At 72.5% G+C, this 55,936-nt stretch carries 50 protein-coding genes and 1 riboswitch (1 of these 51 cut by a window edge); of the genes, 21 read left to right on the forward strand and 29 right to left on the reverse strand.

Annotated features, from left to right (window positions below; all coding sequences use genetic code 11):
- Window positions 1-271: 271 nt before the first annotated feature.
- Genes ACFVTF_RS17610 through ACFVTF_RS17620 form a run of 3 tightly spaced genes read right to left on the reverse strand, consistent with a single transcriptional unit; the run spans window position 272 to window position 3,500 of the window.
- Entirely contained in the window at window positions 272-1,348 is a 1,077-nt protein-coding gene (locus ACFVTF_RS17610; RefSeq protein ID WP_350875705.1) for a low specificity L-threonine aldolase, read from the reverse strand.
- A complete protein-coding gene (locus tag ACFVTF_RS17615; protein WP_387814418.1) occupies window positions 1,345-2,103 on the reverse strand; it encodes an SDR family NAD(P)-dependent oxidoreductase in 759 nt (252 codons plus the stop codon). Before ACFVTF_RS17615 ends, ACFVTF_RS17610 begins: the two co-directional genes overlap by 4 nt.
- Complete coding sequence (locus ACFVTF_RS17620; protein WP_371521081.1) at window positions 2,100-3,500, reverse strand: DUF6421 family protein; 1,401 nt, start codon at window positions 3,498-3,500, stop codon at window positions 2,100-2,102. Before ACFVTF_RS17620 ends, ACFVTF_RS17615 begins: the two co-directional genes overlap by 4 nt.
- A gap of 556 nt (window positions 3,501-4,056) precedes the next feature.
- On the opposite strand from ACFVTF_RS17620, the gene ACFVTF_RS17625 reads away from it, so the two are divergent.
- The 5 genes from ACFVTF_RS17625 to ACFVTF_RS17645 all read left to right on the forward strand — a co-directional run bounded on the left by ACFVTF_RS17625 (window position 4,057) and on the right by ACFVTF_RS17645 (window position 8,571).
- Entirely contained in the window at window positions 4,057-4,950 is an 894-nt protein-coding gene (locus tag ACFVTF_RS17625) for an ABC transporter substrate-binding protein (protein ID WP_387814420.1), read from the forward strand.
- Window positions 4,951-5,126: 176 nt separating this feature from the next.
- The gene (locus ACFVTF_RS17630; RefSeq protein ID WP_371522953.1) at window positions 5,127-5,948 is read left to right on the forward strand and encodes an amino acid ABC transporter permease; all 822 of its coding nucleotides are present in this window, start codon (window positions 5,127-5,129) and stop codon (window positions 5,946-5,948) included.
- Window positions 5,945-6,700, forward strand: coding sequence for an amino acid ABC transporter ATP-binding protein (locus ACFVTF_RS17635; RefSeq protein WP_063350137.1), 756 nt, complete (start codon window positions 5,945-5,947; stop codon window positions 6,698-6,700). The genes ACFVTF_RS17630 and ACFVTF_RS17635 overlap by 4 nt, the downstream gene beginning before the upstream one ends.
- Before the next feature lie 105 nt (window positions 6,701-6,805).
- Window positions 6,806-7,483, forward strand: coding sequence for a DUF5134 domain-containing protein (locus ACFVTF_RS17640; RefSeq protein ID WP_371521076.1), 678 nt, complete (start codon window positions 6,806-6,808; stop codon window positions 7,481-7,483).
- A 140-nt stretch (window positions 7,484-7,623) separates the two neighbouring features.
- Window positions 7,624-8,571, forward strand: coding sequence for a M56 family metallopeptidase (locus tag ACFVTF_RS17645; RefSeq protein WP_387814423.1), 948 nt, complete (start codon window positions 7,624-7,626; stop codon window positions 8,569-8,571).
- 88 nt (window positions 8,572-8,659) lie between these two features.
- On the opposite strand, the gene ACFVTF_RS17650 is transcribed toward ACFVTF_RS17645, so the two are convergent.
- Window positions 8,660-9,091 (reverse strand): MarR family winged helix-turn-helix transcriptional regulator, encoded by a 432-nt coding sequence (locus ACFVTF_RS17650; protein ID WP_387814425.1) that lies wholly within the window; start codon window positions 9,089-9,091, stop codon window positions 8,660-8,662.
- An 87-nt stretch (window positions 9,092-9,178) separates the two neighbouring features.
- Here ACFVTF_RS17650 and ACFVTF_RS17655 point away from each other — a divergent pair, with 87 nt between their 5' ends.
- Window positions 9,179-10,693, forward strand: coding sequence for an MFS transporter (locus tag ACFVTF_RS17655; protein ID WP_387814427.1), 1,515 nt, complete (start codon window positions 9,179-9,181; stop codon window positions 10,691-10,693).
- Between the two features lie 263 nt (window positions 10,694-10,956).
- Window positions 10,957-11,535 carry a TetR/AcrR family transcriptional regulator gene (locus tag ACFVTF_RS17660; RefSeq protein WP_387814429.1) on the forward strand — a complete coding sequence of 193 codons (579 nt, stop codon included), beginning with the start codon at window positions 10,957-10,959 and terminating at the stop codon, window positions 11,533-11,535.
- A 71-nt stretch (window positions 11,536-11,606) separates the two neighbouring features.
- Here the strand turns inward: ACFVTF_RS17660 and ACFVTF_RS17665 are convergent, their stop codons facing one another.
- Window positions 11,607-12,473: a helix-turn-helix transcriptional regulator gene (locus ACFVTF_RS17665; protein WP_063350131.1), complete on the reverse strand. Its 867-nt coding sequence runs from the start codon at window positions 12,471-12,473 to the stop codon at window positions 11,607-11,609.
- A gap of 418 nt (window positions 12,474-12,891) precedes the next feature.
- Between ACFVTF_RS17665 and ACFVTF_RS17670 the strand changes: the two genes are divergently transcribed.
- Window positions 12,892-13,413, forward strand: coding sequence for an ATP-binding protein (locus ACFVTF_RS17670; protein WP_371521062.1), 522 nt, complete (start codon window positions 12,892-12,894; stop codon window positions 13,411-13,413).
- Between the two features lie 379 nt (window positions 13,414-13,792).
- Here ACFVTF_RS17670 and ACFVTF_RS17675 read toward each other — a convergent pair whose 3' ends face one another.
- Window positions 13,793-14,056 (reverse strand): DUF397 domain-containing protein, encoded by a 264-nt coding sequence (locus tag ACFVTF_RS17675; protein ID WP_363585895.1) that lies wholly within the window; start codon window positions 14,054-14,056, stop codon window positions 13,793-13,795.
- A gap of 559 nt (window positions 14,057-14,615) precedes the next feature.
- Between ACFVTF_RS17675 and ACFVTF_RS17680 the strand changes: the two genes are divergently transcribed.
- Both ACFVTF_RS17680 and ACFVTF_RS17685 read left to right on the forward strand, forming a co-directional pair.
- Window positions 14,616-15,593 carry a hypothetical protein gene (locus ACFVTF_RS17680; RefSeq protein ID WP_387814432.1) on the forward strand — a complete coding sequence of 326 codons (978 nt, stop codon included), beginning with the start codon at window positions 14,616-14,618 and terminating at the stop codon, window positions 15,591-15,593.
- Between the two features lie 434 nt (window positions 15,594-16,027).
- A riboswitch (cyclic di-AMP (ydaO/yuaA leader) is annotated at window positions 16,028-16,188 on the forward strand.
- Window positions 16,175-17,545, forward strand: coding sequence for a transglycosylase family protein (locus tag ACFVTF_RS17685; protein WP_387814434.1), 1,371 nt, complete (start codon window positions 16,175-16,177; stop codon window positions 17,543-17,545). Its footprint overlaps the riboswitch before it by 14 nt.
- Before the next feature lie 118 nt (window positions 17,546-17,663).
- Here ACFVTF_RS17685 and ACFVTF_RS17690 read toward each other — a convergent pair whose 3' ends face one another.
- The 5 genes from ACFVTF_RS17690 to ACFVTF_RS17710 form a co-directional block, all read right to left on the reverse strand.
- Window positions 17,664-18,683 carry a LacI family DNA-binding transcriptional regulator gene (locus tag ACFVTF_RS17690; protein ID WP_350875620.1) on the reverse strand — a complete coding sequence of 340 codons (1,020 nt, stop codon included), beginning with the start codon at window positions 18,681-18,683 and terminating at the stop codon, window positions 17,664-17,666.
- Between the two features lie 25 nt (window positions 18,684-18,708).
- A complete protein-coding gene (locus ACFVTF_RS17695; RefSeq protein ID WP_371521048.1) occupies window positions 18,709-20,427 on the reverse strand; it encodes a glycoside hydrolase family 13 protein in 1,719 nt (572 codons plus the stop codon).
- A 37-nt stretch (window positions 20,428-20,464) separates the two neighbouring features.
- Complete coding sequence (locus ACFVTF_RS17700; RefSeq protein ID WP_371521046.1) at window positions 20,465-21,370, reverse strand: sugar ABC transporter permease; 906 nt, start codon at window positions 21,368-21,370, stop codon at window positions 20,465-20,467.
- A gap of 40 nt (window positions 21,371-21,410) precedes the next feature.
- The gene (locus ACFVTF_RS17705) at window positions 21,411-22,412 is read right to left on the reverse strand and encodes a carbohydrate ABC transporter permease (RefSeq protein ID WP_387814437.1); all 1,002 of its coding nucleotides are present in this window, start codon (window positions 22,410-22,412) and stop codon (window positions 21,411-21,413) included.
- Window positions 22,413-22,521: 109 nt separating this feature from the next.
- On the reverse strand, window positions 22,522-23,799 hold the full coding sequence (locus ACFVTF_RS17710; protein ID WP_387814439.1) for an extracellular solute-binding protein: 1,278 nt from the start codon (window positions 23,797-23,799) through the stop codon (window positions 22,522-22,524).
- A 309-nt stretch (window positions 23,800-24,108) separates the two neighbouring features.
- On the opposite strand from ACFVTF_RS17710, the gene ACFVTF_RS17715 reads away from it, so the two are divergent.
- On the forward strand, window positions 24,109-24,702 hold the full coding sequence (locus ACFVTF_RS17715; protein WP_387814441.1) for a GNAT family N-acetyltransferase: 594 nt from the start codon (window positions 24,109-24,111) through the stop codon (window positions 24,700-24,702).
- Here the strand turns inward: ACFVTF_RS17715 and ACFVTF_RS17720 are convergent.
- Both ACFVTF_RS17720 and ACFVTF_RS17725 read right to left on the reverse strand, forming a co-directional pair.
- On the reverse strand, window positions 24,695-25,759 hold the full coding sequence (locus ACFVTF_RS17720; protein ID WP_387814443.1) for an aldose epimerase family protein: 1,065 nt from the start codon (window positions 25,757-25,759) through the stop codon (window positions 24,695-24,697). The two genes, ACFVTF_RS17715 and ACFVTF_RS17720, sit on opposite strands and share 8 nt — an antisense overlap.
- A gap of 224 nt (window positions 25,760-25,983) precedes the next feature.
- Window positions 25,984-28,995: an ATP-binding protein gene (locus tag ACFVTF_RS17725; protein ID WP_387814445.1), complete on the reverse strand. Its 3,012-nt coding sequence runs from the start codon at window positions 28,993-28,995 to the stop codon at window positions 25,984-25,986.
- 323 nt (window positions 28,996-29,318) lie between these two features.
- Between ACFVTF_RS17725 and ACFVTF_RS17730 the strand changes: the two genes are divergently transcribed.
- From ACFVTF_RS17730 to ACFVTF_RS17740, 3 genes are all read left to right on the forward strand, one after another.
- The gene (locus ACFVTF_RS17730) at window positions 29,319-30,266 is read left to right on the forward strand and encodes a hypothetical protein (RefSeq protein ID WP_387814447.1); all 948 of its coding nucleotides are present in this window, start codon (window positions 29,319-29,321) and stop codon (window positions 30,264-30,266) included.
- Window positions 30,267-30,535: 269 nt separating this feature from the next.
- Entirely contained in the window at window positions 30,536-32,059 is a 1,524-nt protein-coding gene (locus ACFVTF_RS17735; RefSeq protein WP_371521033.1) for an aldehyde dehydrogenase family protein, read from the forward strand.
- Window positions 32,060-32,307: 248 nt separating this feature from the next.
- The gene (locus ACFVTF_RS17740) at window positions 32,308-32,631 is read left to right on the forward strand and encodes a nuclear transport factor 2 family protein (RefSeq protein WP_371521030.1); all 324 of its coding nucleotides are present in this window, start codon (window positions 32,308-32,310) and stop codon (window positions 32,629-32,631) included.
- 22 nt (window positions 32,632-32,653) lie between these two features.
- On the opposite strand, the gene ACFVTF_RS17745 is transcribed toward ACFVTF_RS17740, so the two are convergent.
- Window positions 32,654-33,877 carry a serine hydrolase domain-containing protein gene (locus ACFVTF_RS17745; RefSeq protein ID WP_387814450.1) on the reverse strand — a complete coding sequence of 408 codons (1,224 nt, stop codon included), beginning with the start codon at window positions 33,875-33,877 and terminating at the stop codon, window positions 32,654-32,656.
- Between the two features lie 134 nt (window positions 33,878-34,011).
- On the opposite strand from ACFVTF_RS17745, the gene ACFVTF_RS17750 reads away from it, so the two are divergent.
- From ACFVTF_RS17750 to ACFVTF_RS17760, 3 genes are all read left to right on the forward strand, one after another.
- Complete coding sequence (locus tag ACFVTF_RS17750; protein WP_387814452.1) at window positions 34,012-34,521, forward strand: NUDIX hydrolase; 510 nt, start codon at window positions 34,012-34,014, stop codon at window positions 34,519-34,521.
- Window positions 34,522-34,554: 33 nt separating this feature from the next.
- Window positions 34,555-35,460: a TetR/AcrR family transcriptional regulator gene (locus ACFVTF_RS17755; protein ID WP_387814454.1), complete on the forward strand. Its 906-nt coding sequence runs from the start codon at window positions 34,555-34,557 to the stop codon at window positions 35,458-35,460.
- Window positions 35,461-35,589: 129 nt separating this feature from the next.
- Window positions 35,590-37,308: a hypothetical protein gene (locus ACFVTF_RS17760; RefSeq protein WP_387814456.1), complete on the forward strand. Its 1,719-nt coding sequence runs from the start codon at window positions 35,590-35,592 to the stop codon at window positions 37,306-37,308.
- Between the two features lie 131 nt (window positions 37,309-37,439).
- Here ACFVTF_RS17760 and ACFVTF_RS17765 read toward each other — a convergent pair whose 3' ends face one another.
- The 11 genes from ACFVTF_RS17765 to ACFVTF_RS17815 all read right to left on the reverse strand — a co-directional run bounded on the left by ACFVTF_RS17765 (window position 37,440) and on the right by ACFVTF_RS17815 (window position 48,322).
- Window positions 37,440-38,147 carry a spermidine synthase gene (locus tag ACFVTF_RS17765; RefSeq protein ID WP_387814458.1) on the reverse strand — a complete coding sequence of 236 codons (708 nt, stop codon included), beginning with the start codon at window positions 38,145-38,147 and terminating at the stop codon, window positions 37,440-37,442.
- An 85-nt stretch (window positions 38,148-38,232) separates the two neighbouring features.
- Window positions 38,233-39,324 (reverse strand): YeiH family protein, encoded by a 1,092-nt coding sequence (locus ACFVTF_RS17770; protein ID WP_387814681.1) that lies wholly within the window; start codon window positions 39,322-39,324, stop codon window positions 38,233-38,235.
- Between the two features lie 13 nt (window positions 39,325-39,337).
- Window positions 39,338-39,919 carry a cysteine dioxygenase gene (locus tag ACFVTF_RS17775; protein WP_371521013.1) on the reverse strand — a complete coding sequence of 194 codons (582 nt, stop codon included), beginning with the start codon at window positions 39,917-39,919 and terminating at the stop codon, window positions 39,338-39,340.
- Between the two features lie 108 nt (window positions 39,920-40,027).
- Window positions 40,028-40,942: a LysR family transcriptional regulator gene (locus ACFVTF_RS17780; protein WP_350875585.1), complete on the reverse strand. Its 915-nt coding sequence runs from the start codon at window positions 40,940-40,942 to the stop codon at window positions 40,028-40,030.
- A gap of 107 nt (window positions 40,943-41,049) precedes the next feature.
- Window positions 41,050-41,919, reverse strand: a complete 870-nt coding sequence (locus ACFVTF_RS17785; RefSeq protein ID WP_387814460.1) for an amino acid ABC transporter permease — start codon at window positions 41,917-41,919, stop codon at window positions 41,050-41,052.
- Window positions 41,916-42,560, reverse strand: coding sequence for an amino acid ABC transporter permease (locus ACFVTF_RS17790; RefSeq protein ID WP_371521007.1), 645 nt, complete (start codon window positions 42,558-42,560; stop codon window positions 41,916-41,918). The genes ACFVTF_RS17785 and ACFVTF_RS17790 overlap by 4 nt, the downstream gene beginning before the upstream one ends.
- A gap of 12 nt (window positions 42,561-42,572) precedes the next feature.
- Window positions 42,573-43,493, reverse strand: a complete 921-nt coding sequence (locus ACFVTF_RS17795) for a glutamate ABC transporter substrate-binding protein (RefSeq protein WP_363585877.1) — start codon at window positions 43,491-43,493, stop codon at window positions 42,573-42,575.
- Between the two features lie 10 nt (window positions 43,494-43,503).
- Window positions 43,504-44,232 carry an amino acid ABC transporter ATP-binding protein gene (locus ACFVTF_RS17800; RefSeq protein WP_387814683.1) on the reverse strand — a complete coding sequence of 243 codons (729 nt, stop codon included), beginning with the start codon at window positions 44,230-44,232 and terminating at the stop codon, window positions 43,504-43,506.
- A gap of 47 nt (window positions 44,233-44,279) precedes the next feature.
- On the reverse strand, window positions 44,280-44,525 hold the full coding sequence (locus tag ACFVTF_RS17805; RefSeq protein ID WP_371521002.1) for a LapA family protein: 246 nt from the start codon (window positions 44,523-44,525) through the stop codon (window positions 44,280-44,282).
- A 187-nt stretch (window positions 44,526-44,712) separates the two neighbouring features.
- Window positions 44,713-46,485 carry an ABC transporter ATP-binding protein gene (locus tag ACFVTF_RS17810; RefSeq protein WP_371520999.1) on the reverse strand — a complete coding sequence of 591 codons (1,773 nt, stop codon included), beginning with the start codon at window positions 46,483-46,485 and terminating at the stop codon, window positions 44,713-44,715.
- A gap of 64 nt (window positions 46,486-46,549) precedes the next feature.
- A complete protein-coding gene (locus tag ACFVTF_RS17815) occupies window positions 46,550-48,322 on the reverse strand; it encodes an ABC transporter transmembrane domain-containing protein (protein ID WP_387814463.1) in 1,773 nt (590 codons plus the stop codon).
- Window positions 48,323-48,789: 467 nt separating this feature from the next.
- On the opposite strand from ACFVTF_RS17815, the gene ACFVTF_RS17820 reads away from it, so the two are divergent.
- On the forward strand, window positions 48,790-49,653 hold the full coding sequence (locus ACFVTF_RS17820; RefSeq protein WP_063350106.1) for an aldo/keto reductase: 864 nt from the start codon (window positions 48,790-48,792) through the stop codon (window positions 49,651-49,653).
- A 243-nt stretch (window positions 49,654-49,896) separates the two neighbouring features.
- Here the strand turns inward: ACFVTF_RS17820 and ACFVTF_RS17825 are convergent, their stop codons facing one another.
- Entirely contained in the window at window positions 49,897-50,793 is an 897-nt protein-coding gene (locus ACFVTF_RS17825) for a MarR family winged helix-turn-helix transcriptional regulator (protein WP_244293510.1), read from the reverse strand.
- A 375-nt stretch (window positions 50,794-51,168) separates the two neighbouring features.
- Here ACFVTF_RS17825 and fabG point away from each other — a divergent pair, with 375 nt between their 5' ends.
- Window positions 51,169-51,936, forward strand: a complete 768-nt coding sequence (gene fabG / locus ACFVTF_RS17830) for a 3-oxoacyl-ACP reductase FabG (RefSeq protein ID WP_350875567.1) — start codon at window positions 51,169-51,171, stop codon at window positions 51,934-51,936.
- A 231-nt stretch (window positions 51,937-52,167) separates the two neighbouring features.
- Window positions 52,168-52,935 (forward strand): phosphatase PAP2 family protein, encoded by a 768-nt coding sequence (locus ACFVTF_RS17835; protein ID WP_387814466.1) that lies wholly within the window; start codon window positions 52,168-52,170, stop codon window positions 52,933-52,935.
- Window positions 52,936-52,967: 32 nt separating this feature from the next.
- Here ACFVTF_RS17835 and ACFVTF_RS17840 read toward each other — a convergent pair whose 3' ends face one another.
- The gene (locus ACFVTF_RS17840; protein WP_387814468.1) at window positions 52,968-53,168 is read right to left on the reverse strand and encodes an I78 family peptidase inhibitor; all 201 of its coding nucleotides are present in this window, start codon (window positions 53,166-53,168) and stop codon (window positions 52,968-52,970) included.
- A 77-nt stretch (window positions 53,169-53,245) separates the two neighbouring features.
- Between ACFVTF_RS17840 and ACFVTF_RS17845 the strand changes: the two genes are divergently transcribed.
- A complete protein-coding gene (locus ACFVTF_RS17845) occupies window positions 53,246-53,521 on the forward strand; it encodes a DUF6343 family protein (RefSeq protein ID WP_063350103.1) in 276 nt (91 codons plus the stop codon).
- Window positions 53,522-53,604: 83 nt separating this feature from the next.
- Here ACFVTF_RS17845 and ACFVTF_RS17850 read toward each other — a convergent pair whose 3' ends face one another.
- On the reverse strand, window positions 53,605-55,014 hold the full coding sequence (locus ACFVTF_RS17850; protein ID WP_387814470.1) for an aspartate aminotransferase family protein: 1,410 nt from the start codon (window positions 55,012-55,014) through the stop codon (window positions 53,605-53,607).
- Window positions 55,004-55,936, reverse strand: partial view of a 1-deoxy-D-xylulose-5-phosphate synthase gene (gene dxs, locus ACFVTF_RS17855; RefSeq protein WP_387814472.1) — the 3' end only. The gene runs 978 nt beyond the window's last position; the window shows 933 of its 1,911 coding nt (coding positions 979-1,911); its start codon lies beyond the right edge, outside the window; its stop codon occupies window positions 55,004-55,006. The genes ACFVTF_RS17850 and dxs overlap by 11 nt, the downstream gene beginning before the upstream one ends.

Below are 55,936 nucleotides of genomic sequence, written 5' to 3' on the forward strand. Positions count from 1 at the left end.
GTTGACTTTTGGCACGCTGTTGAGTTCTCAAGGAACGGACACTTCCTTCGGACCGCCTTCCAGCGGGCCCTCCGGGCGCTTCGTTCTTTCGTGTTTCAAGCTTATCAGATGTTTTCCGCTCCGTTTTCCGGAGTTTCATTCATCGGAATTCGCTTTCCACTTGCCCCCGCTCTCTCGCGGCGACTCCGGAACTGTACGGGGACAGGACCGCCACATGCAAATCGCCCCTGCCCGGGATCCCGGGCAGGGGCGATCCGATGTTCAGGCGCCGTCAGACGCGGCCCATCTCCTCGGCGATGGCCGCCACGAAGCCGTCGATGTCGGCCTCCGTGGTGTCGTACGAGCACATCCAGCGCACCTCGCCGGTGTGCTCGTTCCAGAAGTAGAAGCGGTAGTGCTTCTGCAGCCGCTCGCTCACCTCCCGCGGGAGGATCGCGAACACCGCGTTCGCCTGGACCGGGCGCACGATCTCGACGCCGTCGATCCCGCGGACGGCCGCCTCCAGCCGGCTGGCCATCGCATTGGCGTGCCCGGCATTGCGCAGATAGAGGTCGCCGGAGAGCAGCGCCTCAAACTGGACGGAGAGGAAGCGCATCTTCGAGGCGAGCTGCATCGAGGTCTTGCGCAGGAACTTGATGTTCCGCACCCGCTCGGGGTTGAGCACCACCACGACCTCGCCGAACAGCAGGCCGTTCTTCGTACCGCCGAAGGACAGCACGTCGACGCCCACGTCCGTGGTGAAGGCGCGCAGCGGCAGGCCGAGTGCCGCGGCGGCGTTGGCCAGGCGGGAGCCGTCGACGTGGACGAGCATGCCGAGCTGGTGGGCGTGCTCGGTGATCGCGCGGATCTCGTCGGCGGTGTAGAGGGTGCCGAGCTCGGTGCTCTGGGTGATGGAGACCGCGAGCGGCTGCGCGCGGTGCTCGTCGCCGAAGCCCCAGGCCTGCTGGTCGAGCAGCTCGGGGGTGAGCTTGCCGTCCGGGGTGGGGACGGTGAGCAGCTTGATGCCGCCCATCTTCTCCGGGGCGCCGCCCTCGTCCACGTTGATGTGGGCGGATTCGGCGGCGACCACGGCGCCCCAGCGCGGGAGCAGCGCCTGGAGGGCGACCACGTTGGCGCCGGTGCCGTTGAAGACGGGGTAGGCCTCGGCCTTGTCGCCGAAGTGGCGGCGGAAGACGTCCTGGAGGTGGGCCGTGTAGTCGTCCTCGCCGTAGGCGATCTGGTGGCCGCCGTTGGCGAGGGCTATCGCGGCGAGGATCTCCGGGTGCACGCCGGCGTAGTTGTCGCTGGCGAAGCCGCGGACGGCGGGGTCGTGCCGCCGTACCGCGTCCGTACGGGTGAGGTCGGTCATCGGGCTGTCAGCCACAGGTGCTGTCCGTTCAGTTCTGCTGCGGGGCGGTCCCAGAGGCCCGCCAGGTGTCCGGCGAGGTCGGCGGTGTCGGTGAAGCCGGCGAACTTCGCCTCCGGCTTCTCGGCCCGCATTTCGGGGCTGACCAGCGCCTTGATGACCAGGATGGCAGCCGCCGCGGTGGGCTCGCCGTCGGGGGCGGTGGTCTCCTTCTTGAAGGAGTCCGCCATGGAGAGGGTCCAGGCCTCGGTGGCGGCCTTGGCGGCCGCGTAGGCGGCGCCGCCGGCGGTGGGCTTGTGGGCGGCGGCGGCGGAGATCATCGCGTAGCGGCCGGCGGAGCTGCGGACCAGGGCGGGCTGGAAGGCCAGCGAGGTGTGCTGGAGGGTGCGCACGACGGTGTCGTGCAGGAAGTCCCAGTCGTCCAGGCGGGTGTCGAAGAAGGTCTTGCTGCCGCGCCAGCCGCCGACCAGGTGGAACAGGCCGTCGACGTGGCCGTGCTCGGCCTCCAGGTGGTCGGCCCAGTCGTGGACCTCCTGCGGGTCGAGCAGGTCGATCACCTGTCCGCTGACCTTGGCCCCGCGCACGGCGATGCGGGTGGCGTCCAGCGCGGATTCGAGGCGTTGGGCGTCGATGTCGGCACCGATCACGGTGGCGCCGTCGGCGGTGAGGCGGCGCAGCACCGCCTGGCCGGCCGGGCCGCTGGCTCCGGCGACGGCGATGACCTTGCCGGTCAGCGGGGACTTGGTGGTCGTGGTCACGCGGCGGCTCCCTGGATACCGGTGCCGGTGATGCCGGCGGTGGCGGCGATGACGCCGCCGAGCTTCTTGGACAGGGCCTCGTAGAACATGCTCAGCGGGAACTCGTCCGGGAGCACCGCGTCGCACAGCGCCTTGTTGAGGGCCTTGCCGTCGGTGATGTCGAGCGGCAGCGCCTCGGGGCCCTTCGCCCAGGTGGAGGCGGGGTGCGGGGTGAGGTAGCGGGAGACCAGCTGGTAGGCGGCGATCCAGTGGGCCGGCTTGGGCCGGTCGATGCCGTCGCGGTAGAGGGTCTCGATCTCGGCGCAGAGCTCGTTGGTGACCTGCGGGGCCCGGTCCCAGTCGATGCTGAGGCGGTTGTCGCGCCAGCGCAGCGCGTCGTGCTTGTGCAGGTAGGCGAAGAGCAGCTGGCCGCCCATGCCGTCGTAGTTGCGGACGCGGTCGCCGCTGACCGGGAAGCGGAACAGGCGGTCGAAGAGGATCGCGTACTGGACGTCGCGGGCGTGCTCGTTGCCCTCGGCCTCCAGCTTCACCGCCTCCTTGAAGGTGGTGAGGTCGCAGCGGAGCTCCTCCAGGCCGTACATCCAGAACGGGCTGCGCTGCTTGATCATGAAGGGGTCGAACGGCAGGTCGCCGTGGCTGTGGGTGCGGTCGTGGACGAGGTCCCACAGGACGAAGGTCTCCTGCGCGCGGTCCTGGTCCTTGAGCAGGCCCTCGGCGTCGGCCGGGATCTCCAGGCCGAGCTGCTGGACGGCGCTGGTGGTGACGGCGCGGAAGCGGGCGGCCTCGCGGTCGCAGAAGATGCCGCCCCAGGTGAAACGTTCCGGCGCCTTGCGCACGGCGACCGTCTCGGGGAAGAGGACGGCGGAGTTGGTGTCGTAGCCGGCCGTGAAGTCGGTGAAGGTGATCGGCACGAACATCGGGTTGTCGAAGCGGGTCCGCTCCAGCTCGGCCAGCCAGTCGGGCCACACGACGCTCAGCAGGACGGCTTCCAGGTTGCGGTTCGGGTTGCCGTTCTGCGTGTACATCGGGAAGACGACGAGGTGCTCCAGGCCGTCCTCGCGCTGGTCGGCGGGGTGGAAGGCGAGCAGCGAGTCCAGGAAGTCGGGCTCCCGGTAGCCGGTGTCGGCCCACTTGGCCAGGTCCGCGTCGACGGCGGCCAGGTAGGCGGCGTCGTGCGGGAACAGCGGGGCGAGCTCCTCGACGGCGCCGCGGACGGTGGCCACCAGCGGGTCGACGGTGTGCCGCTGGACGGCGGACAGATCGATCGAGCCGTCCTTGGACTGCAGCGGGCGCAGCGTCTCGACGGCCTCCTTCAGGCGCAGCCAGGCCGGGTGGCCGGCGAGGGTCGAGACCGGGGCGTCGGCCGCCGCAGCGAGCCTTGGCGAAAGATTCTGCATCGGGGACTCACTTCGACAGGAGTTATTTCAACGGAGACACCATAAGTACGAAAGGTTCTCCTGTTCAAGGGGGTCGCAACCGACAAAGCTCCGGCGTGGCTCCGCCGAGGCCCGCGCGGGGCCCCGGGGCGCGGGCCCGCCGGCCGGGCGTCCGCCATGTGGACAGGGTTCTGGATGTTCTGGACAGACGCGCTGTCGGAGTGCGAACCTCCCGCCATGCTCCCGGCGGTGATCACGGTGACCGAGTGCCACATCGGCCTGTTCCGGGCGCCCTCTTGTTGTCACGCCTGCTGTCGCGTGCGCGGCCTCTGCCGCCGCTGTCGCTGATCCGGCTCGGAGGGCGCCGCGGACGCGGGCCCGTACGCCGACCATGCCGTGTGTGTTCCGGCGCCGCCACCGGGGGGAAGTGACCCGCCGGGCCCGCGGCCGGCCCCGGCCCGCCCCGTCGCACTCCGGCCAACCCTGTCGCTCTCCGGCCCTCCCCGTCGCCTTCCCTGCCCAGCCCGGCCCTTCGCATCTCCTGCCCCGCCCGGCCCTTCCTCACTGGAGCCCTGCCATGACCATCCGCAAGCCGTCCGCCGCTCTGCCCCTCGCCGCTCTGCTCGCCGCGGCCGCCGCACTGACCGCGTGCGCGCCGCAGGACGCCAAGTCCGACGGGGCCGCCGCCTCGGGCTCCTCGGGTGCGGCCGGTGCCGCTGCGGCCTGCGCGCCGGGAACGCTGGCGACCCGGACGGCGGGGACGCTGACCGTCGGCACCGACAAGCCCGCGTACGACCCGTGGTTCACCGAGGACAAGCCGGAGAACGGCAAGGGGTTCGAGTCCGCCGTGGCCTTCGCGGTGGCGGAGAAGCTGGGCTATCCCAAGGAGAAGGTCAGCTGGGTGGTCGCGCCGTTCGGCAAGGCCACCTCGCCCGGGGCCAAGGACTTCGACTTCGACGTCAATCAGGTGTCCATCAGCGACGAGCGCAAGCAGGCCGTCGACTTCTCCTCGGGCTACTACGACGTGCGCCAGGCCGTCATCGCGCTGAAGAACTCCAAGGCGGCGGGCGCGAAGAGCATCGCCGACCTGAAGGGCGCCAAGCTGGGCGCGCAGGTCGGCACCACCAGCCTCGACACCATCACCAACACGATCAAGCCGAGCGTCCAGCCGGCCGTGTTCGACTCCAACGACCTCGCGAAGGCCGCGCTGAAGAACGGCCAGATCGAGGCGCTCGTGGTGGACCTCCCGACGGCCTTCTACATCACCGGCGCCGAGGTGCCGGAGGCGCAGGTGGTCGGCCAGTTCGCGGGGGCCACGCAGGGCGAACAGTTCGGCCTGGTGCTGGACAAGGGCTCGAAGCTGACCGGCTGCGTGTCGCAGGCGGTGGACGCGCTGCGCGCCGACGGCACGCTCGCGAAGCTGGAGAAGCAGTGGCTCTCCGACGCCGTCTCGGCGCCGGTGCTCAAGTGAGCGGCGACGCGGTGGCGGCCGGTCCGGCGTCGGTCGCCAAGGGCCGAGACGGGAAGGGCCACGCCGGGAAGGGCCACGCCGGGAAGGGCCTCGAAGGAGAGGGCCGAGACGGGGAGGGCCGCGACGGCGGCGGGGGCAAGGGGGGCGACGACGGCTACCGCCCGTCCGAACGGCGGCTGGCGCACGAGGCCTACCGGCGCGGCCGGGCCCGCCGGTCGGCGCTGATCGCCGCCGGGTCGACCCTGGCGACGGCGGTCGCGCTCTACCTGCTGGTCGTCAACTCCCCCGGCTGGGAGGTGACTCGGAAGACCTTCTTCAACGCCGACTACGCCCGCCAGGCGCTGCCCGAGGTGCTGAAGGGGCTGCGGCTCAACCTGGAGCTGATGCTCGGCTGCGGCGCGCTGATCCTGGTGTTCGGCCTGCTGCTCGCGGTGCTGCGGACGCTGCGCGGGCCGGTGTTCCTGCCGGTGCGGCTGCTGGCCACCGCGTACGTGGACTTCTTCCTCGGGCTGCCGATGATCATCTGCCTGCTGGTGATGATCACCGGGGTGCCGGCGCTGCGGCTCGGCGGGGTGACCACCGATCCGCTGGTGCTCGGCGGGGCGGCGCTGGTGCTGACGTACTCCGCCTACGTGTCGGAGGTGTTCCGCTCCGGCATCGAGTCGGTGCACCCCAGCCAGCGGGCCGCGGCCCGGTCGCTCGGGCTCACCAACGCGCAGGCGATGCGGTACGTGGTGCTCCCGCAGGCCGTGCGGCGGGTGGTGCCGCCGCTGCTGAACAACCTGGTCAGCCTGCAGAAGGACACCGGGCTGGTCTCGATCGGCGGGGCGATCGACGCGGTGTACGCGGCCAAGATCATCGCGTCCCGGTCGTTCAACTTCACGCCGTACCTGGTGGCGGGGCTGGTGTTCATCGTGCTGACCATTCCGCTGACGCGGTTCGCCGACTGGCTGACCGCGCGGACGAACCGTCGACAGTTCCAGGGAGGTGCGGTGTGAGCGGGGACGTGCTCCGGCTGGAGTCCGTGCGCAAGACCTTCGGCGGCCAGGTGGTGCTGCGCGACGTGGGGTTCGCCGTGCCCGAGCACTCGGTGACGGCACTGATCGGGGCGTCCGGCTCCGGCAAGTCCACGCTGATGCGGTGCGTCAACCTGCTGGAGGGGATCGACGACGGGGCGGTCTTCCTGGACGGGGAGGAGATCACCGACCCGCGCGCGGACCAGGACGCCGTCCGCCGCCGGATCGGCGTGGTGTTCCAGTCCTACAACCTGTTCCCGCACCTGACCGTGCTGGAGAACATCACGCTCGCCCCGCGCCGGGTGCACGGACGGGGGCGGGCCGAGGCGGAGGCGGAGGCGCTGGGGCTGCTCGACCGGCTCGGGCTGGCGGCCAAGGCGAAGGAGTACCCGGACCGGCTCTCCGGAGGGCAGCAGCAGCGCGTCGCCATCGTGCGGGCGCTGGCCACCGGACCCCGGCTGCTGCTGCTCGACGAGATCACCGCGGCGCTCGACCCGGTCCTGGTCGGGGAGGTGCTCTCGGTGGTGCGCGACCTCAAGGAGCAGGGCATGACGATGGTCCTGTCCACCCACGAGATGGGGTTCGCGCGCGAGGTGGCCGACCAGGTCTGCTTCCTGGACGACGGGGTGGTGCTCGAACAGGGGCCGCCGGAGCAGGTGTTCGGCGATCCGCGGGAGGAGCGGACGCGACGGTTCCTCAGCCGGGTCGTCGCCTCGGGGCGGCTCGCGGGCTGAGCACCGGCCGGGGCGGCGGAGCGTGGGTCCGGTGGCCGCACACCGGGTGGCACCACTGTGCGCCCCGGTGCGCGCCCTGCCCGCGCCCCGGCCACAGCGGTGATCGTGGACTGGACGACCGTCCAGACCGCGGTCGGCGGGCGACGGATGTGGCGGGCCGCCGCCCCCGCCGCACCACCGCCGGCCGCCCGCCCCCGCCGCCCCGGGAGGCCGCCGTTGCACGGACCCTCGCTGATCAGTTGGCTGCTCGCGCTCCTCACCGCCACCGCCGGCGCCTACTGCCTCACCCGGCTGCGCCGCTCCCCCTGCGCCGCCGACACCACTCACCACTTCGGCGCCCGCCGCCTGCTCGCCCGGGAGTCCGACGCCGCCGAGGCCCTGATGGGGCTCGGCATGGCCGCCATGGCCGTGACCGGCGGCGCCGTCCCGGCCACCGTCTGGGCCTGGGTGTTCGGCCTCCCCGCCGCCGCCTTCCTGCTCGCCGCCGTACGCGCCCCGGCCCGCCGGGCACACCGGCTGCACCACGCGATCGGCGCGCTCGCCATGACGTACATGGCGCTCGCGATGACCGCCGCTCCCGGCCATCACCACCACGCCGCCGACGCGGGCACGCCGCTGCTGACCGGCTCCCTCCTGCTCTACTTCGGCGCCTACTCCCTGTGGGCCGGCACCCGGCTCCTGCACACCCCCTCCGGGACCGTGGCACTCGGCACCGCCGGGCTGCCCCGGGCCTGCCGGCTCACCATGGGCATCGGCATGTTCGCCATGCTCCTGACCATGTGAGCCCGGACCGGTCCAAGACCCCATCCCTGACGTGTCGTTGGTCACTGGCCGGTCGAAAGCCGTTCCTCCGGGCGTCATCAGCGCATAGGTTGGCAGGGAGCGCGTTGTCGCGTTCCGTGCGTACTCGGGGAGCCCATGCGATGACTGCCCTGATCGGCCTGCTGCTGCTCGGACTGCTGCTCTCGACCGTCGCGCCCCGGCTGCTGGCCCGGGCCCGCTGGGCGGAGCGCGAACCGGTGCTGGCGCTGCTGGCATGGCAGTGCCTGGTGGTGGCCGTGCTGCTGTGCTGCGTCCTGGGCCTGCTGCTGGCCGCCTCCGCCGCGCTGCCCGAACTGCGTGCCCTGGTGTTCTCGGGCGCCCCGCACGGCGTCGAGGCCGCGTACGGCCTCCAGGACGCCGAGGGCTGGGGCCGGCTGTGCGCCGCGGTGCTGGCGGCGGGCGGCCTGCAGACGGTGCTGGCGCTCACCCGCGAAGTCCGTTCCGCGAAGGCGATCCGCGACCACCGGCATGCTCAACTGACCGTCCGCGCTCCGGAGTTGCCCGAGGCCATCGCGGCCGCCCGCAGTCGCCGGGAGCGGCTGGTGGTGCTGGAGAACGTCCGCCCCGAGGCGTGGTCGCTGCCCGGCCCGGACTCCCGCCTGGTGGTCACCACCGGCGCCCTCCAGCAGCTGACCGCACGGGAGTTGGCCGCCGTCCTGAGCCACGAGCGCGGGCACGTCCGGGCCCGGCACCACTGGCTCCAGCAGTGCGCCCAGGCGCTCGCCTCCGGTTTCCCCGGGGTCGGCGTGTTCAGCGCCTTCCGGGCCCAGGTGGAGGAGCTGGTGGAGCTGGCGGCCGACGACCGGGCGGCACGTCGGCACGGCCGACACACCACCGCCCTCGCGCTGGCCGAACTCAACCTGGACCGCGGGGTGTTCGGCTCCTGCCCGCCCGGTCTGGCGCAGTCCCCGCGGCGGGTGGACCGACTGCTCGCGGGCCGTCCGCGACTGTCCGTGCCGCACCGGCTGCGGCTCACCGTCGTCGCCCTCGCCGCACCTGCCGCGGCCGTCCTGCTGGCCGTCGCCCCGGGGCTGACCTCGCTCCTCTGAGAAGGCCCCTCCGAGAAGGCCCCGCCCCTCCGAGAAGCCCCCCGGAAAGGTCCACCCCAGCCACCGGCCCGCCGAGTTGACGCCAGGGTCAGCCTGCCGGCGGCTCGCCCAGCGGCCCGAGCGGAGCGCCGAGGGTCAGTTCGAGCACCTCGCGATGAAGCGGCCTGGCCTGCTCGTACCGCTCCCGACCGGCCCCGGTCAGGGTGATCACGATGGCCCGCCGGTCGCTCTCGCACATCGCCCGGGTGACCAGCCCGCCCTTCTCCAGGCGGGCGATCACCCGGGACAGCGCGCTCTGGCTGAGGTGGACGGTGTGGGCGAGCTCCTGCGCCCGCAGCGTATGACCGCCGCCCTGACACCCCTCCACCAGGCGCTCCAGCACCTCGAACTCGCTCACGCCCAGGCCGCACTTGTCACCCAGCTCGCGATCGAGCATGCAGGCCGTGGCGGCATGCCGGGCCAGCAGGTCGCGCCATTGCGCGACGAGACCGGCCTCCGCCGGGGAGTCGAGATCAGCCACGGTGCCACCCTAGCATGTGCGCCGTAAAATTATGTGTTCACATCTTATTCATTTGCATTGAATGCACACGCATGTACTGTCCTCCCCATGACCACCGCGACCGCCACGTCACCCGACGCCCCGTCAACCAGCGGGCTGAGCTGGACACCCCGCCTCTGGGGCACCCTGATCGTGCTCTGCGCCGCCATGTTCCTGGACGCCCTGGACGTCTCCATGGTCGGCGTCGCCCTCCCGTCCATCGGCTCCGAGCTGCACCTCTCCACCTCCGCCCTGCAATGGGTGGTCTCCGGCTACGTGCTCGGCTACGGCGGCCTGCTGCTGCTCGGCGGCCGCGCCGCCGACCTGCTCGGCCGCCGCCGGGTCTTCCTGGTCGCCCTGGGCGTCTTCGCCGCCGCCTCGCTGCTCGGCGGCCTGGTCGACGACGGAGGGCTGCTGATCGCCGCCCGCTTCCTCAAGGGCGTCAGCGCCGCCTTCACCGCCCCCGCCGGCCTGTCGATCATCACCACGACCTTCGCCCAGGGCCCCGCCCGCAACCGGGCGCTGTCGATCTACACCACCTGCGGCGCCAGCGGCTTCTCGCTTGGCCTGGTGCTCAGCGGGCTGCTCACCTCGGTCGGCTGGCGCTGGACGTTCCTGATGCCGGTTCCGGTCGCACTGCTCGCCCTGCTCTTCGCGGTCCGGCTGCTCCCCCGCCCCGCCGAGGAGCGCGCCAAGGGCGGCTACGACGTACTGGGCGCGATCACCGGCACCGCGGCCGTGCTGCTGCTGGTGTTCACCGTCACCGAGGCGCAGGGCGTCGGCTGGCTGAGCCTGCGCACCGTCGGCTCGCTGGTCGTGGTCGCCGCACTGGCCGCCGCCTTCCTGCTGGTGGAGAGCCGCACCGCCCACCCGCTGGTCCGGCTCGGCATCTTCCGCAACGGCTCGGTCGCCCGGGCCAACGTGATCGCCTTCGCCATGGCCGGCGCGTACGGCGGGTTCCAGTTCGTCGTCACCCTCTACCTGCAGCACCTGCTGGGCTGGTCGGCGCTGCAGATGGCCCTCGGGCTGCTGCCGGCCGGCGCGTTCATCGCGCTCTCGGCACCGTTCATGGGCCCGATCGTGGACCGCTTCGGCACCGGCCGGCTGCTGCCGATCGGCCTGCTGGCCCTGGTCGGCGCGTTCGCGCTGTTCCTGCGGCTGGACGAGCACAGCTCGTACCTGGGTCTGGTCCTGCCCTCGATGCTGCTGCTCGGCGTGGGCTTCGCGCTGGCCTTCCCCTCGGTGAACATCGCCGCCACCGACGGCGTGGGCGACGAGGAGCAGGGCCTGGCCTCCGGCCTGGTCAACACCGCGATCCAGGTCGGCACCGCGGTGGTCCTGGCCGGCGCGACCGCGATGATCGCCGCCGGCGGTGCCGGCGGCGACAGCCCGCAGGCGCAGTTGGACGGCTACCGGCCGGCCCTGGTGTTCGTCACGGCGGTCGCGCTGCTCGGCCTGCTGATCGCCGCGGCGGGCGCCCTGGTCGACCGGCGGCGGAAGTCGGCTCCCGCGCCGGTGCCGGACTACGATTACCCCCCGGTCGGGTCGAGCACGGCGCGGACCGAAGTCCTGACCAACCGCTGACCGTAGACCGCCGCCCGGGGCAGGCCCCCGGCCCCCCGCCGTCGGACCAATGGCGCCGGCTCCACCAAACCCCCGTTTTGGTGGAGCCGGCCGTCTTCGTACCGGGCGCCCGGGCGGCGCCCACCGGCGCGCGGTCCCACGGTGCGACTACCGGCTCCGCCAGTATATTGGCCCGGAGCCAACGAACGTTCGGAGCAGACACGATGGCACCTCGCGGGGATTCGGTCAATGAGGAGATGCGGCAACGCTCCCGTCGGCGCATCATGCGAGCCACCGTCGAACTGGTCGACCGACACGGATACGCGGGCACCACGCTGACCGACATCGCCGAGCGGGCCGGGCTCGCCCGCGGGCTGCTCTCCTACTACTTCGACGGGAAACGGCTGCTGATGCAGTCGGCGACGCACCGGATGATGCACCAGTCGCTCTCCGGCGCGCTCGCCGAGCTGACCCCGGACGCCACGCCGGCGGCCCGGCTGGCCCGCGCGATCGACGCGGTCCTCACCCTCGCCCTGGAGCATCCGCGGGTGATGCGCTCGCACCTCGCGCTGATCCTGGACCCGGACTCCGGCACCTTCGTCCAGGACCCGGAGCAGCAGCAGCTCGGCGCGATCCTCCAGGGCCTGCTGCTCGACTGGGGCGCGCCGGACCCGGCCGCCGAGCACGCGGTGCTGCGCAGCGCGCTGATGGGCGGCTGCATCGGGGTGCTGCTGCCGGGCGCCGAACTCCCGCTGGCACTGATCCGGGCCGACCTGTTCCGCCGCTACGACCTGCCCTGGGAGCTGGGCACCCCGCCGCAGGCAATGCCGCCGGAACGCGAACGGCCGCCGGCCCGCGGCTGACGGCGGGTGGACGGCGGCTCGGTGTCCGGGCGAGCGATCGCCGGACCCGTACGCTCTGCGGGGAGTCCCCCTCAGCGCTCCTTGAGGATCGAGGCCAGCAGGTCCACGGTCCGCTCGGGCGTGAGGCTGTCCACGCAGAGCCGCTCCATGACCTGGATGTACGCGTCGACGTCGTCCCGCTTGTCGAGGTACAGCGCGCTGGTGAGCTGCTCCAGGTAGACGACGTCCGCGAGGTCCTGTTCGGGGAAGCGCAGGATCGTGAACGCCCCGGACTCCCCCGCGTGCGCGCCGAATCGGAACGGCATCACCTGGATCACGACGTTGGCCTGCTCGGCGACGTCGATCAGGTACTGCACCTGGCCGCGCATCACCTTGGGCCCGCCGACGGGGCGGCGCAGCGCGGCCTCGTCGATCACGGCCCACAGCCGCGGGCTGGCGCCCTCGGTCAGCAGCTTCTGGCGACGCAGGCGGAGGCTGACCCGCCGCTCGATCTCCTCCTCGCTGACGACCGGCCGACTCTGGCCGAAAACCGCCCGTGCGTACTCCTCGGACTGCAGCAGTCCGGGGATGAACTGCACCTCGTAGGTGCGGATCAGCTGGGCGGCCTCCTCCAGGCCGACGTAGGTCTGGAACCAGCCCGGCAGCACGTCGTTGAAGCTGTGCCACCAGCCGGACTTGTTGGCCTCGCGGACCAGCCCGAGCAGTGCCTCCCGCTCCAGGCCGTCGTCCACGCCGTAGAGGCTGAGCAGGTCGGCGACGTCGCGCTCCTTGAAGCTGACGCGGCCGAGTTCCATGCGGCTGATCTTGGACTCCGAGGCCCTGATCGCGTAGCCGGCGTCCTCGCGCGTGATGCCGCGCGTCTCACGCAGGCGACGCAGCTGAGAACCGAGGAGGATCCGGCGGACCATCGAGCCGCCGCCCGGCTGAACTGTGGTCATGCGGTCGAAACCTCCACCTAGGGCAAACAGCGCACAGTCTGCCATCAGTTGAGCGCTCACGGTGCCGATACTGACGGATGTTCCTATCAGTTCCACACTCCACACACCAGGATGCACGTGCATCCGGCGCTTGCATATGCCAATAGTGCGACTGCACGTGAATCGACTCTTGCATCTGCAGTGAGCGCACACCACCATGGTGCACGTGCACCTGCACATCCCTGGCATTCCCGCGGGCTCCGCGTCGACCCCACGCGCGACTCCGTGCACCGACCCGGCAGCGTTCCCCCGCGCCACCGGGGGATCGTGTGCGCGCGCGCTGGTCGAGGGGGCGGCCGAGCGGCCGAGCGAGTCGGAGGTGACCGGCATGACCCCGGCGGGTCCAGCCGTGTCCGCCCCCTTATGGGAGGAGCTCTTCATGAGCACCGGTACGGCTTTGGCGGTTGACCCCCATGTGGTCACCTGTACGCTCGCTCCTCGCTTCGAAGCCGTCAGAACCGCGCGCGACTTCGCCAGAACCTCTCTTCAGCGCTGGGGCCTGATGGAGCTGTTCGACGACGTCGCGCTGGTGGCCTCGGAGCTGGTGACCAACGCACTGCGGCATGCGATCGGCGCACGGCCCGACCCCGCGGGCGGCGTCCAGGGCGAGTACGACTTTCCCATCCAGCCGACCCCCGAGGGCCGGCTGCCGATCCGAATAAGCCTGGTCCACCGCTCTCCCCAGGTGGTCTGCGCGGTGAGCGACCCGAGCTGCACCGGCCCGGTCGCCCGGGAGGCCGACTTCGTCGCCGAGTCCGGCCGCGGACTGCACCTGGTGGAGTCCTTCAGCCGCTCCTGGGGTTGGCACCCGCTGGGCAGCGGCAAGGTGGTCTGGGCCCTGTTCGAGGCGGAGCCGGCCACCGGTTCCGAACTCGGTGGACGGCACCGGCGCTCGGCCTAGCGCCAGACGGCGCGCGGCCGGCCGAGGGAGGCCCCGGGAGGACCGCACCCCGGGCTCCGCGGGGCGGGTCGACGGGCCTGGCACAGGTGTGCCACGGGCTCCGGCTCAGCCCTCAGGACGATTCCCACGACGATTCCCGGGCCCGCCCCCCGGACGAGCCGGCCGGACCGACGGCCGGACACCCCGGCGGCCCGACGCACGTCCACGTCCGAGCCCCCCGCCGTGCGCGGGACCACCCGCCGCACCTGCGCGCGGTCGACCGCGAGAGCGCCCGTCGCGAGAGCGCCCGTCGTGCGGCCCCGGACCGGCACCGGAAAAGACAAAGGCCGTCGCGGTGTCAGCACCCACGACGGCCCCCCGATGGCAGGACGGCGGCCGGTCAGACCGCCAGGTGGTCGAACTCCCCGTCCTTGGCCCCCAGCAGCAGGGCGGCGATCTCGGCCCGGGTGTAGATGAGCGCCGGACCTTCCGGGAAGCGCGAGTTGCGCATCGCCACATCGCCCCCCGGCAGGGCCGCGAACTCGACGCAGTTCCCCTGGGAGTTGCTGTGCAGGCTCTTCTGCCAGACAACCCCCTTGAGGTCGGCGGCCGCCATCCCGTTGTAGGTGTCGTACGAGCCGTACGTGTCCTGCGAGTCGTGCATAGAAATCTCCCGAAGAGCTCCGGAGTGGTCGTCCAGCGCGGCGCTCCCGGCACCCGCCGAACGAACGGACCGGCCCCGTACCGGCCCGGCACAACGCCTCACTTGACGCGATGATAGCTGCTGTGCACGTGCATCAGCACGGGACATTGCAGGTGCACGAGGCCTTTCACCGGCAGTTCTGAACTCTTCACGGTCCCTTCTCCTGACGGTACGTAAACGGACATAGCCGAGTGAATCGTCAGATTCTCGATAACCGGCCGTGAGCGGTTCCCCGCTGAATGTTGATCTTCAGGCGCCCGGAGTCGCGCCTTCGTGACCCTCCGTCAGGCGACCTCCTGGCTGTGAGACATCTCACGCGCCACAGAAGCAACTCGACGCCCCGTCGGACACGTCAGGGCAACCAGCGGCGATCGCTCGAGGGCTGGGTGAGATATGTCCGGATTGCGGGCAAACCGCCCGGCCGGACACGACGGGAGCGCGGCGCACCCGCCATGACCACGTGAAACCCGAACGGCAGCCGAATGCAGGCCTGACGGGCCGATGTCCTACGATCTCCGGCATGAGCACCGCAGCCATCCCGGGCGCGCCACTGCCCGTCCGCACTCCAGGCTCCCGTGCGCGGGGGCGCCACCGTCGCCCCGAGCGCCCCGAGATCCCGGCCGGATCCCCGGCCCTGGTGCTCGCCGTGCCCGCGACCGCCGGGCCCGAGTCCCGCTCGGTCGTCGAGGAGCTGCTGTCGATCGTCCGCAGCGAGCAGAACGGCATCCAGACCGCCGTCGGCTACCTCCCGGGCGAAGCCGCCCAGGGCGCCGACAGCGACGACCGCACCGTCGCCGAACTGCTGGCCATGGCCGCCGAGGCCGGTCTGCCCGCGCCGGTCCTGGTGCCGCTGGTACCCGGCCCGCACGGATTCCTGACCGAACTCCACGCCCTCGCCGCCGAGTACGGAGCCCCCGTCACCGACGTGCTCGGCCCGCACCCGCTGCTCGCCGAGGCCGTGCACGTGCGCCTGTCCGAGGCCGGCCTGGCGCGTGCCGACCGGGCCCGGCTGTTCGCCATCGCGACCGCCGCGGACGGCGTCGTGCTGACCACCGTCGGCGGCGAGGAGGCCGCTGCCGCGGCCGGCATCACCGGTGTCCTGCTGGCGGCCCGGCTGGCCGTCCCGGTCGTGCCCGCCGCGCTCGACGTACCGGGCTCGGTCGCCGCGGCCGTCAACCACCTCAAGGAGACCGGCTCCCAGCGCCCGGCGCTGGCCCCGCTGGTGATCGGGCCGGAGGCCGACTCCGAGCTGCTCGCCACGGCCGCCGAGGAGACCGGCTGCCCGTCCGCGGCGCCGCTGGGCGCCTACCCGACGGTCGGCCAGCTGATCGCCTCCACCTACCTGGCCGCGCTGCCCGCGCCCTCCCCCGAGGCCCTGGCGCAGGCCGAGGCCGAGGCGGCGGAGGCCGCCGAGGGCGCCCACGCCGACCACTCCGGCCGGGGCGGTCGCGCCGCTCACGCCGCTCACACCGCCGCCGAGGAGTCGGCCGGCCAGTAGTAGCGGTCACCGCACGCGGGAAGGGCCCGGAACGGCTACGTTCCGGGCCCTTCCCGCTTGTCCCGTAAGGGAGTTAAGGGGGGAATAGGCGTGATGTCCGTTCTGTCCATATTTGTTCGCCATCGCACGACACGCCCCCCGACGCCCGCAGTGTGGACACGCCACCTTCCCGACGGGCGGACCCCCGGGCGACCCGACCCACCGTCACCCACTCCCTGAAGCGCAGACAGTTGCGCGCACCCTTCGCCGTGTTGCCGGAAATCGATCATTTCCGATCATGAAAAGCGAAGGGAACGACCGTTCTCGCCAAACCGTGATGCGCGTCACAGGTGTTTGCAGTTTGAACTTAAGTCTGCTTAACGTGCTCCCCGTTCGTGGCCACACGAACCCAGTTCATCCGCGACGCCGAGTCCTGCCGTCGGATGTCCTGGCAGCGCGAAAACGCACCACGGCAGGAGCGGGGGACCCACAGGTAAGTCGCCCCGGACCGTTCCCCGGAACGATCCAGGGCTAGGGGTGAAGCCGCGCCCACAGCGCGGCCGGGCAACTCCAGCCCGAATCCGACAGCTCACCTCGCAGGCGTGGGAGAGGACTGCGTCTTCATGCTGCCCACCAACGGCACCCGTCCGTCCAGTCGTACCCGACGCGTGATCGCCGCCGTCGGCGTCGCGGGCGTCGGCCTCACCATCCCCTGCCTCACCTCCGGCACCGCCTCCGCCGCCTCCGTCGCCACCTGGGACAAGGTCGCCCAGTGCGAGAGCACCGGCAACTGGAGCATCAACACCGGCAACGGCTTCTACGGCGGCCTGCAGTTCACCTCCAGCACCTGGGCCGCCTTCGGCGGCACCGCGTACGCCCCCCAGGCCAACCAGGCCACCAAGGACCAGCAGATCGCCGTCGCCGAGAAGGTCCTCGCCTCGCAGGGCCCCGGCGCCTGGCCGGTGTGCTCGGTCCAGGCCGGCCTGACCAAGGGCGGCGCCGCGGCCGCCGTCGACACCTCGGCCGGCTCGACCACCGGCTCGGCTGCCGGTTCGACCGCCACCAAGCCCGCCGCGAAGCCGGCCACCCCGGCCGCCAAGCCCGCGCAGACCCAGGCCCCGGCCGCGAAGCCCGCCAAGCCGGCCGCACCGGCCCAGGACCAGGCGCAGGCCCCCGCCGACTCCACCGACGGCACCTCGGCGCAGAAGGGCCAGAACCAGGCCCAGAACAGCGCCCAGCCCCAGGCCGACGACTACACCGTCGCCTCCGGCGACTGGCTGTCCTCGATCGCCGACAAGCACAACCTCCAGGGCGGCTGGCAGCGGCTGTACGAGCTCAACCGCGGCACCCTGACCGAGGGTCCGGACAGCATCTACCCGGGCCAGCGCCTCTCGTTCAAGGACGGCGGCCAGGCCCAGCAGTCCGGCTCGGACTTCACCTGGTTCGACCGCTCGCAGAAGTCCGGCCAGACCTCCAACGGCGGCGCCGCGAACACCAAGCCGGCCGCCCAGCCCCAGGCCCCGGCTCAGACCCCGGCCACCAAGCCGGCTTCCAAGCCGGCCGCCCAGGCCCAGACCCCGGCCCAGACCCCGGCGCCGGCCCCGGCCGCCACCGGCAGCATGGCCGCCGCGGTCTCCTTCGCCAAGTCGAAGGTCGGCCAGGCGTACGTCTACGGCGGCACCGGCAACGGCGGTTGGGACTGCTCCGGCCTGACCCAGGCCGCGCTGCGCGCCGCGGGCGTCTCCGTCCCGCGCGTCGCCGCCGACCAGGCCGCCGCCAGCACCCGCGTCTCGCTGGACAGCCTCCAGGCGGGCGACCTGCTGTTCTGGTCCAACAACGGCCAGAACTCCGGCGTCTACCACGTCGCGATCTACATCGGCGGCGGCCAGTACGTCGAGGCCGCCAACCCGAGCTCGGGCGTGCGCCTGCAGACCGTCGCCAACTGGGCGCCGGACTTCGCCGGCCGGGTCTGAGCACGACCGGCGGGTGACAGGATCCGCCCCCGGACCACGAGGGCTGACCCGGCACCCGGACAGCACGCAACGGGCCCCGGAGAGCAACTGCTCTCCGGGGCCCGTCCGTTGGCCGTCCTCAGCGCGCGCAGGCCCCCGTGGACCCGCGCATGACCAGCTCCGGCTGGAACATGAACTCCCCGCGCTGGGCCGCGTTTGCGCCGACCTCCTCCAGCAGCGCGTCCACCGCCGCGGTCGCCATCGCCTCGACCGGCTGGCGGATCGTGGTCAACGGCGGCTCGGTGAAGGCGATCAGCGGCGAGTCGTCGAAGCCGACCACCGAGACGTCGTGCGGCACCGACAGCCCACGCTGCCGCACCGCCCGGATCGCCCCGAGCGCCATCATGTCGCTGCCGCAGACGATCGCCGTGCAGCCCTTGTCCAGCAGCGCGCCGGCCGCCGCGTGCCCGCCCTCCACGCTGAACAGCGTGTGGTGGACGAGCTCCTCGGCCTCCTCCTGGCTCCGCCCCAGCACCTCGCGCATCGCCGCCGTGAAGCCCTCGATCTTGCGCAGCACCGGCACGTACCGCCGCTGTCCGACCGCCAGCCCGATCCGCTCGTGCCCGAGTTCGGCCAGGTGCTGGACGGCCATCCACATCGCGGCCCGGTCGTCCGGCGAGATGAACGGCGCGTCGATCCGCTCGCTGTAGCCGTTGATCAGCACGAACGGGACCCCTCGCCCGGTCAGCCGGGCGTAGCGGTCGTGGTCGGCGGTGGAGTCGGCGTGCAGCCCGGAGACGAAGACGATGCCCGCCACGCCCCGGTCGACCAGCATCTCGACCAGTTCGTCCTCGGTGGACCCGCCCGGCGTCTGGGTGCACAGCACCGGGGTGTACCCGTGCCGGCTGAGCACCTGCTCGATCACCTGGGCCAGTGCGGGGAAGATCGGGTTGCTCAGCTCCGGCGTGATCAGCCCGATCAGGCCGGCGCTGCGCTGGCGCAGACGGGTCGGCCGCTCGTAGCCGAGCACGTCGAGCGCCGCCAGCACGGTCTGCCGGGTGGCGGCGGAGACGTTCGCCTTGCCGTTGAGTACGCGGGAGACGGTGGCTTCGCTGACCCCCGCCTGCGCCGCGATGTCTGAGAGTCGCGCCGTAGTCACGGTCCCAGAGCCTATTGCAACCACGTCAGACCGCCCACCAGCCGGTGCTGTCCGGCGCGAGCACGGTCTCGCCGCCGTCGACCACCAGCTCCACCGAGGAGAGCAGCAGCTTTCCGGGCGCCGCTATCCGGACCGGCTCGTCCGTGGCGTTGACGGTGCAGACGAAGGAGCCGCGGCGGAACGTCAGGGTCCCCTCGGGGCCCTCCAGCCACTCCACGGCCGTCCCGGCGCCGAGGTCGTCCTGGGACCGGCGGACGGCGAGCGCGCTGCGGTACAGCTCCAGGGTGGACGCCGGGTCGCCGGTCTGCGCCTCGACGCTCAGCGCGGCCCACTCGGCCGGCTGCGGCAGCCAGGACGGCCCGCCGGCGACCGGGCCGAAGCCGTACGGGGCCTCGGTACCGGACCACGGGATCGGGACGCGGCAGCCGTCGCGGTAGCCGTCCTGCCCGGCCTTGCGGAAGAACGACGGGTCCTGGCGGACCTCGTCCGGCAGGTCGGTGACGTCCGGCAGGCCGAGTTCCTCGCCCTGGTAGATGTACGCGGAGCCGGGCAGCGCGAGCATCAGCAGGGTGGCGGCGCGGGCGCGGCGCAGGCCGAGCTCACGGTCGCCGGGGGTGCGGATCTGGGTGCCGAGGCCGGGCGGGTTGGCGAAGCGGGTGGCGTGCCGGGTGACGTCGTGGTTGGACAGCACCCAGGTGGTGGGGGCGTCGACCGGGCGCATCGAGTCGAGCGAGACGTCGATCACCTCGCGCAGCGCGGCGGCGTCCCAACCAGTGCCCAGGTACTGGAAGTTGAAGGCCTGGTGCAGCTCGTCGGGGCGCACGTAGTTGGCGGTGCGCTGGACGGTCGGGGTCCAGGCCTCGGCGACGCCGATCCGCTGGCCCGGGTACTCGTCGAGGATCTTGCGCCAGCTGCGGTAGATCTCGTGCACGCCGTCCTGGTCGAAGAACGGCATGACGTCGTTGCCGAGCAGCTTGAGCTGGTCCGAGCCGCCGAGGTCGGGCAGGCCGGGGGCCTTCACCAGGCCGTGGGCGACGTCGATGCGGAAGCCGTCGACACCCATGTCGAGCCAGAACCGCAGGATCGAGCGGAACTCGTCGGCGACGGCCCGGTTCTCCCAGTTGAAGTCGGGCTGCTCGGGGGCGAACAGGTGCAGGTACCAGTCGCCGGGGGTGCCGTCCGGGTTCTCGCTGCGGGTCCAGGCCGGGCCGCCGAAGATGGACTCCCAGTCGTTGGGCGGCAGTTCGCCGTTCTCGCCCTTGCCGGGGCGGAAGTGGTACCGCTCGCGCAGCGGGGACCCGGGGCCCTCGCGCAGGGCGCGCTGGAACCACTCGTGCTGGTCCGAGGAGTGGTTGGGGACGAGGTCGACGATGATCCGCAGCCCCAGCTCGTGGGCGTCCCGGATGAGCGCGTCGGCGTCCAGCAGGCTGCCGAACATCGGGTCCACGGCGCGGTAGTCGGCGACGTCGTAGCCCGCGTCCGCCTGCGGCGAGGCGTAGAACGGCGAGAGCCAGACCGCGTCCACGCCGAGGTCGCGCAGGTACGGCAGGCGGCTGCGGATGCCGGGCAGGTCACCCATGCCGTCGCCGTTGGAGTCGGCGAAGCTGCGCGGGTACACCTGGTAGATGACCGCGTCCCGCCACCAGCCTCTGGACGCGCCGCCAGTCGCAGGAGCCGGGGTGACCGCCTCGTGGGCGGCGGCGTCGGCGGCAGGCCGGGAGGTGTCGGCCAGGTTCTGGGTCATGGACGGTATCCCTTGGGGACTAGAGGAGCGAGGAGCGTTACGACTTGGAGGCGCCGGCGGTCAGACCGGTGACCAGGTGGCGCTGCACCAGGTAGAAGAAGGCTGCCGACGGGATCGCGATCAGCACGGCGGTCGCGGCCATCAGGTTCCACTGGGCGTCGTGCTCGCTGACGAAGGTCTGCAGGCCCACGGCCAGCGTGTACTTGTCGGAGCTGAGCATGAAGGTGGAGGCGAACGGCACCTCGGCCCAGTACGTGAGGAAGGAGTAGAAGGCGGCCACCGCCAGGCCCGGGCGGGCGAGCGGCAGCACCAGCCGCCAGAAGGTGCCGAACGGGCTGAGCCCGTCGACCCGGCCGGCCTCGTCGATCTCCACCGGGATGGTGTCGAAGTAGCCCTTCAGCAGCCAGGCGCAGTACGGCACGGTGGTGGTCGAGTAGACCAGGATCAGGCCCAGGTAACTGTCCAGCAGGCCGAGGTCGGAGAGCATCGTGTACATCGGCACGATCAGCACCGCGATCGGGAACATCTGGGTGACCAGCAGCGACCACATCAGCGGCCGGTGGCCGGGGAAGCGCATCCGGGAGACGGCGTAGCCGGTGGTGGCGGCGACCAGGACGCCGAACACGGTGGTGACGCCGGAGACCAGCAGGGCGTTGCCGAACCAGGTGAAGAAGTCCGTGTCGAACAGCACGTGGTGGTAGTTCGACAGCGTGAGCTTGTCGAGGATCGCGCCGGGGTGGAGGTAGTCGGTCTTGTCCGGGCCGAGCGAGACGAAGAGGATCCACGCCACCGGGAACAGCGCGACCAGGCCGGCCACGATCAGGGTGCCGTGGGACAGCGCCCGGGCCAGCAGGCTGCTCTCACCGCGCCGGCGGACCTTGGCCGGCCGGGCGGCCGGGGCCACGGTCGTCGCGGGGGTGGGGAGTTCGGTGGTGGTGCTCATCGGGGGTACCTGCCTTCGTGGGTCAACTGGGTCCGGGGCCTCAGCCGTTGGCCTGCTCGTTGCGGGCGAGCCAGCGCCGGTAGAAGGCGGTGAAGACGATCAGGATGGACAGCAGGATCACGCCGTAGGCGGCGGACTGCGCGTAGTCCCGGGGGATCTGGCCGAAGCCGAGGCGGTAGGCCCAGGTGACCAGCAGCTGGGCGTCGGGCGCGCCGGTGCCGAAGAGCAGGAAGATGACGTTGAACTGGTTGAACGTCCAGATCACGCCGAGCAGGACGACGGTGGAGGAGACGGCCCGCAGCCCGGGCAGGGTGACGTACCGGAAGCGCTGCCACGGCGTGGCGCCGTCCATCTCGGCGGCCTCGTACAGCTCGGCCGGGATCGACTGCAGGCCGCCGAGCAGCGAGATCATCATGAACGGCACGCCGGCCCAGGTGTTGACCAGGATCGCGGCGGACTTCTGCGCCCACGGGTCGGTGAGCCAACCGGGTTCGGGCAGGTGGAGGAAGGCGAGCATGCTGTTGACGACGCCGCCGTCGGACAGCATCAGTCGCCAGGAGAAGACGGTGACGAAGGTCGGCACGGCCCAGGGCAGGATGAGCAGCATCCGGTAGACGGCGCGGCCGCGCAGCTTCTTGTTGAGCAGCAGCGCGAGGCCCAGGCCGAGGGTGTAGTGCAGGCAGACGCAGATGGCCGTCCACGCGATGGTCCAGACGAAGTGGGACCAGAAGCGGTCGTACGAGCCGGGGCCCCACAGGATGTCGGCGTAGTTGTGGAAGCCGACGAAGTCGTAGCTGGCCGGGATCTCGTTGACGCCGATCTTGCGGGCGACGTTGAGGCTGTTGGCGTTGGTCAGGGTGAGCCAGAGGCCCTGGACCAGCGGGTAGAGCACCAGCGCACCGAGGACCAGCACCACGGGGGCGATCATCGCGTAGGCGTACCAGTGCTTGGCGTAGGAGCGCTTGACGCGTTCCAGCAGGCCCGGACGCTGCTCGCGCTCCGGGCTGCCCTTGCCGGTGGCGCCCTGCACGGCGACTGACATCGATTGACACCTTCTCGGGGGGAAGTCTCGGGGAGAGCGGGTCCGGCCGCCGGGCCCGCCGGGTGGCCGCCGCCGCGAGAGCGGCGGCGGCCCGGACGGCCGACGGCGACTACTTGGCGAAGCCCGGCAGCAGCTTGGCGTAGTCGGTGGCGACGGTGTTCAGCGCGTCCTGGGTGCCGGTGCCCTGGACGGCCTTGCCCAGGTTGGTGCCGAGCGAGGAGAACAGCGAGCTGTACTCGGGCAGTTCGGGGCGCGGCTTGGCGCTGCCGAGGACGGCCTGGAAGCCGGCGATGCCGGGGTCGGCCTTGACGTCGGCGGTGAAGGCGTCGGAGCGGGTCGGCAGGGTGGAGTTCTTCTGCGCGATGAACGCCTGGCTCTCGGCCGAGGTCATGAAGGCGGCGAACTTCTCGGCGGCGGCCTTGTGGGCCTGGTCGGCACCGGCGTAGACGGAGATGTTGTGCCCGCCGGTGGGCGCACCGGACTTGCCGCTGGAGCCCGCCGGGACGGGCGCGATGCCGAGGTTGTTCTTGTCGGCGAACGCGGCGCCCTTGTAGATGTTGGTGATCTCCCACGGGCCCTGGACGATGGCCGCGACCTTGCCGTTGTTGAAGGCGTCCATCATGTGCGCGTAGGCGTCGGTGGTGACGTCGGCCTTGGCCATGCCGGGCGCGGTGAACATCGTCTTGTAGGTCTCGATGGCCTTGACGGCCTCCGGCGAGGTGACGGTGATCTTCTTGCCGGCGGCGTCGACGGTGTCGGTGCCCTCGCCGAACAGGAACGGCATCGCGTAGTAGCCGTCCGCGGCCTTCAGCCAGAAGCCGTCGACACCGGCCTTGTCCTTGAGTGCGGCGGCGTCGGTCTTCAGCTCGTCCCAGGTCTTGGGGGCGTCGGTGATGCCGGCCTTGGCGAACAGCTCCTTGTTGTAGAGCAGGCCCAGGGTGTCGGTGACCAGCGGCACGCCGTACAGCTTGCCGTCGTACTTGGCCTGCTGGATCAGGCTGGGCTGGAAGGCGGAGGTGTCGGCGACGGCCGGGGTGCCGTCCAGCGGCTCCAGGTAGCCGGCCTTGGCGAAGGCGGCGGTCCAGCCGACCTCGGAGCGGAACACGTCCGGAGCGCCCTTGGCCCCCATGGCGGTCTGGAGCTTGTTCTGCGCCTGGTCGAACGGGACGTTGACGAAGTCGACCTTGACGTTCGGGTTGGCGGCCTCGAACTTCTTGACCAGCTCCTGGTAGTTCGGCGCCTCGTTGGTGGCGTTCGAGGTGTCCCAGTAGGTGAGGGTGACCGGCCCGTCGGCCTTGCCGTTTGAGCTGGAGCCGCTGCTGCCACAGGCAGCCATCGAGACCGCGAGGGCCACAACGAGGGCAGAGGCCGCGATGCCACGCCGCATGAGAACTCCTTGGGAGGGTGGGGGTGCCCGAGATCTTCGGAGACAGGCGCATAATGGCTGCCTCGTGCCGACTGCACCGTTGCTGCCGTCGGGCTCGGAAGGAAGTTAACAGCGGTGCAATAGCGACGGAAAGTCCTTGCAGCAAGTTTCTGCAAGAAACGGCGATCGTTACGCCCACGTGTCCTGGACGTAGCCGCACGGTAGTGGACAGTGCGACCAAATGTCCGGGTTCGCCCGCTTCGATCCGGTACGGGATGGCCGAGAGCACCACCATCCCTGGCCGGAAACCGCTTGCAGCAGACTGAACGCATGCGTATCAGAGCCGCCATGAAGGACGAACTGCCGCTGCTGTGCGAACTGGAGCGGGCCGCCGGGGCCCCCTTCGCCGCGATCGGCATGCCGGAGATCGCCGACGACGAACCGCCGGCACCGCAGGAGCTGGCCCACTACCTGGACGCGGGCGTCGCCCTGGTCGCCGTCCCCGAGGCGACCGACCTGCCCCGGCAACCCGGTTCCGGTCCCGGTCCGATCGCCGGCTACCTGCTCGCCGAGCCGGTGGACGGCGCCCTGCACATCGAACAGGTGTCGGTCCACCCCGACCACGCCCGCCGGGGCATCGGCCGGGCGCTGATCGAACACCTCGCGGCCGGCACCGACGCCCCCGCGCTCACCCTCACCACCTTCGCCGACGTCCCCTGGAACGCCCCCTACTACGCCCGCTGCGGCTTCCGCCCGCTCGCCGACCACGAGCTCACCCCGGGCCTGCGGGAGATCCGCCGCAAGGAGGCCGAGCACGGTCTCGACCGCTGGCCCCGGCTCTGCATGCGCCGGGACCTCGCACGGGACCTCCAGCAGGACCTCACGCAGGACCCCGACCCGGACGCGCCCGGAGCGCTCAGCTGACGCCCAACCGCAGCACCGTGGTCGAGCGGAACTCCTCCCCCGGCCGCAGCACGGTGGTCGGGAACGCCGGGTGGTTCGGGGAGTCCGGGAAGTGCTGGGTCTCCAGCGCGATCCCGGCGAACGGCCCGTACGGGACACCGCTCGCGCCGGTGACCGCCCCCTGGAACTTGTTGGCCGTGTAGACCTGGACGCCCGGCTCGGTGGTCAGCACCTCCAGGGTGCGCCCGCTGACCGGGTCCTCCAGCAGCGCCGCCCGGGCCGGACTGCCGTCGGCCGGCCGGGCCCGGAGCACCCAGTTGTGGTCGTAGCCGCCGGGCCCGGCCAGCTGCGGGTGGTCGTCGTGCACCGACTTGCCGATCGGCGTGGCCACCGTGAAGTCGAACGGCGTGCCGGCCACCGGTTCGGTCCGCCCGTACGGGATCTGCCGTTCGTCGGCCGGGGTGTAGGCGTCGGCGTCGAGGGTGAGCAGGTGGCCGAGGACGTCGCCGTTGCCTTCACCCGCAAGGTTGAAGTACGCGTGGTTGGTCAGGTTGACCACGGTCGGCTTGCTGGTGACGGCGTGGTAGGCGATCACCAGCTCGCCGTCCTGGTCGAGGGTGTAGGAGACGGTGACGTCCAGCGCGCCGGGGAAGCCCTGGTCGCCGTCCGGGCTGTGCAGCCGCAGCCGCACCCCGCCCTCGATCCCCTCGGCCTCCCAGATCCGCTGCGCGAAGCCGTCCGGCCCGCCGTGGATGGTGATGCCGCCGCCGGTCGGGGCGAGCGGGTGCTCCTCGCCGTCGATGGTGATCCTGGAGCCGTCGATCCGGTTGGCGTACCGGCCGACCACGGTGCCGTAGTGCCGGGCCGGGCCGAGGATCTGCGTCAGCTGGTCGGTGGAGAGCAGCAGTTGGGCGGGGCGCCCGACGCGGTCCGGGCCGGTGAGGGTGTGCAGGGTGGCGCCGAGGGTGAGCACGCTCGCCTCGTACGGGCCGGCGGAGAGCGTCCAGCGCTCGATCGCGGCGCCCGCGCCCGAGGGGTCGAGGGGTTCGTGCCGCACGCTGGTGGCCTCGCTCGCCATGGCCTGCTCCTCACTGGCGGTCGCGGAGTGCCGTGACCGCCCCGGTTCCGGGTCCGTCCAGGGGGTCGCCGCGGCGACCCCCACGTCTGCGTCAGCCTAGGGCGTGTCTGGCAGTTCGCGGCGGATCAGCGCGCACGGCGACCGCCGCGGGAGCGTTCCCGTGCCTCCGCGCGCCGCCCGGGCGCCCGCCGCCCACGCGCGCCACGCGCCCAGGCCGCCCGCGGCTACTCCTCCTCGGGCTCCGCCCCCGGCCGGGTGGCCCCGCGCGGCTGCGTCGGCAGCCCGAGGGCGGAGGCCAGACCGTCCGGCCCGCTGCCCGCCTTGCGGTAGACCGCGGCCAGTCGACGGTTGACCAGGCTGAGGTGCACGCCGAGCTCGTCGGCGATGCGCTGCGGCGGCACGCCCTGCACCGCGAGGTTGGCGACCTCCCACTCGGGCTGGCTGAGCGTCTCCCGGAAGTCGCGCAGCCCCAGCCGGTTGGGCCGCAGGCCGTAGTTGGCCAGCTCCCGCCGCGCCTGCTCGACCAGCCCCTCGGCCGAGCAGTGCTGGGCCAGTTCGATGCCCTGGTACAGGTACTCCTGCGCGTCCTCCAGCCGCCCGACCCGGCGCAGCGCGGCGCCGAGGTCGACCAGCGCGACGGCGTGCTCGTACCCGGCCGGCGACTGGCCGAGGTACATCACGGCCTGCTCCAGCAGCTCGACCGCCTGCTGGCCGTCCTCGATCTGGGCGTTCAGCCGCAGCGCGGTGCCGATCGCCGAGGCGGTGCCGAAGGTGCGGGCGTCGTGGACGGCCTTGTGGGCGTACTCGCGGGCCCGGTCGGGCTCGTCGGCCGCGATCGCGATGGCGAGGTGGCCGGCCCAGGGCGCCCAGACGGTGTTGTGCCAGCCGCGGGCCTCCAGTTGGGCGCCGGCCTCGGTGAGTGCGGCGGCCGCCCCGGCGTAGCGCTTCTTGGCGATCAGCAGCTTGCCGTACAGCGAGGGCGCGTCGGGCAGCACCATCGCGGTCGCGTGGTACGGCGGGTGGAAGCCGAACTTGACGGCGAGTTCCCAGGCCTCCTCGGTCCGGCCGCGGGCGAGCAGGGTGTCCACCAGGACGCCGACGGCGTCCCAGGCGAGCGGCAGCTTGGGGCCGATCCGCTCGGACAGTCGCAGCGCGCGGCGCAGGAAGTCCTCGGCCTCGGCGAGCAGGCCGCGGCGGAAGCGGGCGAGGCCCATCAGGAAGTACGCGAAGCCCCGGTGGGCACCGCTCCACCCGGCGACCTCGAACTGGATGATGGCGTCCGCGAACAGCCGCTCGGCCTGGGCGATGCGGTCGTTGTAGGTGTAGGTGAGGCCGAGCATGGAGGGCAGTTCGAAGCCCCAGGTGCTGTTGGTCCAGCCGAGCCCCTTGGGCAGTCGGCCGGCGTCGAGGACCGAGTCGGCGTAGGTCAGAGCCTCGGCGGAGGGGGCGCCGCGCAGGGTGAGGTCCCAGGCGCGCATCGCGAGGACGGCCCGGTCGGCGGCGTCGCGGGTGCTGAGGCCGTCGCACATGAGGCCGAGCCGGGTGGAGCGGCCGGGCCCGTCGTCCTCGGACTTGCGGAAGGCGTGCCACATGAACGAGGCGGCCTGGAGCCGGAGTCGGCCGACCGGGTCGGCGGTCTGCTCGGCCTCGTCCTGGCAGACCACCGCGGCCTGGCGCAGTTCGCCGCTGTGTGCGAGCACCTCGGAGAGCCGGAAGGTGGCGTCGACCCGCAGTTCGGGGCGCAGCGGCCCCTCGTCGGGGTCGAGGGCGAGCTTGAGCTGGTTGACGGTGGCGACGGGGTCGGTGAGCAGCGCGGAGCAGCCCAGTTCGTACAGCACCTCGGCGCGGATGTCGTCGGCCGGGGGTTCGTTGAGGGCTCGGTGCAGGCAGCGCTGGGCGGCTTCGGGGGCGCCGATCAGCAGGTGTTCGACGGCGGCCCGGCGCAGTTTGCGGACGGTCTTGTCGTCGCCCTCGCCGGAGAAGGTCTCGACGAGGTGGCGGGAGGCGGCGAGCAGGCCGAGTCCGGCGTTCTCGATCTCGGCGGCGGCGACGCCGTGCATGCCGGTGCGGGTGGCCTCCGGCATGGTGTTGTAGATCGAGCTGCCGATCAGCGGGTGGACGAACTCCAGGTTGCCGTTGGGGGTCTGGGTGAGCACGCGCTGCTTGCGCAGTTGCTTGATGGCGTCGCGGGCGCCCTCGGTGGTCTGGGCGCAGATCCGGGTGGCGAGGTCGACCCGGATGTCGGTGCCGAGCATCGCGCAGGCCCAGGCGAAGCGCAGGGTGCCGGAGCCGAGCCGGTCGATCCAGCTCTTGAGGGTCATTCCGGTGGCGTCGACGGCGAGTTCGCGCAGTTGCTGGGAGTTCTCCTCGACCGGTTCGAGGTCCTGGTCGCGGACCTGGTCGAGCAGGGCGACGGCTTCGAAGGGGTTGCCGTTGACGACGTTCCAGAACTCGTAGCAGAAGGCGTCCTCGGCCTTGTCGCCGAGTTCGGCGCGGATCATGTCGGTGACGGAGACCAGCGAGAGCCGGTTGAGTTCGTGCTTGCTGGTGGCGAGGCCGAGGACGGCCTTGCGGTGCTGCTGGATCTCGGTCGGCCAGTCGTTCTCGTCCTCGCGGAAGGCGAAGACCAGCAGGACGGGCAGTTCGCGGGAGCGGACGGCGAACTGGGTGAGCCAGGAGAGCGACTCGTGGTCGCCCCAGTGCAGGTCGTCGACGATCATGACCAGCGGGGCCCGGCGCGGCGCGAGTTGGGTGAGGACGTAGTCGAGGCCGTCGCGCACGCCCTGGGGGTCGAGGCGGCGGGCGCCGGCCTTGGGCCGCTTGAGGCCCATGGCCGGTCCGACGACCTCCTCCCAGGTGCCCATGACCTGGCGGAACTCGTCGGGCTCCAGGCTGGTGAGGAGGGGTTGGAGGAGCTGGCGCAGCACGTGGTAGGGCTCGTTGAACTGGCGCTCGCCGCCGCGGGCGAACAACACGGTGGCGCGGTCGCGGAGTTTGGCGACCCGTCGGACCTCGTGCAGCAGGCTGGTCTTACCGATGCCGGGGCGGCCGGAGAAGGCGAGCAGTTCGCCGATCTCGGTGCCGCCGGCCGCGAATTCGCAGCAGAGTTTGTCGACGGCCGTTTCGACGGAGCGCAGTTCGGCGTCGCGGTCGCGCAGCCTGACCCTCGGCGAGGTGCTGTCGCCGTCCCGGCCGGAACCTGATCCCGTCCGAAGTTCGTTGTCCTGCTCGGTCACCGTCGTGCCTCCGCCTCGCCACTCGCGTCACAGCCCGTGTCGCTGCTCGCATCACTGCCCGTGGAGCCGAGGTTAGCGCTGCGTGGCACTCACTGTGGGGCATTCGCGCAGGCTGGGGCGGACGGTGAGGGTTCGGACGCCTTGCCAAGGGCAATTGCCCTATACCCCTAACGTCCGATCATTACATCAGATACCCTACGGCCCGCGAGGCGAAGATGATCTTTCGCTACCACCCTCTCCCCGGAAGCCTCGCCGCGTCAACTCCCCCCACACCGAGCGTTCGAACCACTAGTGCCCCCACCCTTCGCCGCACCGGGAGTCCGATGTCTGACGACACCTCACTTCAGATTCCGTTCCCGCACCGCCGCAGTCCGCACGGCCCGCAGGCCACCGCGCTGCACCGTGACTGGCTGGTCCGCCACCCGCTGCTCCCGGACGTCGACCACCCCGGGTACGCCCACTGGGAGGTGGTCGACCTCGCCGCCCTCGGCTACCCCGACACCGGTCCGGACGAACTCTCCCTCGCCGCCGACCTGATGGGCTTCTACTTCCTCTTCGACGACCAGTTCGACGGCCCGCTCGGCCGCCGCCCGACGGAGGTCGCCCCCATCTGCGAGCGGCTGATCGCCGTCCTGCACGGCGCCCGCCCGGACCAGGGCTCGCCGGTCGAGACCGCCTTCGCCGACCTCTGGGACCGCAGCGTGCGCGGCATGCCCGCCCGCTGGCAGGCCCGCGCCGCGTACAACTGGGAGTGGTACCTGGCCAGTCACCCCGCCGAGGCCGCCGGCCGCATCTCCACCCGGCCACCCGACCGCGACGGCTACCTGGTGCTCAGACGAGGCACCGCGGCGATGGAGACCATCTTCGACATGGTCGAACGCCTCGGCCAGTTCGAGGTGCCCGCCGCCGTACTGCACCACCCGGTGCTGCGTCAACTGCGCCAGCTGGCCGCCGACATCCCCTCGCTCAGCAACGACGTCCGGTCGTTCCCGCTGGAGGCCCCGCGCGGCGACGTCAACAACCTGGTGATGATCGTCCAGCGCGAGCGCCGCTGTTCGGCCGAGGAGGCCTGCGCGGTGGTGCTGGAGGAGGCGCAGCTGATGGTCGAGCGGTGCCGGGACCTGCACGGCCGACTGGCTGACGTCTACCGGGAGTTGGGGCTCTCCCGGGTCGAACGGACGATCGCCCAGCGGTACGCGGACGGGCTGGTCACCTGGCTCGCCGGCTACCTGTACTGGGAGTCCCGCACCGGCCGCTACCACGCGGTCTGACACCGTCCCCACCGGAGCGCGGAGCCACGGTGCGCGCCCCCGCGCCACGACCGGAACGCGCACCCTCCGTACGGACCGGGCGCACGGACCGTAGCCGCGCCGGGCGCCGGGCGGCTATCGTGCTCGACGGCGGACGCCCCGGCGGGCGTCCGCCCCGAATTGCGTGTCCGCACCCTCCCGCCGGGCCGCCCCGCGCCGGGCGCGGCCCGGCGCGCCGCCCGCGCCGCCCGGTCCGGGCGACGCCCGACGTCGCGAGGAGACAGCAGAGCATGACGGTCTACCAGCCCCCCGGCACGCCCGGCAGCATCGTCGCCTACCGCTCCCGGTACGAGCACTGGATCGGCGGCGGCTGGACCCCGCCGGTGCGCGGCGAGTACTTCGGCGACCCGACCCCGGTCACCGGCGAGGTGTTCACCGAAGTCGCCCGCGGCACCGCCGAGGACATCGAGGCCGCGCTGGACGCGGCCCACGCCGCCGCCCCCGGCTGGGGCCGCACCCCGCCCGCCGAGCGGGCCCAGGTGCTGCTGCGGATCGCCGACCGGATGGAGGAGAACCTGGAACGGCTGGCCGTCGCGGAGAGCTGGGAGAACGGCAAGCCGGTGCGCGAGACGCTGGCCGCCGACCTCCCGCTCGCGGTCGACCACCTGCGCTACTTCGCGGGCGCGCTGCGCGCCCAGGAGGGCGGCCTGTCCCAGCTGGACGAGGACACCGTGGCGTACCACTTCCACGAGCCGCTGGGCGTGGTCGGCCAGATCATCCCGTGGAACTTCCCGATCCTGATGGCCGTCTGGAAGCTCGCCCCGGCGCTCGCGGCCGGCAACGCGGTGGTGCTCAAGCCCGCCGAGCAGACCCCGGCCTCGGTGCTGCTGTGGGCCGAGCTGACCGCCGACCTGCTGCCGCCCGGCGTGGTCAACATCGTCACCGGCTTCGGCGAGGAGGCCGGCGCCCCGCTGGCCTCCAGCAACCGCATCCGCAAGATCGCCTTCACCGGCGAGACCACCACCGGCCGGCTGATCGCCCGCTACGCCAGCGACAACCTGATCCCGGTCTCGCTGGAACTCGGCGGCAAGAGCCCCAACCTGTTCTTCGCGGACGTCGCCGCCGCCTCGGACGCCTTCTACGACAAGGCGGTCGAGGGCTTCGCGATGTTCGCCCTCAACCAGGGCGAGGTGTGCACCTGTCCCAGCCGGGCGCTGATCCAGTCCTCGGTCTACGAGCGGCTGCTCGCCGACGGCCTGGAGCGGGTGCGCGCGATGCGCCAGGGCGACCCGCTGGACACCGAGACCCAGGTCGGCGCGCAGGCCAGCGTCGAACAGCTGAAGAAGATCCTCTCCTACTTCGAGATCGGCCAGGCCGAGGGCGCCAAGCTGCTGGCCGGCGGCGAGCGGGCCGACCTCGGCGGCGCCCTGGCCGGCGGGTACTACGTGACGCCGACGGTGTTCGAGGGCGTCAACAGCATGCGGGTCTTCCAGGAGGAGATCTTCGGCCCGGTCGTCTCGGTCACCCGCTTCGAGGACTTCGCCGAGGCGATCACCCTCGCCAACGACACCCAGTACGGGCTCGGCGCGGGCGTCTGGACCCGCGACCTCAACACCGCCCACCGCGCCGGGCGCGCCATCCAGGCCGGCCGGGTGTGGACCAACTGCTTCCACGCCTACCCCGCCCACGCGGCCTTCGGCGGCTACAAGAACTCCGGCATCGGCCGGGAGAACCACAAGGCGCTGCTGGAGCACTACCAGCAGACCAAGAACCTGCTGGTCAGCTACTCCCCGGACGCGGTCGGCCTCTTCTAGGCCGCGGCCTCCACGAAACACGGAGCGGGAGGCCGGTCCCGGCCTCCCGCTCCGCCGCCACTCCCCGTGGCCGCAGCGCGAACGCCCGTCGGGACGTCCACGCTGCGCAACCCTCCGTAGGGCAAAACGCCCATTTCGGGATCTAAGCAGATGAATGCGCGATTTTCTCGACGCGCCGCCGACATGCCCGAACACACCCGGCGAACGTCGTAAACAGGACTCCCCGTCCCTCACCCCCGGGAGTCCCTATGACCATCTCCCCCGCCAAGCTCTCCGACCCCACCGTGCGCGCCTTCGTCGCCGCGGTCAACTCGGGCGACCGCGACGCCTTCCTGGCCACCCTCACCCCGGACGCGACCATGTCCGACGACGGCTCCGACCGCGACCTGGACCAGTGGATCGACAAGGAGATCTTCACCGTCCGCGGCCGGATGGACGTCCAGACCGAATCGGACGGCGGCCGCGCGCTGATCGCCAACTTCACCAACGACACCTGGGGCGAGATGCGCACCGCCTGGCGCTTCACCCTGACCGGCCCGAAGATCACCCGCTTCGAGACCGGCCAGGCCTGACGGCCCGGGGCCGCGCCCGGCACTACCCGGACAGCCCCAGGCACCCCCGCACCGCACGGATCAGGTTGCGCGAGCGGATGTCGCCGGTGACACCCGGCTGCATGCCGTTGGTGACGTAGCCGAAGCCCAACCCGAGCTCCGGGTCGGCGAAGCCCAGCGAGCCGCCCCGGCCGGGGTGGCCGAAGCTCGCCGGGGAGGCCATCGGCGCGGTCGGGCCGTGCCGCCAGAAGCCCAGGCCGAAGGTGGAGTTGACGATCAGCACCCGGTCCGGCCCGCTCACCTCGGGCCCGGCCGCGCGGGTCAGCACCCCGGGCCCGAGCAGCGGCGGCAGCAGCGCGCCGGAGCCGTCCGGGCGGTCGGCGGCGCCGATCAGCGCCGCGTAGAACCGGGCCAGCGAGCGGGCGGTGCCGATGCCCCCCGCGCCGGGGATCTCGGCGGCCTGCACCGCCGGGTCGTTGAGGTCCACCCCGGGGCGCACCGAGGCGAAGGACCGCGCGGTCAGCGAGCCCGGGTCCTGGTAGGCGTCCCGGACGGACTGCTTGGGCCGCAGTCGCAGCCCGCTCGGCCCGGTCCGGGCCGCCTCCGGGGCGGGCAGGTCGACCAGCCGGCCGACCCTCGGCGCGGCCCCGGCCGGCAGCCCGATCCACAGGTCCAGCCCGAGCGGCCGGGCGATCTCCTCGGCGAAGTACTGGCCGATCGTGCGCCCGCTCACCCGCCGCACCACCTCGCCGACCAGCCAGCCGAAGGTGTACGGGTGGTAGCCGTGCGCGGTGCCCGGCTCCCAGGCGGGCGCCTGCGCGGCCACCGCGGCCGCCGCGCGCTCCCAGGTCAGCACGTCCTCCAGCCGCAGCGGCACGTCCAGCGCGGGCACCCCGGCCTGGTGCGACAGCAGCCAGCGCACCGGCACCCCGCCCTTGCCGGCCTGCGCGAACTCGGGCCAGTAGGAGGCCACCGGGGCGTCCAGGTCGAGCAGGCCGCGCTCGGCCAGCAGCAGCGCGGTGCTCGCGGTCAGGCCCTTGGTGACCGAGCGCAGCACCTGGGCGGTGTCCGCCGTCCAGGGCACCGCCGGCGCGGGCCGCCCGCCGACCTCGGGCCGGGCGTCACCGCCCCACAGGTCGACCACCTTGCGGCCGCGCACGTACAGCGCGAAGGCCGCGCCCAGTTCGCCGTACTCGTGGAAGTTCCGCGCGAAGGCCTCCCGTACGGGCTCGAACCCCTCAGCCGTCTCGCCCCAGATCTCCACCATCGCGCGCCGCCCTCAGCCTGTCCGATTCCTGCTTTCCCGCCCGCTTCCGATCGTGCACGAATCACGCGCGAATCGAGCTCGGATCGCACTCGAAAAGCGTTCGAAGCGGGCCCCGAAACCCTAACCTGTCCTTCATGACCAACCCTGCCGAAGAACTGCTGGACGTCGTCGACGAGCACGACCAGGTGATCGGGACGGCGCTGCGCGGGGAGGTGTACCGGCAGGGGCTCACCCACCGGTGCGTCTTCATCCTGGTCCGCGACCCGGCCGGGCGGATCTTCGTCCACCGCCGCACCGACACCAAGCTGTTCGCCCCCGGCGCGTACGACATGTTCGTCGGCGGCGTGGTCGGCTCCGGCGAGACGTACGCCGAGGCCGCCGTCCGCGAGGCCGAGGAGGAGCTCGGCGTGCACGGGATCACCCCGCGTCCGCTCTTCAAGTTCCTCTTCCGACAGGAGGGGCTCTCCTGGTGGAGCGACATGTACGAGGCCGAGTGGGACGGCCCGGTCCAGCCGCAGGAGTCCGAGGTCGCCTGGCACGCCTGGCTCACCCCCGCCGAGCTCGCCGACCGCCTCGCCCGCGACGACTTCGTCCCCGACGGCCGCGAGGCCTACCGCCGTTACCTGGGCCTCCACGCCGCATAGGCCCCGCCCCGGACGGCGGATAGGGTGGCGCGCATGGCCTCCCGTACGCCGTCGCCGACGGCCGCCCGCGCTGCACGGACCCCCGCCCCGGAGCAGGCACCGGCCCGGGCGGCGGGCCAGACGCCGGGCCGGGCGCCGGCCCGGGCGGCTGCCGGTGAGCGGCCGCGCCGCAGGCTCAGCGTGGACGAGCGGCGCGAACAGCTGATCGCCGTCGCGCTGGAGCTGTTCAGCCGCCGCCCGCCGGAGGAGGTGTCGATCGACGACATCGCCGCCGCCGCGGGAGCCTCCCGGCCGCTGGTGTACCACTACTTCCCCGGCAAGCAGGCGCTGTACGAGGAGTCGCTGCGGCGGGCCGGGCGGGAGCTCTCGGCGCGCTTCGAGGAGGCCGCCGACGGGCCGCTGTCCGAGCGGCTGTACCGGGTGATGGGCCGCTACCTGGACTTCGTGCAGAGCCACGGGCCCGGCTTCGCGGCGCTGCTGCGCGGCGGCTCGGTGGCGGCCAGCGCGGGCACCTCGGCGGTGATCGACGAGGTGCGGCGGGCCGCCCACGACCAGATCCTCTCCCACCTGGCGATCCCCGCGCCGAGCCCCGGGCTGCGGCTGACCGTCCGGGCCTGGATCGCCAACGCCGAGATCACCTCGCTGGAGTGGCTGGCCGAACGCTCGGTGCCGCTGGAGGACCTGCAGCTGCACCTGGTGCAGGAGTTCGTCGCCTCCCTCACCCTCACCGCCGCCCGGGAGCCGGCGCTCGCCGCCGAACTCGCCTCGTTCTTCGCGGACGAGCGTCCTGACGGCCCGACCGGGCGCCTGGTGCGGGAGCTCGCCGGACTGTTCGCCGTCCCCGGGATCACCGAGGCGGTCACCGCGCTCGCCACCGCACCGTCCGGCGAAACGTCCCCGCAGGCCACGGGCGAAACGGCCGCGGCTCCCATCGGGTGATCCGCCGGTTCGGTCCCGACAGCGGGCTCTGATAGGAATGAGCACGGATCCGACGGCACGCCACCACGGCGCGTGCGGACCCACCCGGACCAGCGGACCGCAGACGCAGCAGAGCGGGGGGCTCAACAGTTGACCCAGGACGTCCAGTTCAGCGCGGAGGCCAATCCCTTCGCAGCGGCGGAGCAGGTCTGCGCGACCCTCGGCACGCTCACCGACGCCCTCTTCGACGAGCGCACCTCCCGCCATCCGGCGGCCTCGCTCAGCGCCCTGCGCCCGGCCGAACACCCCGCCGCCGAGGCGCTGTTCGGCCTCCCGCTGGCCCCGAACGGCCCGGTGCACGCGGCCGTGGACCGGCTCGGCACGGTGCTCACCGCCGGCACGGCCCGCCCCGGTACCGGAGCCCGGGTCGCCGACCGGGTGACCGCCGCCCTCCACACCCGCTACGGCGGCGGGGCGGTGCGCGGCGCGATCGCCGACCGGGGCACCACCTCGGCCGCACTGTTCCAACTGCCGGTCACCGGCGAGTTCGCCGACCCCAAGCTGCGCCCGCCGTTCGCCCCGGCACTGGCCGCGCTGGCCGCCGGGCAGCAGACCCGCCAGCCGGTCGAACTGGCCACCGGCGCGGGCGCCGAGGTCCGACTGGTGGTCCCGCCCGGCTTCCACCCGCTGACCTCCCCCGGTGGTCCGGCCGGGGTCTGCTCCCGTACGGTGCCCGTGCCGGAGGGCGGGGCGGACGGCGTCGACCGGGCCACCGCCGCGGCCGCCGAGGAACTGACCGGGCATCTGGCCGAGGTCGCCGAGGAGCTGTTCAGCGGTGACGGTCCGGAGCAGCGCCGCGACTTCGCGGTCGTCTCCGCCACCCTCGCCGACCTGGTCCACGACGCCGGCACGGTCTACGCGGGCGTCTGCGCGCTGGACGTGGACGGCCGGGCCTCCGACGCCGCCCTGGTCGTCTCGCTCGCCCGGCACCCGCTGCCGATCACCGCGCTCGCCACCGAGCTCGCCACCGTCCGGCGGCACGCCGAGGTGTGGACGGTCCTGCTGCCGGCCGGGCCGGCCGCCGTCCTGGTCGAGGGACGGACCGTCCCGGTGCCGGGGCCGCTGTCCGCCGACGGGCAGCGGCGCTGGGTGGTCACCTCGGCGGTCGAGGCCTTCGTCCCGCTGCCGGACGGCGGCACCGTGCTCTGCGTCCAGCTGTCCACGGCGCAGCCGGAGGACTGGGACCTGTACACGCAGGCGTTCGCGGAGCTGCTGAAGAGCGTTCAGTTCGGCTGGGACGGCGAGGTGGCCGGCGCCGTGCGCGCGCCCGTCGCCGTGCCCGCCACGCCCGCCGCCGCTCCCGCTCCCGTCGAGGAGGAGCCGGAAGAGGTGCCGGCGCAGCTCCCGCCCGAGGACTTCAACCCGTTCGCGCCTGTCGCGGAGGCCTCCCCGGCCGACGCCGAGCCGCAGGCGGCGCCGGCCGGGCGGAAGGGCACGCCGGTCATGGTGCCCCCGCCGGACTTCAACCCCTTCGCCCCGGAAAGCCTCCCGTCCACCCCGGCCACGTCCCCGGCAGCGGCCGCCCCGGCCACCGACCCGTTCGGCACGGTGACGGCCGACCATTCGGACCCGTTCGGCACCACGCTCGCGGCGCAGGGCCCGGCCGTCCCGCCGCCGCCCTCCGCACCGCCGACCGTTCCCCCGCAGGCCGCTCCCGCGCAGGACGCCCCGCGGAAGGGCACGCCGGTCATGGTGCCCCCGCCGGACTTCAACCCCTTCGCCCCGGAAAGCCTCCCGTCCACCGCCGACGAAGCGACGGAGACCGACGCGGCGGAGGCTTCGGGCCCGGAGACCAGGCCGTTCGGCTGAGCCCCGACAACTGCCCCCTCCACCAAGGTCCAGCCGTCGGAGGCCGCGACAACGCGACGCCGGAGTCCGGCAGTTGACCGCAGCTGCGGACAACTGCCGGACGCGGAAGGAAGGTTGGGGGCCCTACGCCGTCAGCCCGCGCGCCGGGCCAGGTGGACCACGTCCGGCACGCCGCGGCTGACCGGGATCTCGTGCGTGACGACGTCGGAGAAGCCCGCCGCCCGCAGCGCCTCCTCGAAGTCCGCGGAGGGCTGCGCGCTCCACACCGCCAGCACCCCGCCCGGCTGCAGCCGGTGCCAGAGCACCGCGAGCCCGTCGGCGCCGTACAGCCCGGCGTTGGAGTCGGTGACGGTCCAGTCCGGGCCGTTGTCGATGTCGAGGCACAGCGCGTCGTAGCGCTCGCCGTCGGCCGCCGCCAGGTACTCCAGCAGGTCGGTGTGGAGGACCTGGACCCGCCGGTCCTCCAGCGCGCCGTCGGAGAAGGCGCCGAGCGGCCCGCTCCGGTGCCAGTCGATGATGGCGGTCTCGCGCTCGACGATGGCGATCCGCCCCCAGCGCGGCTCGGCCGCCGCGTACGCCAGCGAGAAGCCGACGCCGAGGCCTCCGATCAGCACCGAGGGCTCCACGGGGGCGCCGGTGCGGTCCAGTTCGTCCAGCGCCGCCTGGATCAGCAGGCGTTCGGAGCGGCCGTCGGCGGTGTCCATCAGGAAGCAGCCGTTGGCGATGATCTCGAAGTGCCGGCCCCGCCGGCGCAGTACCACCTCGCCGAACGGGCCGTCCCGCCGGTCGAGCGTGACGACGGCCTCGTGAGCGTCCCGTTCGGGCAGTGCGGTGGACATGCGGCTTCCTCAGCGGACTCGGGTGCAGGAGCGTCCCGGCGGACGAGTACCCGCCCGACAATAGCCGAGTCCGCCCCCGCGCCCGTCACGTCGTGACCAGCACCCCGGCGTAGGAGACGCCCGCGACGACCACCCAGGAGCCGAGCCCGAGCAGGGCGAGCCGCCCGCCGGTGCGGACCATGGTCGGCAGGTGCACGGCGCTGCCGAGGCCGAACAGCGCGGCGGCCAGCAGCAGTTCCTGGGCGTCCCCGGCGAGGGTGAGCGCCCGCTCCGGAAGCACCCCGGTGGTCCGCAGCACGATCATCGCGAGGAACCCCGCCACGAACAGCGGGACGATCGGCGGGCGGCTGCCGGTCTTGGCCGGGTTCTTCGCGGGGTCTTCCCCCGACTCCTGGCCGGCCCCGGCGACGGCCTCCCCGGCCCGGCGCGCCCGGCGCCGCACCGCGACGGCCATCCCGGCGACCAGCGGCGCCAGCAGCACCACGCGCATCAGCTTGACCAGGACGGCCTCCCGCAACGCGCCCGCCCCGCCGGTCTGCGCGGTGGCGACCACCTGCCCGACGTCGTGCACGCTCGCGCCGACCCACCGCCCGAACTCCACGTCGCCCAGCCCGAACGGCTGCTGGAGCAGCGGCAGCACGGCGATGGCCAGCGTCCCGCACAGGGTGACCAGGGCCACCGAGGCGGCGACGTCCTCCTCCTCGCTGCCGGCCGCCTGGCTGACCGCGCCGATCGCCGAGGCTCCGCAGATCGAGTACCCGGTGGCGACCAGCAGCGGCTGGTCGCCCGGCAGGCCGAGCCGCCGGCCGAGCCAGAGCGTGCCGGTGAAGGTGGCCGCGACCACCGCGAGCACCATGGCGACGGTGGCCCAGCCGAGGCCGAGCACGTCGTCCAGGCTGAGCTTGAGCCCGAGCAGGACGATCCCGAGCCGCATCAGCCGCTTGCCGGCCATGGACAGCCCCGGCCGGGCCACCCCGCGCACCACCGGGCGCAGCCCGGGCAGGTGGGCCGCCGCCATGCCGAGCACCACGGCCGCGGTGAGCTTGGGCACGGCGGGCACGGCCGCGTGGACGGCGATCGCGGCGGCCACCCCGGCCGCCGCGAGCAGCAGGCCGGGGGCGTCCCCGCCGAGCGGGGGCAGTGAGCGGGTGCGCGCGGCGCGCTCCCGGAGGGTCAGTGCCACGCCGCCCTCACTGCTGCTGGTCGGCGGGCAGCCGGTAGACGCGCCGGATGCTGGTGCCGAGCCGGGAGACGTCCGCGCCGTAGACGTGGATGGAGATGGCGGTGCTGTTGCAGGCGTTGCGCACCAGGTGGATGTCACCGGGCGGGGCGAAGGCGGCGACGGTGCCGGCCGGGCCGGCGACGTGCTCGGTCTCGACGAGGTGGGCGGTGCGGCCGTCGGAGACCAGCCGGTAGCGGGTCTCGCTCTCCTGGCCCTGGTGGACGCCGGCCACGCACCAGGAGACGTGGTCGTGGATCGGGGTCTGCTGGCCGGGCAGCCAGACCAGGGCGACGACGGAGAAGCCGCCGTCCTCCTCGGCGTGCAGGACGTGCTGGCGGTAGCGCTCCGGGTCGCCCTCGCGCTGGGCGGGGGTGAGCAGCGCGTCGGGCCCGTCGGGGTCTGCGTGCAGGTGCGGGGCGAGGCGTTCACCGACCAGGTAGGCGGTGAGTTCCGGGGGCAGTCCGCGGTCCACGACGGCACGGATCTCGCCGATCAGGGCGGTCATCCGCTCGGTGAGCCGGTCGCTGCCGACCGTGGCTGGGGGTGTCATGCCAGCAGGTTCGGCTGCACCGACCTATCACGTCCAACGAGGGTTCTTAAGCTTCCCCCCAACCTCAGCTTATGAATCGCCCCGGCGAGCACCCACCGGAGGCACCACTCAGCACCCGATCCGGCTCGCCGCCGCCCGCCGCAGGTGGTCCAGCACCAGCCCGGTGGCCGGGATCCGCCGGTGCTCGCGCAGCACGTACGCGCTCACCTGCCGGCGCAGGTGCGGTTCGACGGCCCGCCCGGTGACCTTGCGGTGGCACATGAAGGAGAGCACCAGCGCGGGCATCAGCGCGATCCCGACCCCGGCGGCGACGAGGCTCTGCACCGCGAGGTTGTCGTCCGTGGAGAACACGATGTCCGGCGCGAAGCCCTCCTCCGCGCAGACGTTCAGCAGGTTGGCCCGGCAGCGCGGGCACCCGGCGATCCAGCGCTCGCCGTCGAGGTCGGCGAGCCGGACGGCGTGCCGGCGGCCGAGCGGGTGCCCGACCGGCAGCAGCACGGTGAGCAGGTCCTCCATCAGCGGGATCTCGTCCAGCCCGTCGGGCACCTCGGTCGCGCTGCCGGGATAGCGGAAGGCCAGCGCGATGTCGCACTCCCCGCGCAGCAGTCGCTGGACGGAGTCCGGAGGTTCGGCCTCCAGCAGCTCGACCCGCACACCGGGGTGTTCGGCGAGCAGCCGGGCCATCGCCTCGGGTATCAGGGTGGCGTTGGCACTGGGGAAGGCGCAGACCCGCACCCGCCCGGCCCGCAGCCGGGCGAGCGCGGCGAGCTGCTGCTGGGCGGCGGAGAGGCTGCCGAGGATCAGTTCGGCGTGCCGGGAGAGCGCCTCGCCCGCCTCGGTGAGCCGCAGCCCGCGCCCGGCCCGGGTGAACAGCGCGACGCCGACGGTGCGTTCGAGCGCCTTCATCTGCTGGGTGATGGCGGGCTGGGTGTAGCCGAGCTCACGGGCGGCGGCCGAGTAGGAGCCCGCTCTGACGACCTCGTGGAACGTCCTGATGTGCCGCGAGTCGAATACCGGCTCCATGGCCCTCCCCCGGTCGTCGTCGTCGAACCTCCGCAATCATAAGAGGAAATTGGAGATGCCCGCCCTATCCCCACCCGCACCTATGGTTCAGGACCGAACCAGGCCCCTCACTGCTGCGCGGACGGCGGCAGCCCCATCGCCACCCCGGCCTTGACCACCGGTGCCCCGCCCCGCATGCTCGGGCTGCGCCGGCTGCGGCGCTCGACCCAGCGGGCGAGCCAGGAGAGCAGCAGGCACATGCCGATGTAGATCGGCGCGATCACGATCACCACCGGGATGAACGGCAGGTCGTAGTCGAGGTTGGTGGCGATCAGCTTGCCCGCGTGCAGGAACTCCTCGTAGGTGATCAGGAAGCCCAGCGAGGTGTCCTTGAGCGCGACCACCAGCTGGCTGATGATGGCCGGCAGCATGGCCCGGTTGGCCTGCGGCACCAGCACGTACGTCATCACCTGGGTCTTGCGCAGGCCGAGCGCGTAGGCCGCCTCGCGCTGCCCCTTGGGCACCGCGAGCACGCCGGCCCGGAAGACCTCGGCCAGCACCGAGCCGTTGTACAGCACCAGCCCGGCCACCAGCGCCCACAGCGGCTGCACCTTGAGCGCGACGAAGACGAAGAAGATCATCACCAGCAGCGGCATGGCCCGGAAGAACTCCACCACCACCGTGGAGAGCACCCGCACCACCCTGTGGTCGGACAGCCGCCCGGCCGCGAACAGCGCGCCGAAGGGCAGCGCGAACAGCACCGTCCAGCCGAAGGCCCTGAGGGTGTTGCCGAGCCCGCTCAGCAGCAGGTCCTGGACGCCCCGGTACTCGAAGGGCATCCACTTCTGGTACGTGAACTGGTGGGTGTGGAACAGCATGTAGACGATCCAGCCGATCAGCGCCGCGATCAGCAGCAGCGCGATCCCGCCGTACAGCCGGTGGCGGGCGAGCGCCTTCGGACCGGGGATGTCGTACAGCGCCGAGGATCCAACGGTCATCGGGACACCGCCACTCGTCGTTCCAGCAGGTTGAAGACGGCGCTGACGGCCAGGGTGATGATCAGGTAGCCGACGGCGATCCAGACGAAGGTCCAGACGATGCTGTAGCCCAGCTCGTTGATCGTCCGGTAGGTGCCGAGCAGTTCGGTGACGCTGAACGAGCCGGCGATCGCCGTGTTCTTCGCCAGCGCGATCATCACGCTGCCGATCGGCGCGACCACCGACCGGTACGCCTGCGGCAGCACCACCACGCTCATCGTCTGCCCGAAGCTCATGCCCAGGCTGCGCGCCGCCTCCCCCTGCCCCGCCGGCACGGTGTTGATGCCCGAGCGCATCGCCTCGCAGACGAAGGCCGAGGTGTAGCAGCCGAGCGCGGCCACCGCGAAGACGAAGAACGGCAGCGTGATGTTGAAGCGCGGCAGGCCCAGCACCACGATGAAGAACAGCAGGGTCAGCGGCGTGTTGCGCAGCAGCGTCACCCAGGCCGTCCCGAACACCCGCAGCGGCCGGACCGGCGAGACCCGGAAACCCGCGATCATCACCCCCAGCACCAGCGACAGCACGGCGCTCACCGCGAACAGCGAGAGCGTGCCGAGGAAGCCGTCCCAGTAGGTCGACCAGTTGTCGGTCAGCGTTTTCACGGCGCGGCCCTCTCAGTACCGGTCGATCGGCGGCGGTGTCGGCGCCGGCTCCCCGGACAGGCCCAGGGTCGCGTCGTAGGCCTTCTTCCAGTCGCCGTTCTGCTCGTTCTGCGCCAGCGCGTCGTCCAGGGCCAGGCGCAGCACGGTGTCGTTCTTCGGGGTGCCGATCCCGTACGGCTCCTGGGAGAACAGCGGGCCGACCACCTTGAGCTCGTCCGGCACCTTGGCCGCGTAGCCCAGCAGGATCGCGTTGTCCGTGGTGACGGCGTCCACCTGGCCGGTGATCAGGTTGTCCACGCAGGCCGAGTAGGTGTCGTAGCCGATCAGCTTCGCCTTCGGGTACTGCGACTGGATGCGCTGGTACGGGGTCGAGCCGGCCGCCGAGCAGACCTTCTTGCCGTCCAGGTCCTGCGGGCCGTGGATGGTGTTGTCGTTCCTGCGCACCAGCAGCGACTGCCCGGCGACGAAGTACGGCCCGGCGAAGCCGACCAGCTTCTTCCGGTTGTCGTTGATGGTGTAGGTGCCGACGTAGAAGTCCACCTGGCCGTTCTGCAGCGCGGTCTCGCGGTTGGCCGAGGCGATGGTCTTGAACTCGATCCGGTCCGGCGGGAAGCCGAGGTAGGCGCCGACCATCTTGGCGATCTCGATGTCGAAGCCGGAGTAGACGCCGGTGGCCGGGTTCTTCTCGCCCAGGTACGGCTGGTCCTCCTTGGCGCCGACCACCAGGTGGCCCCGGCTCCGGGCGGCGTCCAGGGTCGGCGAGCCGGTGATGGAGGCGGCGTCGCGCACCTGGTAGCTGGGCAGCGCGCTCGCCTGCGGGCCCTTGGGCGGCGGGGTGCCGGGCTTGCCGCAGCCGGCGGCCAGCACGGCGAGCAGCAGGACGGCGGCGAGCACCGTCCGGCTCCGGGCGGCGGGCGTGGTCTTCCTCGTCACGGGCGCCGCCTCAGTGCTTCAGGATCTTGGACAGGAAGTCCCGGGCGCGCTCGCTCTCCGGAGCGCTGAAGAAGTCCTCCGGGGCGCGGTCCTCGACGATCCGGCCGTCGGCCATGAAGACCACCCGGTTGGCGGAGGCCCGGGCGAAGCCCATCTCGTGGGTGACCACGACCATCGTCATGCCCTCGCGGGCGAGCTGGCGCATGACGTCCAGCACCTCGTTGATCATCTCGGGGTCGAGCGCCGAGGTCGGCTCGTCGAACAGCAGTGCCTTCGGATCCATCGCCAGCGCCCGGGCGATCGCCACCCGCTGCTGCTGGCCGCCGGAGAGCTGGGCCGGGTACTTCTCGGCGTGCGCCTCCAGCCCGACCCGCTCCAGCAGGGCGCGGGACTTGGCGTCCGCCTCCGCCCGGGGCCGGCCGCGGACCTTGATCTGCGCGAGCGAGACGTTCTGCAGCACGGTCTTGTGCGCGAACAGGTTGAAGGACTGGAACACCATGCCGACCTCGGCGCGCAGCCGGGCCAGCCCCTTGCCCTCCTCGGGCAGCGGCTCGCCGTCGATCAGGATGGTGCCGTCCTCGATCGGCTCCAGGCGGTTGATCGCCCGGCAGAGCGTCGACTTGCCGGAGCCGGACGGTCCGATGACCACGACGACCTCGCCGCGGCCCACGGTCAGCTCGATGTCCTGGAGGACGTGCAGGTCCCCGAAGTGCTTGTTGACGCCGCGCACCTCGATCAGCGGCGTGAAGGCCGAGGGCCCCGGCTGGGCCGGCCCGGGAGCGCTGGTCACCGGCCGCGACGCCCCTTCAGCAGCCAGCCCAGCGCGCCGCCGGCGAGCAGCGTGGCGAGCAGTGCGATCCAGAGCGGCGCGGTGACGGTGAACACCCAGAACTGGATCTTCACCCTGTCGAGGTTCGCGAACAGGAACCACACGGCGAGGACGACGATGACGACGATCCCGATGTACCGGGTGGGGATCCCAGCGATCTCGCTGCGTTTGGAGCCGGACGAGCCGTCCGAAATCTTGGTCACCGGAGCAGTCTGCGGGCCGGGGCTCCGATTTGCCCGGTTACGCGCCCTGATGGACGAGGGAGTAACCCGCACGGGGTAATCCGGCCCCGTGCGGGTTTGAAGTGCCGTAAGAGTCAACGGCGCTGTGCGGGTTCGACAGCTCCGTGCGGGTCAGACGGCGCCGTGCGAGTCAGACGGCGCCGGCCCGCTACCGCTCGTCCCGCCAGGAGCGCCAGAGCGCCGCGTACGGGCCGCCGGCCGCGACCAGCTCCGGGTGGCTGCCGTACTCGCTGATCCGACCGCCCTCGACCACCGCGATCACGTCCGCGTCGTGCGCGGTGTGCAGCCGGTGGGCGATGGCGATGACCGTGCGGCCCTCCAGCACCCGGGCGAGCGAGCGCTCCAGGTGCCGGGCGGCACGCGGGTCCAGCAGCGAGGTGGCCTCGTCCAGCACCAGGGTGTGCGGATCGGCCAGCACCAGCCGGGCCAGCGCCAGCTGCTGGGCCTGTGGTGGGGTCAGCACGGTGCCGCCGGAGCCGACCTCGGTGTCGAGGCCGTGCGGCAGCGCGTCCACCCAGCCGCCGGCGTCCACCGCGTCCAGCGCGGAGCGCAGTTCGGTGTCCTCGGCCCCCGGCGCGGCCAGCCGCAGGTTGTCCCGCAGGGTGCCGACGAAGACGTGGTGCTCCTGGTTCACCAGGGCGACCTCCGCCCGCACCCGCTCGGCCGGCATCCGCGCCAGCGCCGCCCCGCCGAGCGTCACGCTGCCGCGCCCGGGGGCGTAGATCCCGGCCAGCAGCCGCCCCAGCGTGGACTTGCCCGCCCCGGACGGCCCGACCAGCGCGACCCGGCTGCCCGGCGCGACGTCCAGGCTGATGCCGTGCAGGACGTCGGCGCCCTCCCGGTAGCCGAACCGGACGTCCCGGGCCTCGACCCGGCGGCCGTCCGGGTGACTGGACTCGTCGCCCTCGTGCTCCGGCACCTCGCGGACGCCGACCAGCCGGGCCAGCGAGGCCTGGCCGATCTGCAGTTCGTCGTACCACCGCAGGATCAGGTCGACCGGACCGGTCAGCATCTGCGCGTACAGCACTCCCGTGGTCAACTCACCGACGGTGATCCAACCCTTGAGGGTGAACAGCCCGCCGAGCAGCAGGGTGGCCAGCACCGCCGAGGAGTAGAACGCGTCGATGGTCGGGAACCAGACCGAGCGCAGCCACAGGGTGTAGCGCTCCCAGGCCAGCCACTCGCCCAGCTTGCGGTCCGTCAGGGCGATCCGCTGGTCGCCCAGGCGCAGCGTCTCCACCGTCCGCCCGGCGTCCACCGTCTCGGCCAGCACGGTGTTCACCGCGGCGTACCCGGCCGACTCGTTGCGGTAGGACTGCGGCGCGCGCTTGAAGTACCAGCGGGAGCTGACCAGCAGCAGCGGCAGGCCGACCAGCGAGGTGAGCGCGAGCAGCGGCGAGGTGACCAGCAGGGCACCGATCACCAGCAGCAACGACACGATGGCGACGGCGAGTTCGGGCACGGCCTCGCGCACCGACTTGTCCAGCCGGTCGATGTCCGTGGTGCCCCGGGAGACCAGGTCCCCGGTGCCGGCCCGCTCCAGCACGCCGGTGGGCAGCGCGACCGAGCGGACCAGGAAGTCCTCGCGCAGGTCGGCCAGCACCCGCTCGCCGAGGACGGCACCGCGCATCCGGGACCAGCCGGTGAAGGCGGACTGCACCACCAGCGCCAGCAGGTACCAGCCGACCGCGACCGCGATGGTGGCCTCGGCGGTGCCGGTGGCCAGCGACTCGACCAGGCTGCCGAGCACCCAGGGGCCGACCAGCCCGGCCACGGTGGCCACCGAGTGCAGCCCCACCACCGCGGAGAACCCGCCGCGGTGGCGCCGGGCGAGCAGGCGCAGGTAGGCGCGCACGGCGGCCGGTGAGCCGACCGGCAGGGTGGTGGCCGGCCCCTGCTCCTCATGGACGGGGGGCTTCATGACGTGCTCCTCGGGTAGGCGGCGGGTCGGGCGGGACGGACGGCGCGGGTGCCCACGCGGCCGCTCATACCGGCTCCCCCACCGGTTCCGGCTGCTCCTCGCGGGTGACCACGGCCCGGTAGGCCGGCTCGGTCCGCATCAGGTCGCGGTGCCGCCCGGCCACGGCCGCCCGGCCGTCGCGCAGCAGCACCACCCGGTCCGCCTGGTCGAGCAGCAGCGGGCTGGTCGCGAAGATCACGGTGGTGCGCCCCGCCCGGGTGTCCCGCAGTCCGGTGGCGATCCTGGACTCGGTGTGGGCGTCCACCGCGCTGGTCGGCTCGTCCAGGACGAGGACCGGCGGGTCGGCCAGCAGCGCGCGGGCCAGGGCGAGCCGCTGGCGCTGCCCGCCGGACAGCGAGCGCCCGCGCTCGGTGATCCGGGCGAGCATCGCGTCGCCCTCGCACTCCGGTGAGCCGTCCACCAGGGCCTCCAGCACGTCGTCGGACCGGGCGGCGGCCAGCGCCTCGGCCACCGAGACCCGCCCCGAGGACGGGATGTCGAACAGCCCGGCCAGGGTGCCGGAGAGCAGCACCGGCTCCTTGTCGTGGACCAGCACCGCCGCCCTGGCCTCGGCCAGCGGCACCGCGTCCAGCTCCGTCCCGCCGAGCCGGACGGAGGGCTGCTCCGGCTCGTCGTCGGCGGCCGGGACGTGCCCGCCGAGCCGCCCGGCGAGCGCCCCGGCGAAGTCCGGGTCCCCGCAGACGACCGCGGTCAGCTCCCCGGCCCGCGCGGTCAGCCCGGTCGCCGGGTCGAACAGGTCGGCGTTCCCCGGCTTCTTCAGCGAGGCCTCGGCCACACCGCTGGTGCGGCTGAGCGAGAGCACCCGGACGGCGCGCCCGGAGGAGACCCGGGCGACGCTCCAGGCGTGCGCGGCCTCGCCCAGGATCCGCAGCGGCGCCGCGAGGAAGGCGGTGGCTCCGTACACGGCGATCAGGGTGCCGACGGCGAGTTCGCCCGCGGCCGCCTGCCGGGCGCCGTACCACGTCACCCCGATCACGAACAGGCCCGGCAACAGGACCTGTTGGGCCTGCATCAGCGACCAGAGCCGGGCCGATCGGACGGCCGCGGCCCGGACCTTCTGGGAGGCGGCCCGGTACCGGTCGAGGAACAGCTCCTCGCCGCCGATGCCGCGCAGCACCCGCAGCCCCGCCACCGTGTCGGCGGCCAGCTCGGTGGCCTTGCCGCCGAGCGTGCGCTGCTGCTCGTACCGCCGCTCGAACGGCCCGATCAGCGGCCAGACGGCGGCCGCCAGCACCGGGACACCGAGCAGCACCCCGACCCCGAGCACCGGTTCGACGACCAGCACGGCCGAGCTGACGGCCAGCCAGACGATCACCGCGGCCCGGACCCGGGCGACGAGTTCGACGTACCAGCCGATCCGCTCGACGTCCCCGCTGCCGACCGCGACGACCTCGCCGGTGGCGATCCGGCAGGACAGCCCGGCGCCCAGGTCCGAAGCCTGCCGGGCCACCAGCTGCCGCACGTGGCACGCCGCGTGGATCCAGTTCCAGACCGCCTGGCGGTGCAGCAGCACGGAGCCGAGCGCGGACAGCACGGCGAGCGCCACCGCGAGGGCGCCGGCCCGCCAGATCCCGGCGGCCTCGCCGTCGACGGCGGCCTGCACGCCCCACCCGAGCGGTATCGGCAGCGCCGCCTGACCGCCCATCTCCAGCAGCGCCCAGCAGGTGGCGAGCACCTGTCCGCGCCGCTGGCCGCGCTGGAGCCAGCGCAGGAAGGCCAGGGGTGAGGAGAGATCGGGACTGCCGGGGTCGGCCAACGGAAGGGGGGTGAGCAGCATGACGCTCCGATACAGGAGGGTGCGGGACGGTCCTGGAGGGTGCTGAGGGGTGCTGAGGAATGCGAACAGGCGTGAGCGGACACGCCGGGAGAAGGTCACGGGCCGGAGGCGCGGGTCTCGCGGCACGGCGGGCCCGGCTCGCGCGAACGGCGGAAGCCGGACGGCGGCGGGCGACAGCGCGGCGCCTCGCACCGGCGGCATCGGCGCGTCCGGAGCGGCGCCGGACGGGACGGCCGGGCGGAGGCGGGAAGGGCACGAAGGGCCCGGATCTCAGGAGGTCATGGCCGCGAGCCTGCCAACCCCGATGTGATCCGCGCAACAGGTTTTTCCGCTACCCAGCCCCTGATTCCCCGCCACAGCGGGCCGCCGGCCCCGCAAGATTCCCCCGAACGGCGGGAACAATCACGCCCGGGTGCCAGTTGCCCCCTTCTGGAATCACACGGACGACCAGGAGGGCACCCCTTCCCGTGAGCAACATCCCCAACGTCACGCTGAACGACGGCGCGCAGATCCCGCAGCTCGGATTCGGCGTGTGGCAGGTCCCGGACGACGAGGCCACGGCCGCCGTCCGCACCGCGATCGAGGCGGGCTACCGCTCCATCGACACCGCGGCCATCTACGAGAACGAGGCCGGCACCGGCCAGGCGATCACCGAGGCCCTGGCCGGCGGCGTGGCCCGCGAGGACCTCTACATCACCACCAAGCTGTGGAACTCGGGCACCCGCGACTGGTCGGGCGAGCAGGGCCGCGACGCCGTCCTGCGCGAGTTCGACGCGTCGCTGGCCAAGCTCGGCCTCGACTACGTCGACCTCTACCTGATCCACTGGCCGCGCCCGAAGCACGGCAGCTACCTGAACGTCTGGAAGGCCTTCGAGCAGCTGAAGGCGGACGGCCGGGTCAAGTCGGTCGGCGTCTCCAACTTCGGGCCCGAGCAGCTCACCCGGCTGCTCGACGAGACCTCGGTCGTCCCGGTGCTGAACCAGGTCGAGCTGCACCCGTACTTCCCGCAGACCGAGCTGCGCGCCTTCCACGCCCAGCACGGCATCGCCACCGAGGCCTGGAGCCCGCTGGGCCAGGGCAAGGAGCTGCTCGCCGAGCCGGCGCTGGCGAAGATCGCCGAGAAGCACGGCCGCACGGTCGCCCAGGTGGTGCTCCGCTGGCACCTGCAGAGCGGCGTGATCGCGATCCCGAAGTCGGTCACCCCCGCCCGCATCCGGGAGAACCTGGACGTCGCCGGCTTCGAGCTGGACGCCGAGGACCTCGCCGCGATCGCCGGTGTCGCCACCGGCACGCGGATCGGTCCGGACCCGCAGGAGTTCGACTGGAACTGACGGCACCCGCCGTCCGACTTCTCTGACGAGCGGTCATGTCGAACGACCGCCCACCCCGATCAGGGGTGGGCGGTCTTCGGTGTGCCACGATCCGCCGTTGCCAACGGGCAAGCGGCCTCCGGCAGGTCAGGCCACCAATGCCTTGAACCGCCAACTCCTTGAACCGTCAACGCCTCAAGCCCTCGACACACCGGGCCTTCCGTACGTTGGCGAATCGTTTTGGCTGGCGCTCAAAGGATCCCTCTAGAGCCGCGCCGCCTTGCCGAGGAGCGCCAGCGCGGGCCCGTGCTCACTCTCGTCCAGCGGGGCGAGCAGCAGCCGCTGGACCTCGGCCACGCCGGCCGTCGAGCGGTGCAGCAGGTCCTGGCCCGCCGGCGAGAGCGACAGCAGGTTGCGGCGCCCGTCCGAGGGGTCGCGCCGGCGCTGCACCAGACCGCGGCGCACCAGCCGGCTGACCATCTCGGCCATCGTCGCCTTGTCCAGCGAGGCCAGCTCACCGACCGTGCGCTGGTCGGCGCCCGGTTCCAGCTCCAGCGCGTCCAGCACCGCGTACTGCGGAGCCGTCAGCTCCGCACCGACGTGCTCCGACCAGAGTTTGGTGTGCACCTGCTGGCCCACCCTGATCAGGTAGCCGATCGCCCGCTGCGCGTCCAGTATCGGCCGCGTGTCGGAGAACACGGCGACCGCGGCGGGCTCCAGCCTGGCTATCTTGGCCATCACCCGCACGATCTCCACCTGCTCCTCCGCCGTCAGCGGCTCGAACAGGGTGCGCTGCACGCGGACCACACCGCCGGTGGCCTCACGCACCGCCTGGGCACCGCTCTGCGAGAGCGCGAGCAGTTTTCGCCGGCCGTCGGCCGGGTCACGCCTTCGCAGCACCAAGCCGCGGCGGACCAGCCGCGCGACCATCTCCGCCATCGTCGCCTTGTCCAGCGAGGCTCGCTCGCCGACCGTCCGCTGGTCGGCACCCGGTTCGAGGGCCAGAACCAGCAGAACGGCGAACTGCGGAGCCGTGAGATCGGCTCCGACATGCTCGGACCACAGCCTGGTGTGAACCTGCTGTGCAACGCGAATCAGGTGTCCGGGCGACTGTTGCAGTCGCGCGGACACGCGGGTCGTCGGGATCTCCCCCAGCACCATGTATCCGTCCCGATGTCACACCCGGTGTGTGTGGGACACCCGGGTGGGGCAGTAACGGCGAGTGGGCGTCCAGCTATGAGGGAGGGCGCTCCAGCCGTGCAGCCGGTGGCTGCTGGCGGACACTATACAAACGGCGGGCCCTTGCTGGCAGGCAGGGGCGGATAGTAGACGCAGGTTCGGCAACATTGGCATATTTACGCGCCCGCCACGCCCTCTCGGTAACTCGTTCTCAGTAGAAAGCCGACCGGTCGGTCCTTACCGACCGTCACGTGCGGCTCTCCGACCCTGTTCGCCCTCCCTACTCGCGGGTAGGGTGTGGCCACCCTCCCCGGGGCGCTCCCCGCGGAGACCACCCCGAGAGAGACGAGAGCGCGCATGACCGAGCAGAGCACCGCCCCCCGGGTCGCCGTCGTCACCGGCGCCGCCCGCGGCCTGGGCGCCGCCACCGCCGTGCAACTGGCCGCCGACGGCTACGCCGTGGCCGTCCTCGACCTGGACGAGACCGCCGGGAAGGACACCGTCGACCGGATCACCGCGGCCGGCGGCCGGGCCCTGGCCGTGGGCGCCGACGTCTCGGACGCCGACCAGGTGCAGGCCGCCGTCGACCGGGTGGCCGCCGAACTCGGCGCCCCCGTCGTGCTGGTCAACAACGCGGGCGTGCTCCGCGACAACCTGCTCTTCAAGATGTCCGAGTCCGACTGGGACACGGTCATGAACGTCCACCTGCGCGGGGCCTTCCTGATGACCCGCGCGGTGCAGAAGCACATGGTGGACGCCGGTTTCGGCCGCATCGTCAACCTGTCCTCCTCCTCCGCCCAGGGCAACCGCGGCCAGGCCAACTACTCGGCCGCCAAGGCCGGTCTGCAGGGCTTCACCAAGACTTTGGCCATCGAGCTGGGCAAGTTCGGCATCACCGCCAACGCCGTGGCCCCCGGCTTCATCGCCACCGACATGACCGCGGCCACCGCAGCCCGGGTCGGCATGGACTTCGAAGACTTCAAGCGGGCTGCGGCCTCCCAGATCCCGGTCCAGCGGGTCGGTCTGCCTGAGGACGTCGCCCACACCATCTCCTTCCTCGCGAGCGAGGGCGCCGGCTTCGTCTCCGGGCAGGTGATCTACGTCGCGGGCGGCCCCCTCGACTGAGCACGGAACCTACACAGGGTTACCACGGAGTGGGAAGCCGGACTCGCCGGCCTCCCACTCCGTTTTCTTTACCGGGCCTTTTGCAGAATCATTCGAACACCACACTGGCATTCGATCCGAGAATCGCGGAAATCACTCCCCGGGCGGACCTCTCGCCGCCAATTGTCGATTTCACGGGAAAATGACAAATCCCTCCGGAATAGCCCCGGCCGGATGGGTAAGGTCACCCCCGTGCAAGCCCCGAGTACCCCCGCGCCCTATCCCGACCAGGGGCCGGAGCAGCTCACCACCACCCACCGCGAGCGCCCGAGCCCCGAACGAGCCCACCACCGCGAGCCCGGCTGGCCGCCGATGAGCCGCCGACAGGCCGCCCTGCTCGCCGTGACCTGCGCCGCCTACCTGCTGGTCCTGGCCGGTGTCCTGCTCAACACCGCCCTGGTCGACCTCGACTGGTCGGTCCGGCTGTTCCGCCCCTACGAACACTGGCCCAGCCTGGAACCGCTGCTCGACACCTGGGTGGTCGCCGGGCAACGCGGCCCCTCCGCCATCGCCGCCTTCGTCTGGCTCGGCTGGCGCGCGCACCGGCTGGGGCGGCTGCGCCCACTGCTGGTGATGGCCGTCGCGCTGCTGCTGCTCAACGTCACGGTCGGCGCGGTCAAGATCGTCACCGGCCGGCTCGGCCCGCACTACGCCCAGTACGTCGGCTCGCCCGAACTGTTCTCCGGCGGCACCATCTTCCCGTCCGGTCACACCGCCAACGCGGTCGTCACCTGGGGCGTGCTCGCCTACCTCGCGGTCCGCTGGCGGCGCACCGGCGCGGTGATCGCCGCCGCCACCGCCTGCTCGATCGGCCTGACCACGCTCTACCTGGGCACCCACTGGGTCACCGACGTGCTGGCCGGCTGGGCCGCCGGACTGCTGGTACTGCTCTCGCTGCCGCTGCTGGAGCCACTGGTCGTCGCCGCCGAACAGCGGCTGTCCCGGCGGCCGGGCCACTGAGCCCGCACGCCCCGACCACCCTGAGGGCGGCCCTACCCCTCCCAGCTGCGCTCGACCACACCGTCGCGCACTGCGAGGTTGAGCCGGCCCGCACGGTGGTCCATGGTCATCATCGCCCCCGGCTCCAGCACCCGGACCGAGGCCCAGCCGTGCCGGCGGGCCAGCTCCCGGGCCCGTTCGATCCGCAGCCCCGCGTAGCCCTCGGCGTCCGCCGCCGCGTCCGACCCCGTCATCGCGTCTCCCCCGCTCTCCCCCACGGACGTACGCTGGAATCGTAGCCCCCACCCGCGCGGCCCGGAGGTGAACGGCCATGCGAACCACCACCCCGCGACGGCCGTGGCGCAGCGGCACCGAGCCGGCCACCGCCCGCAGCGACCTCAAGCTCCGCTACCTGCTGTCGCTCACCTTCACGCCGCTGTTCGCGCTCGCGACGGCGGGCTTCGCGATCTGGGCGGCGGCCTCCCCCGCCAACGGCGCCCCCAGCCAGGGGACCCTCACCGGCTTCGCGATCGCCTGCGGTCTGCTCACCCTGTTCGCCACCGTCGATCTCGTCGTGGTCATCCGGCGCCGCCGGACCGAGCTCTGACACGGTGTCTCCCACGGAGTGGGAAGTCGGCCCGGCCGACTTCCCACTCCCGCACCGCCGCCGACCACGCTCCCGGAACCGGCTCAGCGGCTGCCGACCGCCTGCTTCACCAGCGTCCGCCCGAAGTCCCACATCAGCCCGCTCCCCCGGTGGGCGTCATCCATGATGTCGGTGAAGGCGTCCACGAACCGGTCGACGTCGCGCTCCGTGATGATCAGCGGCGGGATCAGCTTGATCACCTCCAGGTGGTCACCGGACACCTGGGTCAGGATCCGGTGCCGCTGGAGCAGCGGGACGACCACCATCTGGGCGAACAGCCCCTTGCGTGCGGCTTGCAGGGCCGTCCAACCGGTGCGCAGCTTGAGCGACTTGGGCCGGCCGAACTCGATGCCGATCATCAGCCCCCGGCCGCGCACCTCGGCGAGCAGCTCGTACCGGTCGACCAGCGCGGCCAGCCGCTCGCGCAACTGGTCGCCGACCTGACGCGCGTTCTCCACCACCTTCTCCTCGCGCATCACCTCCAGGGTCGCCAGTCCGGCCGCCATCGCCTGGGCGTTGGCGCCGAAGCTGGCCGAGTGCACCAGCACCCGGTCCATCGAGGAGTACACCTTCTCGAAGATCCAGCTCTTGCCGAGCGTCGCCCCGACCGGCACGTAGCCGCCGGAGAGCGCCTTGGCCGCGCAGACCAGGTCGGGCAGCACGCCCTCCTCGTGCTGGTAGGCGAAGAACTCGCCGGTACGGCCGATCCCGGTCTGCACCTCGTCGCAGATCAGCAGCGCCCTGTGCTCGTGCAGCAGGGCCTGCGCGGCGCGCAGCCAGCCGGGCGGCGGCGCCAGGACGCCCTTGCCCTGGATCGGCTCGACGATCAGGGCCGCGACGTCGCCGCGCCTCAGCTCCTTGGCCAGCGCACCGAGGTCGCCGAGCGGGATCGCGGTGTCCGGCAGCAGCGGGTCGAAGCCCTTGCGGAAACCGCTCTCCCCGTTGACGGAGAGCGAGCCGGTGGTCAGCCCGTGGAAGGCGTGGTCGGCGTACAGGACGCGCCTGCGGCCGGTGGCGTACCGGGCGAACTTGAGCGCGGTCTCCACCGCCTCGGTGCCGCTGTTGCCGAAGAACACCCGGTCCAGCCCGGGCGCGTACGAGAGCAGCCGCTCGGCGAGCAGCCCGGGCAGCGGCGAGCAGTCGAAGCGGACCAGGTCCGGCAGGTCGAGGTCCATCACCTGCTGGACCGCCGACCGCACGACCGGGTGGTGGCGGCCCAGCGCGAAGATGCCGAAGCCGGCCAGCATGTCGAGGTACTCGTTGCCCTCGGCGTCGTAGAAGTACGGGCCCTTGGCGCGCTCGTAGTACTTGTCGAACCCGATGGTGTGCAGCATGCGCGGCAGCTGCGGGTTGAGGTGGCGGCCGTGCAGCTCGTACCGCTCGGCGCCGCGGTCGGCGATCAGCGCGGCGAGGTCGAAGCTGGCGGCGGCGGTGCGGTCGGGGTCAGCCGGCATGGCGCTGGTTCGCTCCTCGGTTCGGTAGCAGGTTCTTGGCGAAGACGGCGGTCTGCGCGGCGACTCCGGTGCCGGTCAGGCCGGTCTCCTCCAGGATCTCCCCGCGAGCGGCGTGGCCGAGGAACTCCTGCGGCAGGCCGAGCACCCGCACCGGCACGTCCACGTCGGCGTCGCGCAGCGCCTGGGCGACGGCGGCGCCGACGCCACCGGTGCGGCCGTTGTCCTCGACGGTGACGACCAGCCGGTGGGCGGCGGCCAGTTCCGGCAGGACCGGGTCGACCGGTTTGACCCAGCGGGGGTCGACCACGGTCGCGGTGAAGCCCTCGGCGAGCAGCAGCCGGGCGGCGTCCAGGCAGGCGGCGGCGGTGGTGCCGACCGCGACCAGGAGGATCTCCGACGGCCGGCCGGTGCGCAGCAGGACGTCCACCCCGCCGATCCGCTCGACGGCCGGCACGGCGGGCCCGATGGTGGCCTTGGGGAAGCGGACCACGGTGGGCGCGTCGGCGACCTCGACGGCCTCGCGCAGCTGGGCCCGCAGCTGGTCGGCGTCGCGCGGGGCGGCGAGCCTGAGGCCCGGGACGACCTGGAGGATCGACATGTCCCACATGCCGTTGTGCGAGGCGCCGTCGCTGCCGGTGACCCCGGAGCGGTCGAGGACGAAGGTGACACCGAGCCGGTGCAGGGCGACGTCCATCAGGACCTGGTCGAAGGCCCGGTTGAGGAAGGTCGCGTAGACGGCGACGACCGGGTGCAGGCCGCCGGTGGCGAGGCCGGCGGCGGAGGTGACGGCGTGCTGCTCGGCGATGCCGACGTCGAAGGTGCGTTCCGGGAAGGCCTTGGCGAAGCGGGCCAGGCCGACCGGTTGGAGCATGGCCGCGGTGATCGCCACCAGGTCGGGCCGCTCGGCGCCGAGCGCGACCAG

This window comes from Kitasatospora sp. NPDC057940, from assembly GCF_042887425.1.
In the GTDB taxonomy this organism is placed as follows: Bacteria; Actinomycetota; Actinomycetes; order Streptomycetales; family Streptomycetaceae; genus Kitasatospora.

Excerpts from the sequence above, each read along its gene's own strand:
- ACFVTF_RS17660 (WP_387814429.1), top strand. The coding sequence starts at position 10,957 with ATGCGAGCCACCGTCGAACTGGTCGACCGACACGGATACGCGGGCACC.
- ACFVTF_RS17815 (WP_387814463.1), bottom strand. The coding sequence starts at position 48,322 with ATGCTGCTCACCCCCCTTCCGTTGGCCGACCCCGGCAGTCCCGATCTC.
- ACFVTF_RS17755 (WP_387814454.1), top strand. The coding sequence starts at position 34,555 with ATGGCCTCCCGTACGCCGTCGCCGACGGCCGCCCGCGCTGCACGGACC.
- ACFVTF_RS17825 (WP_244293510.1), bottom strand. The coding sequence starts at position 50,793 with ATGGTGCTGGGGGAGATCCCGACGACCCGCGTGTCCGCGCGACTGCAA.
- ACFVTF_RS17845 (WP_063350103.1), top strand. The coding sequence starts at position 53,246 with ATGCGAACCACCACCCCGCGACGGCCGTGGCGCAGCGGCACCGAGCCG.
- ACFVTF_RS17670 (WP_371521062.1), top strand. The coding sequence starts at position 12,892 with ATGAGCACCGGTACGGCTTTGGCGGTTGACCCCCATGTGGTCACCTGT.
- ACFVTF_RS17710 (WP_387814439.1), bottom strand. The coding sequence starts at position 23,799 with ATGCGGCGTGGCATCGCGGCCTCTGCCCTCGTTGTGGCCCTCGCGGTC.
- ACFVTF_RS17850 (WP_387814470.1), bottom strand. The coding sequence starts at position 55,014 with ATGCCGGCTGACCCCGACCGCACCGCCGCCGCCAGCTTCGACCTCGCC.
- ACFVTF_RS17625 (WP_387814420.1), top strand. The coding sequence starts at position 4,057 with ATGACCATCCGCAAGCCGTCCGCCGCTCTGCCCCTCGCCGCTCTGCTC.
- ACFVTF_RS17735 (WP_371521033.1), top strand. The coding sequence starts at position 30,536 with ATGACGGTCTACCAGCCCCCCGGCACGCCCGGCAGCATCGTCGCCTAC.
- ACFVTF_RS17665 (WP_063350131.1), bottom strand. The coding sequence starts at position 12,473 with ATGACCACAGTTCAGCCGGGCGGCGGCTCGATGGTCCGCCGGATCCTC.
- ACFVTF_RS17705 (WP_387814437.1), bottom strand. The coding sequence starts at position 22,412 with ATGTCAGTCGCCGTGCAGGGCGCCACCGGCAAGGGCAGCCCGGAGCGC.
- ACFVTF_RS17610 (WP_350875705.1), bottom strand. The coding sequence starts at position 1,348 with ATGACCGACCTCACCCGTACGGACGCGGTACGGCGGCACGACCCCGCC.
- ACFVTF_RS17765 (WP_387814458.1), bottom strand. The coding sequence starts at position 38,147 with ATGTCCACCGCACTGCCCGAACGGGACGCTCACGAGGCCGTCGTCACG.
- ACFVTF_RS17620 (WP_371521081.1), bottom strand. The coding sequence starts at position 3,500 with ATGCAGAATCTTTCGCCAAGGCTCGCTGCGGCGGCCGACGCCCCGGTC.
- ACFVTF_RS17715 (WP_387814441.1), top strand. The coding sequence starts at position 24,109 with ATGCGTATCAGAGCCGCCATGAAGGACGAACTGCCGCTGCTGTGCGAA.
- ACFVTF_RS17645 (WP_387814423.1), top strand. The coding sequence starts at position 7,624 with ATGACTGCCCTGATCGGCCTGCTGCTGCTCGGACTGCTGCTCTCGACC.
- ACFVTF_RS17745 (WP_387814450.1), bottom strand. The coding sequence starts at position 33,877 with ATGGTGGAGATCTGGGGCGAGACGGCTGAGGGGTTCGAGCCCGTACGG.
- ACFVTF_RS17740 (WP_371521030.1), top strand. The coding sequence starts at position 32,308 with ATGACCATCTCCCCCGCCAAGCTCTCCGACCCCACCGTGCGCGCCTTC.
- ACFVTF_RS17750 (WP_387814452.1), top strand. The coding sequence starts at position 34,012 with ATGACCAACCCTGCCGAAGAACTGCTGGACGTCGTCGACGAGCACGAC.
- ACFVTF_RS17675 (WP_363585895.1), bottom strand. The coding sequence starts at position 14,056 with ATGCACGACTCGCAGGACACGTACGGCTCGTACGACACCTACAACGGG.
- ACFVTF_RS17700 (WP_371521046.1), bottom strand. The coding sequence starts at position 21,370 with ATGAGCACCACCACCGAACTCCCCACCCCCGCGACGACCGTGGCCCCG.
- ACFVTF_RS17775 (WP_371521013.1), bottom strand. The coding sequence starts at position 39,919 with ATGACACCCCCAGCCACGGTCGGCAGCGACCGGCTCACCGAGCGGATG.
- ACFVTF_RS17730 (WP_387814447.1), top strand. The coding sequence starts at position 29,319 with ATGTCTGACGACACCTCACTTCAGATTCCGTTCCCGCACCGCCGCAGT.
- ACFVTF_RS17840 (WP_387814468.1), bottom strand. The coding sequence starts at position 53,168 with ATGACGGGGTCGGACGCGGCGGCGGACGCCGAGGGCTACGCGGGGCTG.
- ACFVTF_RS17780 (WP_350875585.1), bottom strand. The coding sequence starts at position 40,942 with ATGGAGCCGGTATTCGACTCGCGGCACATCAGGACGTTCCACGAGGTC.
- ACFVTF_RS17720 (WP_387814443.1), bottom strand. The coding sequence starts at position 25,759 with ATGGCGAGCGAGGCCACCAGCGTGCGGCACGAACCCCTCGACCCCTCG.
- ACFVTF_RS17695 (WP_371521048.1), bottom strand. The coding sequence starts at position 20,427 with ATGACCCAGAACCTGGCCGACACCTCCCGGCCTGCCGCCGACGCCGCC.
- fabG (WP_350875567.1), top strand. The coding sequence starts at position 51,169 with ATGACCGAGCAGAGCACCGCCCCCCGGGTCGCCGTCGTCACCGGCGCC.
- ACFVTF_RS17810 (WP_371520999.1), bottom strand. The coding sequence starts at position 46,485 with ATGAAGCCCCCCGTCCATGAGGAGCAGGGGCCGGCCACCACCCTGCCG.
- ACFVTF_RS17655 (WP_387814427.1), top strand. The coding sequence starts at position 9,179 with ATGACCACCGCGACCGCCACGTCACCCGACGCCCCGTCAACCAGCGGG.
- ACFVTF_RS17785 (WP_387814460.1), bottom strand. The coding sequence starts at position 41,919 with ATGACCGTTGGATCCTCGGCGCTGTACGACATCCCCGGTCCGAAGGCG.
- ACFVTF_RS17680 (WP_387814432.1), top strand. The coding sequence starts at position 14,616 with ATGAGCACCGCAGCCATCCCGGGCGCGCCACTGCCCGTCCGCACTCCA.